Origin of the sequence: Pseudomonas sp. 3MA1, from assembly GCF_029237275.1 — a bacterium.
Taxonomy (GTDB): Bacteria; Pseudomonadota; Gammaproteobacteria; order Pseudomonadales; family Pseudomonadaceae; genus Aquipseudomonas; species Aquipseudomonas fluorescens_AP.
The window spans coordinates 728,967-786,637 of sequence record NZ_JAACFX010000003.1 but is presented as its reverse complement, the minus strand read 5'-3'; the positions used below and the strand labels follow the sequence as shown (position 1 = coordinate 786,637).

General features: G+C 63.0%; 46 protein-coding genes and 1 pseudogene (2 of these 47 cut by a window edge). 23 read left to right on the top strand and 24 right to left on the bottom strand.

The window, feature by feature from the left end:
- Positions 1–340, bottom strand: the start of a protein-coding gene (locus GWQ44_RS12570) for a TonB-dependent siderophore receptor (protein ID WP_275927464.1). 2,045 nt of this gene lie to the left of the window's left edge; only the first 340 of its 2,385 coding nucleotides appear in the window; the start codon lies at positions 338–340; the stop codon falls past the left edge of the window.
- 148 nt (positions 341–488) lie between these two features.
- A complete protein-coding gene (locus tag GWQ44_RS12565; protein WP_275927463.1) occupies positions 489–2,141 on the bottom strand; it encodes a cyclic peptide export ABC transporter in 1,653 nt (550 codons plus the stop codon).
- A 200-nt stretch (positions 2,142–2,341) separates the two neighbouring features.
- Here GWQ44_RS12565 and GWQ44_RS12560 point away from each other — a divergent pair, with 200 nt between their 5' ends.
- The gene (locus tag GWQ44_RS12560) at positions 2,342–3,169 is read left to right on the top strand and encodes a formyltransferase family protein (RefSeq protein ID WP_275927462.1); all 828 of its coding nucleotides are present in this window, start codon (positions 2,342–2,344) and stop codon (positions 3,167–3,169) included.
- A gap of 43 nt (positions 3,170–3,212) precedes the next feature.
- Here the strand turns inward: GWQ44_RS12560 and GWQ44_RS12555 are convergent, their stop codons facing one another.
- The 3 genes from GWQ44_RS12555 to pvdM are packed head-to-tail and all read right to left on the bottom strand — an operon-like array spanning position 3,213 to position 6,814.
- Positions 3,213–4,097: a formylglycine-generating enzyme family protein gene (locus GWQ44_RS12555; protein ID WP_275927461.1), complete on the bottom strand. Its 885-nt coding sequence runs from the start codon at positions 4,095–4,097 to the stop codon at positions 3,213–3,215.
- Between the two features lie 47 nt (positions 4,098–4,144).
- Positions 4,145–5,431 (bottom strand): aminotransferase class V-fold PLP-dependent enzyme, encoded by a 1,287-nt coding sequence (locus tag GWQ44_RS12550; RefSeq protein ID WP_275927460.1) that lies wholly within the window; start codon positions 5,429–5,431, stop codon positions 4,145–4,147.
- 33 nt (positions 5,432–5,464) lie between these two features.
- Positions 5,465–6,814, bottom strand: a complete 1,350-nt coding sequence (pvdM, locus tag GWQ44_RS12545) for a pyoverdine-tailoring dipeptidase-like protein PvdM (RefSeq protein ID WP_275927459.1) — start codon at positions 6,812–6,814, stop codon at positions 5,465–5,467.
- A gap of 172 nt (positions 6,815–6,986) precedes the next feature.
- Between pvdM and GWQ44_RS12540 the strand changes: the two genes are divergently transcribed.
- Positions 6,987–8,618: a PvdJ/PvdD/PvdP-like protein gene (locus tag GWQ44_RS12540; RefSeq protein WP_275927458.1), complete on the top strand. Its 1,632-nt coding sequence runs from the start codon at positions 6,987–6,989 to the stop codon at positions 8,616–8,618.
- Between the two features lie 52 nt (positions 8,619–8,670).
- Here GWQ44_RS12540 and GWQ44_RS12535 read toward each other — a convergent pair whose 3' ends face one another.
- The 15 genes and pseudogenes from GWQ44_RS12535 to GWQ44_RS12465 form a co-directional block, all read right to left on the bottom strand.
- Positions 8,671–9,108: an SMI1/KNR4 family protein gene (locus tag GWQ44_RS12535; RefSeq protein ID WP_275927457.1), complete on the bottom strand. Its 438-nt coding sequence runs from the start codon at positions 9,106–9,108 to the stop codon at positions 8,671–8,673.
- Positions 9,109–9,136: 28 nt separating this feature from the next.
- Entirely contained in the window at positions 9,137–9,436 is a 300-nt protein-coding gene (locus GWQ44_RS12530; RefSeq protein WP_275927456.1) for a DUF3349 domain-containing protein, read from the bottom strand.
- A 117-nt stretch (positions 9,437–9,553) separates the two neighbouring features.
- Positions 9,554–9,709, bottom strand: a pseudogene (locus GWQ44_RS12525) (RND transporter); the annotation flags it as partial.
- A 2-nt stretch (positions 9,710–9,711) separates the two neighbouring features.
- The gene (locus GWQ44_RS12520) at positions 9,712–10,668 is read right to left on the bottom strand and encodes a DUF6708 domain-containing protein (protein WP_275927455.1); all 957 of its coding nucleotides are present in this window, start codon (positions 10,666–10,668) and stop codon (positions 9,712–9,714) included.
- Positions 10,665–11,195 carry a hypothetical protein gene (locus GWQ44_RS12515; RefSeq protein ID WP_275927454.1) on the bottom strand — a complete coding sequence of 177 codons (531 nt, stop codon included), beginning with the start codon at positions 11,193–11,195 and terminating at the stop codon, positions 10,665–10,667. The genes GWQ44_RS12520 and GWQ44_RS12515 overlap by 4 nt, the downstream gene beginning before the upstream one ends.
- Positions 11,196–11,238: 43 nt before the next feature.
- Entirely contained in the window at positions 11,239–11,406 is a 168-nt protein-coding gene (locus tag GWQ44_RS12510) for a hypothetical protein (RefSeq protein WP_016964821.1), read from the bottom strand.
- Complete coding sequence (locus tag GWQ44_RS12505) at positions 11,403–11,564, bottom strand: hypothetical protein (RefSeq protein ID WP_016964822.1); 162 nt, start codon at positions 11,562–11,564, stop codon at positions 11,403–11,405. Before GWQ44_RS12505 ends, GWQ44_RS12510 begins: the two co-directional genes overlap by 4 nt.
- A 179-nt stretch (positions 11,565–11,743) precedes the next feature.
- A complete protein-coding gene (locus GWQ44_RS12500) occupies positions 11,744–12,730 on the bottom strand; it encodes a DUF6708 domain-containing protein (protein WP_275927453.1) in 987 nt (328 codons plus the stop codon).
- A gap of 5 nt (positions 12,731–12,735) precedes the next feature.
- Entirely contained in the window at positions 12,736–15,624 is a 2,889-nt protein-coding gene (locus tag GWQ44_RS12495; protein ID WP_275927452.1) for a toxin VasX, read from the bottom strand.
- On the bottom strand, positions 15,621–16,190 hold the full coding sequence (locus GWQ44_RS12490) for a DUF4123 domain-containing protein (RefSeq protein WP_199011536.1): 570 nt from the start codon (positions 16,188–16,190) through the stop codon (positions 15,621–15,623). Before GWQ44_RS12490 ends, GWQ44_RS12495 begins: the two co-directional genes overlap by 4 nt.
- Positions 16,187–18,247 (bottom strand): type VI secretion system tip protein TssI/VgrG, encoded by a 2,061-nt coding sequence (tssI, locus tag GWQ44_RS12485; RefSeq protein WP_275927451.1) that lies wholly within the window; start codon positions 18,245–18,247, stop codon positions 16,187–16,189. The genes GWQ44_RS12490 and tssI (GWQ44_RS12485) overlap by 4 nt, the downstream gene beginning before the upstream one ends.
- Positions 18,248–18,343: 96 nt before the next feature.
- The gene (locus GWQ44_RS12480; RefSeq protein ID WP_047305413.1) at positions 18,344–18,862 is read right to left on the bottom strand and encodes an Hcp family type VI secretion system effector; all 519 of its coding nucleotides are present in this window, start codon (positions 18,860–18,862) and stop codon (positions 18,344–18,346) included.
- Positions 18,863–19,197: 335 nt separating this feature from the next.
- Positions 19,198–20,607 carry an efflux transporter outer membrane subunit gene (locus GWQ44_RS12475; RefSeq protein ID WP_275927450.1) on the bottom strand — a complete coding sequence of 470 codons (1,410 nt, stop codon included), beginning with the start codon at positions 20,605–20,607 and terminating at the stop codon, positions 19,198–19,200.
- 7 nt (positions 20,608–20,614) lie between these two features.
- Entirely contained in the window at positions 20,615–22,588 is a 1,974-nt protein-coding gene (locus GWQ44_RS12470) for a MacB family efflux pump subunit (RefSeq protein WP_275927449.1), read from the bottom strand.
- Positions 22,589–23,761 (bottom strand): efflux RND transporter periplasmic adaptor subunit, encoded by a 1,173-nt coding sequence (locus GWQ44_RS12465; protein ID WP_103741739.1) that lies wholly within the window; start codon positions 23,759–23,761, stop codon positions 22,589–22,591.
- A 327-nt stretch (positions 23,762–24,088) separates the two neighbouring features.
- Between GWQ44_RS12465 and GWQ44_RS12460 the strand changes: the two genes are divergently transcribed.
- The 5 genes from GWQ44_RS12460 to GWQ44_RS12440 all read left to right on the top strand — a co-directional run bounded on the left by GWQ44_RS12460 (position 24,089) and on the right by GWQ44_RS12440 (position 31,273).
- On the top strand, positions 24,089–24,571 hold the full coding sequence (locus tag GWQ44_RS12460; protein ID WP_177435152.1) for a sigma-70 family RNA polymerase sigma factor: 483 nt from the start codon (positions 24,089–24,091) through the stop codon (positions 24,569–24,571).
- A gap of 150 nt (positions 24,572–24,721) precedes the next feature.
- Positions 24,722–26,059 (top strand): SidA/IucD/PvdA family monooxygenase, encoded by a 1,338-nt coding sequence (locus GWQ44_RS12455; protein ID WP_016964829.1) that lies wholly within the window; start codon positions 24,722–24,724, stop codon positions 26,057–26,059.
- Between the two features lie 749 nt (positions 26,060–26,808).
- On the top strand, positions 26,809–29,574 hold the full coding sequence (gene mgtA, locus GWQ44_RS12450) for a magnesium-translocating P-type ATPase (protein WP_199010436.1): 2,766 nt from the start codon (positions 26,809–26,811) through the stop codon (positions 29,572–29,574).
- 205 nt (positions 29,575–29,779) lie between these two features.
- The gene (locus GWQ44_RS12445; protein WP_016964831.1) at positions 29,780–30,496 is read left to right on the top strand and encodes an MgtC/SapB family protein; all 717 of its coding nucleotides are present in this window, start codon (positions 29,780–29,782) and stop codon (positions 30,494–30,496) included.
- Between the two features lie 324 nt (positions 30,497–30,820).
- Complete coding sequence (locus GWQ44_RS12440) at positions 30,821–31,273, top strand: response regulator (RefSeq protein WP_016964832.1); 453 nt, start codon at positions 30,821–30,823, stop codon at positions 31,271–31,273.
- Positions 31,274–31,364: 91 nt separating this feature from the next.
- On the opposite strand, the gene GWQ44_RS12435 is transcribed toward GWQ44_RS12440, so the two are convergent.
- Positions 31,365–32,273, bottom strand: coding sequence for a LysR family transcriptional regulator (locus tag GWQ44_RS12435; RefSeq protein ID WP_042940967.1), 909 nt, complete (start codon positions 32,271–32,273; stop codon positions 31,365–31,367).
- Between the two features lie 97 nt (positions 32,274–32,370).
- Between GWQ44_RS12435 and GWQ44_RS12430 the strand changes: the two genes are divergently transcribed.
- The 3 genes from GWQ44_RS12430 to GWQ44_RS12420 all read left to right on the top strand — a co-directional run bounded on the left by GWQ44_RS12430 (position 32,371) and on the right by GWQ44_RS12420 (position 35,672).
- Positions 32,371–33,246: a pirin family protein gene (locus GWQ44_RS12430; RefSeq protein WP_016964834.1), complete on the top strand. Its 876-nt coding sequence runs from the start codon at positions 32,371–32,373 to the stop codon at positions 33,244–33,246.
- A 146-nt stretch (positions 33,247–33,392) separates the two neighbouring features.
- Positions 33,393–34,019, top strand: coding sequence for an isochorismate family cysteine hydrolase YcaC (gene ycaC, locus GWQ44_RS12425; protein ID WP_016964835.1), 627 nt, complete (start codon positions 33,393–33,395; stop codon positions 34,017–34,019).
- 210 nt (positions 34,020–34,229) lie between these two features.
- On the top strand, positions 34,230–35,672 hold the full coding sequence (locus tag GWQ44_RS12420; protein WP_275927448.1) for a mechanosensitive ion channel family protein: 1,443 nt from the start codon (positions 34,230–34,232) through the stop codon (positions 35,670–35,672).
- Positions 35,673–35,691: 19 nt separating this feature from the next.
- Here GWQ44_RS12420 and GWQ44_RS12415 read toward each other — a convergent pair whose 3' ends face one another.
- The gene (locus tag GWQ44_RS12415; RefSeq protein WP_103741357.1) at positions 35,692–36,456 is read right to left on the bottom strand and encodes a helix-turn-helix transcriptional regulator; all 765 of its coding nucleotides are present in this window, start codon (positions 36,454–36,456) and stop codon (positions 35,692–35,694) included.
- A gap of 99 nt (positions 36,457–36,555) precedes the next feature.
- Here GWQ44_RS12415 and GWQ44_RS12410 point away from each other — a divergent pair, with 99 nt between their 5' ends.
- The 11 genes from GWQ44_RS12410 to GWQ44_RS12360 all read left to right on the top strand — a co-directional run bounded on the left by GWQ44_RS12410 (position 36,556) and on the right by GWQ44_RS12360 (position 51,495).
- Positions 36,556–37,686 (top strand): MFS transporter, encoded by a 1,131-nt coding sequence (locus GWQ44_RS12410; protein ID WP_275927447.1) that lies wholly within the window; start codon positions 36,556–36,558, stop codon positions 37,684–37,686.
- A 148-nt stretch (positions 37,687–37,834) separates the two neighbouring features.
- A complete protein-coding gene (locus GWQ44_RS12405; RefSeq protein WP_016965345.1) occupies positions 37,835–38,908 on the top strand; it encodes an NAD(P)-dependent alcohol dehydrogenase in 1,074 nt (357 codons plus the stop codon).
- Between the two features lie 89 nt (positions 38,909–38,997).
- Positions 38,998–39,909: a universal stress protein gene (locus GWQ44_RS12400; RefSeq protein ID WP_275927446.1), complete on the top strand. Its 912-nt coding sequence runs from the start codon at positions 38,998–39,000 to the stop codon at positions 39,907–39,909.
- A 340-nt stretch (positions 39,910–40,249) separates the two neighbouring features.
- Positions 40,250–40,621, top strand: coding sequence for a hypothetical protein (locus GWQ44_RS12395; RefSeq protein WP_275927445.1), 372 nt, complete (start codon positions 40,250–40,252; stop codon positions 40,619–40,621).
- A 265-nt stretch (positions 40,622–40,886) separates the two neighbouring features.
- Positions 40,887–41,273: a DUF2946 domain-containing protein gene (locus GWQ44_RS12390; protein WP_179600623.1), complete on the top strand. Its 387-nt coding sequence runs from the start codon at positions 40,887–40,889 to the stop codon at positions 41,271–41,273.
- A 115-nt stretch (positions 41,274–41,388) separates the two neighbouring features.
- Positions 41,389–43,557, top strand: a complete 2,169-nt coding sequence (locus tag GWQ44_RS12385) for a TonB-dependent receptor (protein ID WP_275927444.1) — start codon at positions 41,389–41,391, stop codon at positions 43,555–43,557.
- A gap of 70 nt (positions 43,558–43,627) precedes the next feature.
- A complete protein-coding gene (locus tag GWQ44_RS12380) occupies positions 43,628–45,112 on the top strand; it encodes a PepSY domain-containing protein (RefSeq protein WP_275927443.1) in 1,485 nt (494 codons plus the stop codon).
- Between the two features lie 209 nt (positions 45,113–45,321).
- Positions 45,322–47,361: a type VI secretion system tip protein TssI/VgrG gene (gene tssI, locus GWQ44_RS12375; protein ID WP_275927442.1), complete on the top strand. Its 2,040-nt coding sequence runs from the start codon at positions 45,322–45,324 to the stop codon at positions 47,359–47,361.
- 38 nt (positions 47,362–47,399) lie between these two features.
- Positions 47,400–49,934, top strand: coding sequence for an N-acetylmuramidase domain-containing protein (locus tag GWQ44_RS12370; RefSeq protein ID WP_275927441.1), 2,535 nt, complete (start codon positions 47,400–47,402; stop codon positions 49,932–49,934).
- A 74-nt stretch (positions 49,935–50,008) separates the two neighbouring features.
- Entirely contained in the window at positions 50,009–50,512 is a 504-nt protein-coding gene (locus GWQ44_RS12365) for a hypothetical protein (RefSeq protein ID WP_275927440.1), read from the top strand.
- Between the two features lie 452 nt (positions 50,513–50,964).
- Positions 50,965–51,495 carry a DUF3087 domain-containing protein gene (locus GWQ44_RS12360; RefSeq protein WP_275927439.1) on the top strand — a complete coding sequence of 177 codons (531 nt, stop codon included), beginning with the start codon at positions 50,965–50,967 and terminating at the stop codon, positions 51,493–51,495.
- A 39-nt stretch (positions 51,496–51,534) separates the two neighbouring features.
- On the opposite strand, the gene GWQ44_RS12355 is transcribed toward GWQ44_RS12360, so the two are convergent.
- The gene (locus tag GWQ44_RS12355) at positions 51,535–54,177 is read right to left on the bottom strand and encodes a hypothetical protein (protein ID WP_275927438.1); all 2,643 of its coding nucleotides are present in this window, start codon (positions 54,175–54,177) and stop codon (positions 51,535–51,537) included.
- Positions 54,178–54,499: 322 nt separating this feature from the next.
- Here GWQ44_RS12355 and GWQ44_RS12350 point away from each other — a divergent pair, with 322 nt between their 5' ends.
- On the top strand, positions 54,500–55,282 hold the full coding sequence (locus tag GWQ44_RS12350; protein WP_016964526.1) for a sulfite exporter TauE/SafE family protein: 783 nt from the start codon (positions 54,500–54,502) through the stop codon (positions 55,280–55,282).
- 26 nt (positions 55,283–55,308) lie between these two features.
- On the opposite strand, the gene GWQ44_RS12345 is transcribed toward GWQ44_RS12350, so the two are convergent.
- Positions 55,309–55,971: a LysE family translocator gene (locus tag GWQ44_RS12345; RefSeq protein WP_275927437.1), complete on the bottom strand. Its 663-nt coding sequence runs from the start codon at positions 55,969–55,971 to the stop codon at positions 55,309–55,311.
- 160 nt (positions 55,972–56,131) lie between these two features.
- Between GWQ44_RS12345 and GWQ44_RS12340 the strand changes: the two genes are divergently transcribed.
- Positions 56,132–57,671 carry the 5' portion of a PAS domain-containing protein gene (locus tag GWQ44_RS12340; protein WP_103742479.1) on the top strand. It continues 893 nt past the right edge of the window, so 1,540 of the gene's 2,433 nt are visible here — the first part of the coding sequence; the start codon lies at positions 56,132–56,134; its stop codon lies off the right edge, out of view.

Here is a 57,671-nt window from a genome sequence, read left to right as displayed (position 1 = left end):
TGCCCAGTTCCAGCCCCGCCGAGTTACCGGCAGTGGCGGTGATGGTGATCGAATTGCCCTGCAGGTTGTAACCCACGCCTGTGCCCTTGAGCAGGTTGCTCATGGCCTGGTCAGGCTGCAGCTTGCCCTTGACCGCAGCGCTGCGCTTGCTCTGCACATCTGCCGGGTTGTACAGCACCTGCAGGTTGGTCTGCCGGCCGAACTCCTGAAGAGCACTGCCCAGCGACTGGGCAGGAATATCCAACTCGATCTCTTGCGCTTGTACGTAACCGGCTATCGGTAGCGAAACCGCAAGGGCCAGGGCACTGGGCAGCAAGTTGATGTTCAGGGCCCGTCGCATGGATAGCGCTTTACTCAGGGGACTGAGACCGAGTAGTGCTGACATGGATGCTTTCTCTTCTGTGTGTTGGCTGTTTATAGGTATTTATTGCGGTTAATTCTCATTACCACTAGTGTGACGTTCCTCCTTGAACAAACCGGAAAAAAACTCAGGCCGGCTCCATTTCCTGCACCACTTTGCCGGCGCGCAGGCGCACCAACTGGTCGGCGATATCGAAATAACGGTCGTCGTGGCTGATCACGATGATGGTCTTGCCCAGGCGCTTGAGATCGGGCAGCAGCTCGGTATAGAAAATCCGCCGGAAGGCCGGGTCCTGGTCGGCGGCCCATTCGTCGAATACCAGCACCGGCCGTTCTTCGAGCCAGGCATTGACCAGGGCCAGGCGCTTGCGCTGGCCGGTGGACAGGTCGGTGGTGGTGAAGGCACCGTCCTTGACGCTGACCTTGTGGGCGATCTCAAGGCGGTCCAGGTACTGGGCGGCGACGTCCAGGGGCTTGCCGGTGCTGCCCTGCACCAGGTCATCGAACAGGTAGTAGTCGGCGAACACCGTGGTGAACATCTGGCGGTAGTCGTCGCGGACCAGGTCGGTGACCGCTTCGCCATTGAGGCGGATCTCTCCGGATTGTGGCGGATACAGGCCCAGCAACAGCTTGATCAGGGTGGTCTTGCCGCAGCCGTTCTCGCCAACGATGAAGACGATGTCGCCCTGCTTGATGCGCAGGTTGATCGGCCCAAGGTGGAACGGCTCACTGCCTTCCACCGGCGGTGGGCTGTAGCGCACTTCGCGCAGCTCCAGGCTGTGCACCACCGCTTGCGGTGCTTCGCTGTCGTCCATCAAAAGGTGCGGCTCGGGAGAGGAGAAGCGCTCGGACAGCTCGCTGATCCGGGCGAAGGCGATCCTGGCCTTGCCGACGATGGGCAGGTAGCCGACCACGTGCTCCAGGGGGCCCTTCATGTACAGCAGCACCAGTACGAAACCGGTGATCACTGCCGGGTCCGGGTTGGGGTAGTAGGCCTGCATGGCCAGGGCCAGGCCGATGACCACGAAGAACAGCATCGAGCCGAAGCTCTTGGCCAGGATGTAGATGTTCACCGAGCGCACCTGGATATCGCTGATGCGGTCGGCGGTTTTCTGGATACGCTGGGTGTTCATGCGAAAGCGCCGCGGCCGGTGGATACGCAGTTCCTTGGCGCCGGAGGCGATCGCGTTGTAGTAGCGCTGCAGATCGTCCTCGTGGTCGCGGGCCTCATCGAAGCCCTTGATGCCCTTGCCACCGGCCACCAGTTGCACACTGGTGCCGATGATGATGGCCACTACCATCATCAGGAACATCGGCACCGAGAGGTACGCCAGGTAGCCCAGGCAGCCCAGGGTGACGGTGGTGGCGATGGCCAGGGGGGTGAAGGCGAAAGAGAAGTCGCTGATGGTGTCGACGTCATGGGTCAGCACCGGGATCAGGCGATGGGAGCGATAGCGTTCGATCTGGGTGATGGGCGCCGAGAGGACCTTTTCCCCCAGGTCCTTGCGCAGGGCGGCAATGATCCGCTGGCCCACATAGTTGGTGCCGATATCCGAGACGATGGAGCTGGTCAGCGCCAGCACGCACAGGGCGGCGAAGGTCAGGACCACGCCTTGGGTCATGCCGGTTGCCGAGTGCAGGGCGTTGTTGATGGTGGCCAGCAACAGGGTGATGGCCAGGCCGCCGGCCATGCCCAGGGCGACGGAGATCACCACGATGGTGCGAAAGGGCCTGAGCAATGCGAGCAGACCGTTGAAGGCGCCGCGCTTGGGGTCGGTCATAAGTGCTTCCCGGAGAGTGGATAGAGGGTCGTTGCACGCAGACCCTTACCCCTGACAAACGAAGCGCCGGCGCGAGTATTTAGCTCGGCCTGCCAGCCTGGCGGACGCTGCGGATAAATTGCCCGGCCCGTGGTTCGTTCTTGTGCTGTGGGCGCACGTGTATCGACGCCGTGCCTGAACCATTCAGCGAGAGCGAGTCAATGACGAAGAAGAATCTGGTGTATGTCTGGTCCCTGCGTAACGCCGCCGCCGACAAGGCGGGACAGCCGGTGGCCTACAAGGACCACGAGCGCTACATGAAATCGGTGCTGGAGTTTCTGGTGGAGACGCTGAACCAGACGCCCCTGGGCGAGGCCTATGAACTGGTGGGTGTGGTCTACGACGATGACGAGCAATCGCCGCGGGACCAGCAGCTGGTCAGCGACTACGGCTTTGCCTATCAGCCCGGGCGCCAGTGGCTGTACCCGGCGGACCTGGAAGTGCAGGGCCGGCTGGTCAACGACCTGCTGCTGAGCGTGCCGTCCACCTATCGTCGCCATCCCCGCGGCAGTGCCGAACACATCGCCGGCAAGCAGGATTTCGAACGCCGCCTGCACGACACCCTGGTGGAACTCAAAGCCGACATCGTGGTGCTCGACGGCCTGCTGGTGATCCTTGATGAGCTGGTGCGTCCGGGGGCGCCGTTCGCCCGGCGGATCATGAATATCCACCCGGGCATCACCCGCATCGAGTCGCCCTATGAGCGTCGCGGTGCCTATGCCACCTGGAATGCCCTGTACGGTGCCCGCGGGCAGAAGGTGGTGGACTGGAGCACCCGGGAAACCGAGCCGACCGAGCCCTTGTACCTGACCGGCGCCTCGTTCCACTACGTGGACAACGGCATCGATTCCGGTGAAGTGCTGCATGACGTGCTCAACACCGAGATCGGGCCCGAGGACACCATCCTTGAGCTGCGCTGGAACAACTTCAACAACAGCCTGTTCCCAGCCTTGCATGAAGGCCTGGAACTGCTGGCCAAGCAGGCCTGAGTCAGGCTCAGCCGGGGCTTGCCGCCCCGGCTGGCACCAGGCGTTACAGAACGCGCACTACGCGAAAGCCGATCCAGTCGCCACGGGCGTTGGGGTAGATGCTGTTGCGGTTGCCCGAGCGCGAGAACACCGGGGCCTCGCCCCAGTCGTTGCCCCGGATCTGCAGCGATTCGCAGCCGGCCTCGACCCAGGCGCTGCCGTCGGTGGGGGCGCCAACATAGTTGGGGTGCTCGCAGTCGGCGATCCATTCATAGACGTTGCCATGCATGTCGTACATGCCAAAGGCGTTCGGCGGGTAGCTGCCCACCGGCGAGCTGAAGCTGTAGCCGTCCGCCGGGCCATAGGTGTTGGCGTGCTTGGCGATGCTGTAGTCCTTGCCTTCGTCGAAGGGGAAGGGGAAGGGGCTGCTGGAGCCGGCCCGTGCCGCATATTCGCGTTGCGACTCGCTGACCATCTGGTAGCTATGGCCGGTTTTCTGCGATAGCCAGGCAACATAGGCCTGCACTTCGGCAAAGTTCATGCACACCGCCGGCTGGCGCGGGCCCTGCGGGTAGCGCGGCTTGCTGGCGATGCACTCGCGCCCGGGGCGGGTATCGCCGTCGGGAATCTTCACCCCGGTCTGGCGGATGTAGCTGTCCCATTGCGCAGCGGTGATCTGGAAGCGGCTCATGGCGAAGGGCTTGGCGAAGGTCACCTGGTGCATCGGGCCTTCATCGGGCTCGCGGCCGACTTCGTCTTCCGGGGTACCCATGGTGAAGGTGCCGGCGGGCAGCACGACCATCTCCGGGCAGTCCTTGCAGTCCTTGAAGACCTTGCCCGGTTGCGGGTCGGCGGCCTGGGCGGCGTTCGGCAGCAGGCCGGCCAGAAGTATGCCTAGGGCCAGGGCGGCCAGTGGCTTGAGCGGTGGACGGGATGGAGGATGGTTCATGAGTCATCTCGATCAAGGGAAGAAGAGGCGGGGGCGCGAGCACCCGGTCAGAGTCTTTTGCCCAGCAGGGCCATGAAGCGCTCGATTTCACCTTCGTTGTTGAGCAGGCCGGGCGCGGTGCGCACCACCGGGCCGACATCGCGGTCCACGGCATCGACCACCACCTTGTTCTGCATCAGGTAGGCGGCCACCTGATCGCAGTCCTGCCCCTTGACCCGAAAGAAGGTGAAGCCGGCCGACAGTTCGGGGCTTGCAGGGGTCACCAGTTCGATCTGCGAGTGCGCCAGCAAGCGTTGCTTGAGCTCGCTGTTGAGCTGGTGGATGCGCGCCTGGACCTTGTCCTTGCCCAGTTGCAGGTGCAGCTTGAAGGCTTCGTCCAGGGCCCAGCGATGCTCGAAGGCGTGATAGCCGCCCGGGGTCATGGAGGTGGCGAAATTGTTGTCTTCGGAGAAGGTCGGGATGGTCGGCGTCAGGTCCTTGAGTTGTTCGGAACGGGCGCAGATGATCCCGGTGCCGCGGGGGCCGAACATCCATTTGTGGGTGCCGGCGATAAAGTAGTCGCAGTGCATCTCGGGGAAGTCCAGGTTGTCCACGCCGAAGCCGTGCACGCCGTCTACCACGTAGATGATGCGGTCCTGGTCATCGCGGTTGCGGTTGAACTCGTCCACCAGTTGGCCGATCTCGCCGATCGGCAGTTTCACGCCGCTGCCCGACTGCACCCAGGTCATGCCCAGGACCCGGGTATTGGGGCGGATGCCGCGCTTGATCGAGTCGAGGATTTCATCTTTGGACACCCGGTGCGGGTCCTTGAACAGGCTGATCTTGCGCACCTGGGTGCCTTGCTTGCGCACCCGGTATTCCAGGCTGTACTCGGTGGCGTAGTGTTCGTGCACCGTGGTCAGGATTTCCTGATCGGGCCGCACGTGAAGGCCGCCATAGATCATCGCCAGGCCTTCGCTGGTGCTGCCGGTGAGGGCGATCTGCCCGGGCTTGGCGTGCAGGTAGCGGCCCGCCCATCGACGCACCTCGGCCTCGCGTTTCCAGGGTTCCTGCAGGTCCCAGTCCATGGCCAGCCCGGGGTTGCGGTCGATGTTGGCGCGATGCCGTTCGATGGCTTCACGCACAGGCCTTGGGTGCGAGGTCACCAGGAAGTTGGAGAAGTGCAGGTAGTTCGGATCCTGGTCGAACAGCAGGCGCAATTGCGCCCATTTGTCGTCGGGGATGGGGCTCGGGGTGCTGGCGCCGGAGCCGGATGCGGCCAGGGCACTGGCGCCCAGAGGCAGGCTGGCGGCCAGAATGCCGGCCTGTTTGAGAAATGTGCGGCGATCGGTCATGGGCTCAGTTCACTGGTTGGCAAAAAGGGAGCATCAACGGTTGGCCACAGGCTTGGCGGACTGCTGCACCTGTGCCCAGACCCGCAGGAAATTGCCGCCCCAGAGCTTGGCGATGTCCGCTTCGCTGTAGCCGCGCTGCAGCAGTTCGGCGGTGACGTTGCGGCCCTCGCTGACATCCTTCCAGCCGTCCAGGCCGCCGCCGTCGTTGAAGTCCGAACTGATGCCGACGTGGTCGATGCCGATCTTCTTCACGGCGTAATCGATGGCGTCGCCGAAGTCCTTGAGGGTGGCCTTGGGTTCCGCTTCGACAATGCCGTACAGCTCGCCGGCGTATTCGCCGAAACGCTGCTCGGGCCACACGGTGATGATGGCGTCGCCGGGCATCAGGGCCATTTCCAGGCCGGTCAAGGGTTGCAGGTCGAACCGCGCGCGCAGGGCGTTGAGCTTGTCCCGGGTCGCTTGGCTCAGGGGCCGCAGGTAGGTGGGGAAGCCGACGATCTGCACCACGCCGCCGCTGTCCTTGATCAGCTGCATTTCCTTGTCGCTGAGGTTGCGCGGGATATCCACCAGGGCCCGAGGGGCTGAGTGGGAAGCGACGAAGGGCGCGCGGCTGAGCTGGCTGACCTGCTCCAGGGCCTTGGTCGACATCTGCGAGACATCGATGATCACCCCCAGGTCGTTGAGCCGCCGCACCGCTTGTTGACCCAGTTCGGACAAGCCGCCGAGGGCGTCCGGGGTGTCGTTGAAGAACGGCAGCGGGCGCGAAGAGTCGGACCAGGCGTTGTTGCCCACGTAGCTGAAGCCGAACATGCGCATGCCCCGGGCCGCCCAGTGATCGAGCTGGTCGAGATCGGTGCCCAGCGGATAGGCGTTGAGCATGCTGAGGAACACCGCGAATTTGCCTTCACCGTTGAGGCGGCGGAAGTCGTCCGGGGTATAGGCAATGCCCACCTGGTTGGGGAAGTCGCGGACCATGCCGGTGAGGATCTTGTAGCGCGCTTCCTGCTCGTTGCGCGCGGCGTCGACAAACCCCGCCGTGGGGCGATGGGGGGCATTGGGCCCGTTCCAGATTTCCGGCCAGCCGAAGATCGTCAGGGCTGCGCCGGACAGGCGTCCGCGTCCGGCCTTGGCCAGGTCGAACTGGCCGCTGCCGTCCTTGTCGGCCTCGTTGCCGGTGCTGCCGAAATCCAGGGGCACGGTGATGTGGCTGTCGAAGGAAAGGATGCGCTCCTGCAGTTCTTCGGCCTGTTTCATCACCTTGACCGGGTAGCCGGGGTTGTCCCTGAACCAGTAGTCCCAGGCCAGGAAACCGGCGCCGGCGCCAATCGCCAGGGCCAGCGGCAGGCCGATGTAAAGAGCCTTCTTCGAACGTGGTTTTGTCATTGCCATCTCAGTCGGGTTCGCCGTCAAGGTGCAGGCACGGGGCCTTTGCTATCTGGGAGGAACGAGCGACGGTTGGGGAAATTTAACCGGCCTTGCAGGGCGGTAAATTTCCTTGGGCAGCAAACGTCCTAGCTTGGATAAGGCCTGCATCAGGGCTGACACAGGTAGGGCAATGACGATTTCTCGACGAGGGTTCATGGCGGGCTTGGCGCTGACGGGCGCAGCCGTGCCGGCGGCGTTTTATGTGCATCGCGAGTTGACGCGTGAGGAAGAGTTTCCCGTTACCCCGGGCGAAGCCACGGTGGACCTGGCGGACACTGCCGGGCAACGCCTGGCGGACCAGTTGCGGGGCATCTGGAGCATTCGCTTCGAAGGCGCCGATGCCGGGCTCGATGGCTTGGGGCGCCAGGACTTGGAAGTGTTTCTCGACATCGCCCAGCGCGGGCGTGGCCTGCGCGGTTACCTGGATACCGCCGAGGGCCTGCGCGGCGCCGCCGAGCCGCGCTACCGGATCGTTGCCGACCTGGTGAGCCCGCAGCCGGGTGCAATGTACTGGCGGCTGATCCCGGCCAGCGCGGCGGATGGCGCCGCCACTTATGAATTCAAGATGAGTCTGGATGAGGTCTGGGCCGGTTTCGCCAATGCCGGCAGTGGCACCCTCAGCGGACGCGTGGAACGCCTGGACCGGCCCCTGGCACTGCCCGCCCTGGATAACCGCTTTGTCGCCACCAAGCAGATGTTTCCCGAAGCCCGCCAGCGTATTGGCTTGAACCCGACGCTGCTGGCCTGGCTGGTGTCGCCCGAGCATCGGTTGTTCCACCAGCTGTGGCACGCGACCCGGGACAAGTGGCACCGGCTATCCGAGGACAAGCGCGACGCCCTGCGCGGCATCGGCTGGCAGCCCGGCCCCCGTGGGCAGGAGCGCGATGCGCGCGGGCCGAAGAAGGACCGCAACGGCTCGGGCATCGATTTCTTCTTCATGCACCGGCACATGCTGGGCACGGCGCGTTCCATGCAGGACTTGCCGTCCTGGCAGCATTTCCCCCTGCCGCAGCCGGAACTGCTGCGTGATCGCCTGGGGTTCGCCCGCTATTTCGACAACCATGACGGCGGTTCCCTGCCGCCGGCGTGGCTGGCCGATGACGATGACGACTACAGCCAGTGGGTCAGCGACATCAAGGCCGGTGAGACCTACCACAGCAACTTCCAGGTCTGGGAGTCGCAGTACCGCGACCCGCGCTACCTGGCGAAGCTGACCCTGGGCCAGTTCGGCTCGGAAATCGAACTGGGCCTGCACGACTGGCTGCACATGCGCTGGGCCTCGGTGCCGCGTGATCCTTCCAGTGGTGCGCCGGTGCCTATGGCCCGCGATCCGGCGGATTTTTCCCCGCGCTGGTACCAGCCGGAAAACGACTTTCTCGGCGATCCGTTTTCGTCCCATGTCAGCCCGGTGTTCTGGCGTTTCCATGGCTGGATCGACGACCGCCTGGAGGACTGGTTCCGCGCCCACGAGCGTTTCCATCCCGGCGAACTCAAGCGCCTGGAAGTCAACGGCGTGCCCTGGTTCGCCCCGGGGCGCTGGGTCGAGGCCGGCGACCCCTGGCTCGGGCCGCTGACCCACGGTTGCAGCACCACCCCCGGATTGCAGAGCGGCAAGACCGTGGAGATGGACCCGGAAACCATGAAGCTGGCCCTGCGCATCACCTTTATCGAGGATGAAAAGCAGCTGGCGGATCTGCTGCGCAAGGTGCCGCGCCGGCCCTGGTATGCGCGGCATTTGAAGGTCAGGCAGCGGCTGCTATAGCGGCGCCGGACTGATTGTGAACTTCGAATCTGGAGGTCGTTGCTAGGGGTGTTCAGATCGAAAGGGCCACCTCGGCCAGGAAGCTGAACAGTTCTGTGTATCCAGTCTGCTGCCATGCCTGGGTTTCATGATCGAAGAAGCACACCTCTGCCAGGCATTGGTTATTTTCAATCCGGAATCCGTAGAAGTCGCCGCAGCCGTTATCTGAGAACAACAGGTGGCACTGGCCAATCAGTGGGTGTTGTCGATTGATTCTGGCCAGGTTGAAATCGCTGTCTCTGTCCAGTGAGTAGACGATTGCGAAGGCAAAGTAGCCGCCCCCATATTTCTGCAGGAACTGGCTGTACTCGACAGGAAGTTGCAGCGCCAAGTCATTTTGAGCCTCGGTGATGTCCTCCTCGGTGGCGGCGCTGTCCGAAGGGAGCTCAAACCAGATCGGATGGAGGTTCTTCTTGGCATCCAGCAGTTGTTCAAATTCACTGAAGTTCATTGTCCTGGTCTTCTTGAGGGGCGAGGCATCAGGTGTCGGCCAGGGTTTCAGGCGCTCCGTGATGGTTCAGGAGCCGAGTTAGCGCTGCTATCTCCTGAGCTTTCGGTTTCTTGCTGGTCACGGCCTCGTAGATCTCGTTGAGGATCAGATCCGGGTCCTTGTGGGTGAGCTGTGAGATGACATTCGCCAGGTTTCGATCTGACAGATGTTCATATAGCGCTGCCAGAAGAGGGCGGTAATCGGTTGGGCTGACTCCGTTCGGGAATGCTCTTTTCAGCATCGACAGTACGTCTGCCAGGGAGGCGTCCAGCTCGGTTCCGAGGGGCATGGTGGGGGCGTTGCTCGCGTCTGTGGGTGGTCGGACGATTCTAGGTCATCAGCGCCCTGGCCGTCGCTGCGACGATGGCCAGTGGTGATACCGCTGGCCATGCGAGCCTTTGGTGATTCATTGATTCCAGCCGCCACCCAGGGCCTTGTACAGGGCAATGCTGGACTGCAGCCGTGACAGCCGCAGTTGCACGTTCTGATCCTGGGCGGCTTACAGGGTGCGCCGGGTTTCCAGCATGGTCAGCAGCTCTTCGGCGCCGGCCTGGTGGGAAGCCGTCATGAGCTTGTCGCACTTTCTTGCAGCGCCTGTTCTTGTCGGTCGATAGCCTGTTCCAACTCAGCAGAGCGGCGGGCCCATTGTTCGGGCGGCAGTGGTTTGGACCATTCGATGATCGCGGGGTTGGTCAGATCAGGAGGAGGAGAAAGCTTCCAAGCCTGAACCATCATGATCAGCGGAGTGCCAAAAATAAAAATGGAGACGAAAAACCAAAGAGCTTGGCCAAACTCCTTAGCGAGCAGGTGATCGCGAATCTCCGTCACGAATCCCCACAACGAGCCCCAGAAAACCCCCTCTTTTCCAAGCTTTCCCCTTAAGTCCTCCAGATCACCATCACGCGGGACTGCATCCGGCCCGATCTCCATATAACTGCGCATGCATTCCCACAGGCTCATGGCTGTTTCCCCGCCGCCACAGCTAAACCCCAGGCTGAAGTCGCGTTCCTTTTCCGGAGCGTCGGGATCGGGATTGCGAAAGCCCACCACCAGCAGCCCTTGAGTGGTTTTGCCGTGTTGCCCAACGGAAGACATGGCGATGGCCTGGGCGGTGACTTGTTCCCACGGCACGATCCAGTAACGACCGTCGGCAAAGGGCACACAGACTTCGCGGCGTTGGCGGTTGAAGCGGACAGGTAGAGGGACCGATTTGGTCAGGCCATATAGAAGGATGAGGATCGGAATACCGAGCATGAACGAGAAAATAATAGTCAGTCCTAGGTTTTCTCCTCCAGCTCCCCCCATGTTCCACAGTATTAATAGCGCTGTTAACACTGATGGCCAGAGCACCATCACGAACGAGCCAATGCTGTAAGAGCCGATATCCAGAAATACATCGTTCTTGCGCCAGATGGTGTTGAGCACATCCTTGGGTGATTGACCGGTGGGGATGGCCGGTGGTGCCAGATAGTCCTCTCTTGAAAGAAAACCTTGTCGGCCACGTGGTGTGCTTGAAGTCATGCCCGTTCCTTGGGATCCAGATAGTTGAGAGGCTGGCCGGCGCCCAGCCGGTAAATAGCGGCGCGATCCAGCTCTGGAGTCGGTTCGCCAGGACGCAAGGTGATGATTTCACCGTCCGGACTCAATAGCCCGCCATTGGGTGCCAGCACATAGGCCATGCCCTTTGGGCCGCCGATGGTTGCACCGCCCCCAGCCAGCAAGGCCATGGGGTTGTGATAGCGGATGCGCAAGGAGAGGCGGGTCAGGGATCGTGGAAAGCTGGCCGTCAGACGCAACCCCTGACCTTCATCGGCAGGAATCCATTGGCATTTGCTGGCCCGCAACCAGTCTGCTCCCAGGTCGATCGATGTGCCTTGGGTGCCGGTGTTGAAGTGGGCCGTGTAAGGAGTGGGGTTGCCGCTCATGGCCAGATCGACTTCCGTCGACTCGGGAGCCGCGCCGGGCAGGTCGATGGTGAGCCGGGAGATGCCGTCCTGGGTAATGGTGTCGCCCAACGCGCCGCTGATTCTGACTTGGCGCGTTTCCATCCCCAGGCGAGGCTGGTATAGCAGGGTAAATAGCAGGTTGAGTTCATTGAGTTGGGTTTGCGGATCGATACTCTGGTTGGTTGCGGCTCGGCGATGACTCCAGCAGCACCAGCTTCTGGCTCTCAGGGTGATCCTTGCCGATCACCTGGACGATCAGTTTGCCGGCTTCGCAGGCTGGGCCCGGGCTCAGGCTACCGATGGATGCGCTCATGTCAGTGACTCCTTGTCTTGCCAATGCCGACGTAACAGTTCCAGGCGGTCCTCATTGCTGGTGTGTGAAGCCAGACGCGGCAGGTCGTGGTGGGCATAGCGCAGCCGCAGGTCGAGAAAACGCTGCAGTTCCTCGGCCTGTACGAAGCCCAGATCCATGCCCTGCTCCAGGTACTCACTCGCTTGGGTGAATGACAGGTCGCGCTGCCGCTTCCACCATTGATAACTGCATGGGCGTGCCGCCCTTGGGCTTCTGGTACAGCTCCACCAGAGGCAGGTGTTCCTTGAGGCGTTGTTGTAGAAGCGCCCCCGACAACAGTGACGCCGGAGCTGGCGATTCAATCTGGCTTTTCAGGCGATTGGCGTTGCTGTTCAAGATTCTTTTTTTGTTCGATATCGATGAGTCGAGTGGTAGGGCCATTTGGCTCTAAACGTTCCATCACCAGTTTTGGCCATCGTTTCCGACTACGAAGTTTGGCAATGCGACAGGTAAAGTCTTGAATAGTATGAGTCGGCCATAAGATGGCTCCACCAACCAGTAAAATCAAATCAGAAAATTCGAGAAAATTCTTTCCGCCGGCAGCTCTATATTCTTTGATAATTCGCTTCCAGCTGTTCCTGAAGAGACTTTCCGTACTTTCTGCCATTGCTAACTGACTCTTGATAAAAGCATCGGACTCACTGTGATTCCCCTGTTCATCGAACCATGGTCCGTTGTTCATATAGGATCGTAAGTATTCCCAAAAACTTTCTTGCAGATCTAGGCTTTTCCCCATTGGCAGGCCAAGGCTAAGTAAAAACTGCTTGTCCGGGTTGTCAAGACTTTGAATCAAAACTTCCAATGATGCATTCCGTGTCCCTCCTGTATACGGGCCCACCATTTGAAACTCATAAGCCATCGCAGCTATACCGTCCCATGGGGAGTGGAATAACTCGTCGTCGTGCTGGAAGTATACTTCTCGAGTGCGTCGATTAAATAATATTGGCGGAGGCATTGGGCTGAGCACCTCACAAATAAAAGGCACTATAAAAAAAGCTGCCGCGATTAGAAAGTTCTCCAATGCGGATTGATATCTCCCGTCCCACAAAAAATATAGAGAGACAAACAAAAACATTACGCCTGCCATTCCTGCAAGTATTCCTGTTAGCGCACCCTTGTACAAACCCGCCCCATTAGTTAAAGCCAGATATTGTTCATTTTGCTCTTCAATATCGAATAAACTCATCGGTGGTTGGCCCGTTGGTTTATCTGAGTGCAATATAGTATGCAAATTATTTTTGGTTGGTTTTTCTGCTAGCAGGGCCAATAACTTATTGATACTCATTAGGATCAACTCAAATCAATTTCGATCGAAGGTAGATACAAACCTTCGGAAGGTTGATAAATCAATGTTCCATGGATGCGAAAGAGTTTTAGCGTATCGCTCTGATGATAGGCGGCGCTAAGACGTAGTACGCCTGGCTCTCTGAGGATTCGACTGCCGGATTCCAGCTTTAAGGGATTGGGGTCCTCTTCACCCCATTCCAAAGGAAGAGAGAGTTTACGAGGTGGGCTGAAGTCCATTAGAGGCCGTTCTTGAATCCAGTCCTCAGTCCCGCTAAAACTCACCATGCCTTGTTGATAACGTGTTTGGCCCTCCAACAAAATAACTAATCGAACTTCATCGACCCATTCACCACTTACCGGGTTGATATCGGTCCAGCGCTGTAACTGCATTGTTACTGGAGCTACAGCCTGATAGTAGGCTTTCATTGTGTCTTCATAGCGCCCTGACCATTCGGCTGGCCGAATTCCGAAGCAGGTTTGTTTGACCCAAGTCTCCAGGGGACTGTCCTTGGTATACATTCGGGTTAACAGGCCACCAAATATGGTAATAACCAGTCCGGCTGCTTGTGCCACAAGCGGTACAGGCACTACCGAGACACCTCGTCCCAATGCTACGGAGCTACCCATTACGACTGCAGCACGGGCGACTCGCAGTGCACGGAACATTTGCACCGAAACCCGCATATAACCAAGACTAGCAGTGCTCAGACCCAAGTTAATTGATGCCGTATCTAGATCTCCTGATCTATAAGAGTCCAATGCATCCCAGCCGTAGACGATCGCATCAACTCCAGCAGATGCCGCTTGAGCGATCATCACACCTGCGCCAATTTTTAGTGCCCTCTCAAGCAGCTTTTGAGATTCAGGATTTACCCTGTTTGATGTTCCTGAAAAACTCTCCCATCGGACTTCGGCAGTGTGTTGCAAAACTGCTGAGACAGCAGTTCCAAATATTACAACGGCATTTGTTGCGGCTAATCTATTTTTATATGTTTCATTTTCAATGATGGTATTGAGACTGCCTTTCAAGTTCCAAGCCGAAATCAACGCAATCAACACCTTCAACGGCGAATCATTCAACAGATCACGCACATTCAACGGCAGATCAAGTTTCGTCGCACTTCGGGGCAATGGAGGCAAATTTCCAGCTCCCGGTCCAGGCGCTTTTACCGTTGGCGCGGGCGCACTGCTTCCATAGCCCGGCGCAGGATGTGCGGGGACGCCGTGGCGTGCTGCCGGGACGAGGTTCAGGTGAGGGTATTGCTGCACCTGCTTGGCAATGACCGAAGGCTGGCCTTTGCCTGTCGGCGCGTCGCCAGACGGTTTACTGTCAATACGGGCCTTACGCGCTTCCTGTTCTTTCAGTTGGGCGATTTCATTTTTCAGGCGTCGGCGTTTCGCTTTGTTCTGTGTTCCATCGAGCTGTTCGTCAAGCCAGGCCATGCTTTGTTTTGCGCTCAAGGCCTGGACTTCTAACGCTTGTTGGCTACGCGCTAGCATGGCCATCATCAGGGACATGGAGGCTTTTTTAACGTGTTGATCCTGGCTGCTCAGATGGCCGCCAGCCACCGGGGCCATTGCGGCAAAAAAAGCCTCTGTCGGCCTGGCCAAGGGCAGTTCCGACAGTCTGCTCGCTCCTGCATTCAACGACGCCGCAAGGGTCAGGGCTTGGGCCATACGCTTGGCCGTGGGCTCGACAGGTTCGAGGTTTTCAGGAATATGCAGCAGTTGTTTGATTTCAGTGCCTGAAAGGCGTTGCAGCAGCCCCAGCACTGTCCAGAGCAACCACGGCTTTTCGTTGTCCAGGTCCATCGCTTGATGCAGCGCCTGGACCCCAATGGCCGTGGCAGACGGGCCGAGGCAGGCTGCGGCGAAGCTGGCCTCCAGCAGGTCACGGGCCTCATGCTGGGTGATGTCCATGTGCCCGCAGGCGGTTTCCAGGGTGGCCGGGCCCTGTTGACCCAGGGTGCCAAACCAGTCTGCCCATAAGGTGACGATCCGCCGACGATCGAAGTCGAGTTGGTCGGCGGCCTGTTTCTGCTCGCGCCATGTGCGTTTCAAGGCTTCGTAGTCGGTGTCGCTGGGCAAGTTGGCCTTGAGCTGTTTGTCATGCTCACTCAGTTCTTGGAGCACGCTGGCGACCATCCAACGGTCGCGATGCGCCAGACTTTGCTTGTCGAAAGCCAGATTACGGGCACGTACCAGGCCGGCCAGATCGATCAGTACTCCCCAGGGATCGTCGACGATTGCGTAATGCTGTTGTTCACAGCGCTGCATGCGGCGCAGGATCGGGTCGTTCAATTGCCAGGGTTGTGGTTCTGGCAAATAGCTCCAGCGGAAGTTTTCCGGGGTACTGTCTCCGAGAAACTTCCGCGTGCTGGACAACAAGCCGCTTTCGGGGGCCATACCGGGCGTCAGGTTGCGCATGACACGTTGACGGACATTGCCCTGGGTCTTGACGGCAGTGAACTGCGAATCGCTCCAGCGTACCGGCGACCAGGCCAGTTGCGCGGGCGCACCGGCCGGTAGCAGCAGGTAGACCTGGGCTTGTTTCTCCAGCACCGGACCACCGCGTGGTGTTTGGCTCAACAGGGTGCTATCGACCCGGTATTCGCTAAGCAGGTGAGTGCTGTCCTGCCAGACATACAACCAACCGTCCCGTAGCAGGCGCGGCACGTACCCCAGGGGCCACTGGGCCAGTGGCGGATGATCGGGCCCCAGTTCCGGGAACTGGCCGCTCACTGCTTGCAGGCCCAACGCGCTGGCGTCGATGCTGGCGAGCTGCGGTTCCGAAGTGACCGGGCCAATGGCATAACGCACGGGCAGAACAGCAGCCAGCAACGGGCAACTGGCCGGTTTGAAGTGTTGCGGAGCATGTGCGGCCTGGTTCATTGATCGGTTTCCTGCGACGGCTCGGGCTCTTCTGTGAGGGCGCCTAGTAAAGGCCAGCTCAAGGTGATATGGGCATCAAAGCTGTCACCAGCGGTTACTAGGTCCAACTCCGGTTGGTGGTTGCGCCAGGTGGGTATCGGACCTTGTGCGTCGCGCATCCAGAGCACGTCGATGCCGTGCCAGAAGCCTCGGGGCCATTCGACTCCGGCCTTCCAGGCCCGCAGTAGCGGCCGCGCATCGCCCAGGCGCAACCAGAATTTACGGCTGTCCGGCGAGCGCACTTGCAGGCGGCGTTGCAGACAGTGAAACAATTGTTCGGCGGGCAACCGGGCCTCCAACCACAACCCGTGGCGCAGTTCTGTCACGCCGCTGCTCCAGCCCTCATACAGGGGGCTGTGGCGCGGTGCGTCGAGCAGAATCGGTCCCGACTCCTGCAGCGCGGCATAGGGGGTTTCCAGTAACAGTGGCAGCGGTTGATGGCTGGGATAATGCTGATACAGCCAAGCCAGAATATGGTCCTGAGAGGCGCCGTCGAGCAGCAGCGCACCGTGGTGTGTCGGGTTCATGAGCTAGCCTTCCTGGCACGTTTTGCCGCTTCACAGACTTCACACACTCCGGCCTTGGCTTGACGAAAGACCAGGTGTTGCTTGACCAGGGCTTCCAGCGGGATGCCCGGCTTATCTTCATCCGCCGCCTGCAACGGCCCCGGCAACAACGGCGTCGCGCCAGTGCCACTGCCCGGGCTGCCGCCGGAGTTGTTATTGACCAGGGCGCCGCTGAGGGCCACGCCGCCGGCGTCGATCTTGATCCAGCTGCCGCCGCCCTTGAGGGTCAGTTCGCTGCCGGCTTCGAGCACTACTTTCAGGCCGCTGGCGAGGTGGATTTCCTGGCCGGCTTCGATGAACAGGCCGTTGCCCAGTTGCAGGTGCTGGCTGCCGGCGATGCTCAGGTGATCACTGGCGCGGGCTTCGACTTTGCGGTCGCCATGCACGGTGTGGTGTTCTTCAGCCTTGAATTCGCTGTAGCTGTTGGCTTCCAGCGTGTCGTGGCGCTGGTGGCCGACGCGGATTTTCTGGTCGTGTTCGATGTGCTGGTTCCAGTCGCGCTGGGCGTGGATGAAGATTTGCTCGGCGCCTTTTTTGTCTTCGATGCGCAGTTCGTTGAAGCCGCCGCCACCAGGGGAGCTCAGGGTCTTGAAGGTGCTGCGGGTCTTGTGTTGCGGCAGCGGGTAGGGGACGACGTTTTCCTTGTGGTACAGGCAGCCGGTGATCAGGGGCTGGTCGGGGTCGCCTTCGAGGAAGGTCACCAGCACTTCCATGCCGACCCGGGGGACGGCGATGGCGCCGTACCAGGCGCCGGCCCAGGCCGAGGACACCCGTAGCCAGCAGCTGCTCTTGTCGTTGCCCTGGCCCTCGCGGTCCCAGTGAAACTGCACCTTGACCCGGCCGTGGGCGTCGGTGTGGATTTCCTCGTCCCGAGGGCCGGTGACCTTGGCGGTCTGGCTGCCGAGAATCCGCGGCTTGGGGTGTTCCAGGGGCGGGCGATGGGGCACCTCCCAGGGGGTGGCGGTGAAGCGGTTGCGGTAGCCCTGGTGAAAGCCTGTTCCGGCCCGAGTGTCGCTGGTGATGGACTCTTCCAGCACCTGCGGCTGTTTGCCTTCGTGGAGGACTTCGGTCAGTAGCCACAGGTCGTTCCAGGCCGGGTGGGGGTGCCCGCTCAGGGGCAGGAAATGCCCGCTGCGCAGGCTTGGCTGGTCGCTGTGGCCGCTGGCCTGGCGGTAGTCGCTGCGGTGCCGTTCCAGGGCGCGCCTGGCCAGATGCTTGCCGCGCTCGCGGTCGGTGAAGCGTCCGGGGTAGGCGTAGTCTTCAAGGTCCGGCTGGGCTTTTGGCTCTTGCGGTTTGGCCGCTCCCTGCATCTGCAGGCGCGGTTTTTCGAAGTCGTAGTCGCGGCGCGTGGTGCGGCTGGGGCGCGCCTCGAAGCGCAGCTCGAAGCGCTTGATCACCGGTTCGCTGGCCACCAGGCCGGAGTCTTGCCGGTAGGCCACCGGGGCCAGTTTGCGGAACACCGTCTGGTCTTCGCCGAACACCAGTCGATGCCCTTCGCGGCTGTGCTGAAAGTGGTAGTGCAGGCCCTCTTCCTCGCACAGGCGCTGGATGAAGCGCAGGTCCGATTCGTCGTACTGCACGCAGTACTCACGCTCCGGGTAGGAGCCGGCGAGGTGGAAGTGGTAGTCGTTGCCGAGGATGCCGTGTTCTTCCAGCACCTGGGCGATGATCTGCGGCACGCTCCGGTGCTGGAAGATCCGTTGGTTGATGCGCTGGCCCAGATAGGCCAGGCGCGGGCCGAGGGTGATCCGGTAGTGGGTCAGGCGACGACCGCGGTCGCCTTGGGCGATGCGCTGGATCTGCCCGTGAATGCCGCTGCCATCGGCCGCCAGTTGCAGGAAGGCCGGGGTGTGCAGCAGCGCGTCCAGGTCCAGGTTGGAGCGTTCGCTGACCAGTTCCAGGTCGAAGGCGAAGGGCCGGCTGATGCGCTCCCGGCCCTGCAGGCCGAGCACTTGAAAGTCGTGGGGGCGACCCTCCAGGGTCAGGCTGAAATGCGTCTGGTCGGCGGCGGCGAACATTCCCTGTGCCTCGATGCGGGCAGTGCAACTGCTGAGTCAATAAGGGCCCGGGCCAGCGGGGCTGGCCGGGGCGCGGTAAGGGTCGAGCGGCCTTCCTTAGCCGGTGACCGGGGTCCGCCAGTCATCGGAACCGGAAGTGCCGGAGACTTCGTGGGTCCAGGTGATCTTGCGGTAGGTGAAGTGCACGTCTTCCAGGTGGGTGAAGTGAGCGTTGCCCGGGTCCTGGCAGTTGTGCATGTAGTCCTTGATGTCGACGATGATCGCGTCCTCAAGGGTGGTGGTGTAGTAGTGCTCCTGGGTGCCGGCGGCGGAGGTGCGGTACCACTGGATGACGATCTCGGTCAGGCGCTCGCCCGAGGTCAGCGCCGCCAGCAGCAGCGGCGAAGCCTTGTCGAAGACCTTGGTGATGATCACCGGCTTGTGCACGCGCTGACCGGTGGGCTGGCCGGACTGCGGATCGCGGGGAATGATCACTTCGTGCTGAAAGCCCTGGACCATGACCTGGTCTTCATGACCTTCCTGGTAGGTGTTGCCCACGGAATCGGCGGTAAAGGCCCCGGCGGTGATCAGCCCCTGTTTGGTGCCGGTGACGGACATATACGCTGGCGTTGCCATGCATGCTCTCCTTGCAAATCACTAAAGAAACCCCGGCCAGACGGCCGTGGGGTGCAGAGGTGAGTACAAGGTCTGTGCCAGCAATTGATTAGTTGTTTTTAATCAATAAGTTACCGATTTTTCAGCTATGAGCGACGGCGTTTTTCGAGGAAATACCGGGAAAAGTGCGCAACATGTTGCGCAGTGCTGTGCAAGATCTTGCGCACCTTGAAGCAGGCCATGCCGCAAGGCCATTATCGCGATCTGTGCACAGGTTTATCCACAGATGGCTGCGCAACATGTTGCGCAGTGGCGGGGTTATCCACAGGGGGCGGGGTTTAGTCGTTTGGCTGCTATCACCGCGCCTCGGGTCCTGGCACCTGCCAGCCGCCACCCAGGGCCTTGTACAGGGCAATGCTGGATTGCAGCCGCGCCAGCCGCAGTTGCACGTTCAGATCCTGGGCGGCGTACAGGGTGCGCTGGGTTTCCAGCACCGTCAGCAGGTCTTCGGCGCCGGCCTGGTAGCGGCTCTGGGCGATCGCGAAGGCCCGTTGCGCCTGATTCAACTCCTCGCTCTGCCACTGGCGTTGCTGGTCCAGGCCGCGAATGCTGTTGAGGGCTTTTTCCACATCGGCAAAACCATTGATGATCGCTGCGCGATAGCTTTCCAGCAGTTCTTCCTGCCGGGCCGTGGCCTTGTCCCGTTCGGCGCTCAGGCGCCCGGCATTGAAGATTGGCGCCACCAGCCCGGCGCCGAGGTTGTAGAAGGGGCTGCGCAGCAGGTCCGGGGCGTGGCTGGCGCCGGAGCCGAGGCTGGCGCTCAGGGTCACGCTGGGCAGCATCGCTGCGCGCGCCACTTGGATGTCGGCCTGGGCCGCGGCCAGTCTGGCTTCGGCGCTGGCAATGTCCGGGCGACGGGTCAGCAGGTCGCTGGGGACGCCGGCATTGATGCTCGGCCATTGCAGTTGGGCGAAGTCCTGGTGGCCCAGGCTGAGCCCCTGCACCGGTTGTCCGAGCAGGGCGGCGAGGCTGATCCGGGCTTCTTCGGCCTGTTGCTGCAGCAGTGGCAACTGGCGTTGCTGGGCGGCGACCAGGCTGCGTTGCTGGGCCAGTTCCAGGGCCGTGGCCGAGCCTGAGTCATAGCGGGTCTGCACCAGCTTGAGCACGTTCAGGGCGTTGTCCAGGTTCAGTTGGGCGATGCGGCTTTGTTCGTTCAGCGCCAGGGCCTGGGTGTAGCTGTTGGCGACGCCGCTGAGCAGGGTCAGCTCGACGGTGGCCCGGTCGAACTGGCTGGCCTTGATCCCCAGCAGGGCGCTGTCGCGGGCGGCGTGGCGGCCGCCCCAGAAGTCGATCTCGTAGCTGGCGCTGAGGCTGGTGTCGAAATAGTCCACGGCCTGGTTGTCGCTGGTGGCGTCCAACTGGCTGTAGCCCTTGCCGCGCAGCAGTTTCTGTCGGTTGGCGTTGAGCCCGCCCTTGAGCTCGGGCAGCAGTGGCGCACCGGCGATCACCGCGCTGGCCTGGGCCTGGCGTACCCGCGCCATGGCCGCGGCGAGGTCGAAGCTGCCATCGCGGGCCTGGGCGATCAGGCGGTCCAGGTCCGGGCTGGCGAACTGGCTCCACCATTGCCGGTGGTCGGGTTGGGCGGTGGGGGTGTCGGCTGTTTGCCAGGTGGCGGGGGCTTGCAGGCCGCTGTCCGGGCGCGGTGCGGTGCTGTTGCAGGCGGCCAGCAGGAGGCAGGCGACCAGGAGGCTCAAGGGTGTTTTCATCGAACGATCATTCACTGGTAAGGGCCGTGACCGGGTCGAGCCGGGCAGCTTTGCGGGCCGGCATGAAGCCGAAGATGACGCCGGTGACCAGGGCGCAGCCGAAGGCGCCGAGCACGGCGACCAGGGAGAAGGCGATCGCCACTTCACTGAGGATCAGCACGCCACCGATCAGCAGGGCCAGGGCGATCCCGGTCAGGCCGCCGACCACCGAGAGCATCACCGCTTCGGTGAGGAACTGGCGCAGGATGTCGCGCTGGCGAGCTCCGGTGGCCATGCGGATGCCGATCTCCCGGGTGCGTTCGCGCACGGTCATGAGCATGATGTTCATCACCCCGATGCCGCCCACCAGCAGCGAGATCGCGGCGATGGCGCCGAGCATCAAGGACAGGGTGTTCTGGGTGCGGGCCTCGGCCTGGATCATCGCCGCGTTGTTGGTCAGCTCATAGTCGCGCTGGCCGTTGTGCAGGCGCAGCATCAGTTGGTCGATGGCTTGTTCGGTTTCCTTGACCTTGCTGGCGTCCGCCGCGGCGATGGCCACGTATTCCGGGTTGCGGCTGCCGAACAGGCGGGTGCTGGCGGCGGAGTAGGGCACGGCGATGCGATCGTCGCTGTCCTGGTCGCCGGAGCTGGCGCCCTTGCCCATCAGCACGCCGACCACCTGGAAGGGCGCGTTTTCGATGAGGATGTACTGGCCGATGGGGTTGGCGACGTCCTTGAGCAGTTTTTCCCGGACCTTCTTGCCGATCACCGCCACGGCGGCGCCGGCCTGTTCGTCGGCCTCGGTGAAATAGCTGCCTTCGACCACCGGCCAGTTGAAGATGTGCGGAAAGTTGGTGTCGTTACCGCCCACGTAGCTCATGTGGTCGGCGTTGCCGAAACGCACCACGGCTTCGGCGCCGTTGACCGGCATGATGCGCTTGACCTGGGGCAGGCTGGCCACGGCGGCGACGTCGTCGAGGCTGATGACGCCTTGCGGTGCGCGCGGGTTGGGCGCGTGTCCGCTGAGGTAAAGGATGTTCGAGCCAAAGGCGCCCATCTGCGCCATCACCTGGCGCTTGCTGCCTTCGCCCACCGCCAGCATCACCACCACCGAAGCCACGCCGATGACGATCCCCAGCAGGGTCAGGGCGGTACGGAAGCGGTTGATCCACATCACCCGCCAGGCGGCCTGCACGGCGTCCAGCAGTTCGCCTTTCCAGGCGCCGCTGGCGTCGCTGCCGTCGGCCAGGCGCTGGCGCAGGTCCACCGCCTGCAGGGCGCCGGGGTTGGCGCTGGTCTGTACCGACGGGTCGTGGTGGGCGGTGTCGCTGATGATCTCGCCGTCGCGGATTTCGATGATGCGCTTGGCCCGGGCCGCCACTTCACGGTCGTGGGTGATGAGGATCACCACGTGGCCCTGGCTGGCCAGTTCGTCCAGCAGGGCCATGACTTCGGCGCCGCTGTGGCTGTCCAGGGCGCCGGTGGGTTCGTCGGCGAGGATGATGTGGCCGCCGTTCATCAGGGCGCGGGCGATGGACACCCGTTGCTGCTGGCCGCCGGACAGCTGGTGCGGGCGGTTGCCGCTGCGGCTGGCCAGGCCCAGGCGCTCCAGCAGGGCGGCGGCGCGGGCGTGGCGTTCGGCGGTCGGGGTGCCGGCGTAGATGGCCGGCATTTCGACGTTTTCCTGGGCCGAGGCCGAGGGGATCAGGTGGTAGCCCTGGAACACGAAGCCAAAGGCTTCGCGGCGCAGCCAGGCCAGTTCGTCGCTGTCGAGCTGGGCGACGTTCTCCCCGGCAAACAGGTACTCGCCGGAGGTGGGGCGGTCCAGGCAGCCGAGGATGTTCATCAGGGTCGATTTGCCGGAGCCTGAGGCGCCGACGATGGCGACGAACTCCCCGGCGTGGATCGACAGGTCGATGCCGCGCAGGACATCGACCTGCGGGCTGTCGCCACCACCGTAGGATTTGCGGATGTTTCTGAGGTCGATCAGCGGCGTCTGCATTCAACCCCCGCTGCTGTTGGTCGGGCCGATCAGCAGGTGCTCGCCTTCGCTCAGGCCGTCCAGCACCTGGATACGCAGGCGGTCGCTGATGCCGACCCGGACCTTGCGGGTCTCGATCGAACCGTTCTTGGCCACCACCCGGGCCATCTGCCGGTCCGGCTCGCTGCTGCCCTGCAGGGCGGCGATGGGCGCGGTGAGGACGTTCTTTGCCTGGCTGGCGACAAAGAACACCTGGGTGGTCATTTCCGCCATCAGCGCGTTGTCGGCGTTGTCCACGTCCAGCAGCACGGTGTAGAGCACCACCCGGCCGCTGCCGCTCTTGCTGGTGCTGGCCGGGCTGCCGCCGCCCTGGCTGGTTTCGTTCAGCGGCTTGGGCGGGATCGGCAGGATCTGCCGAACGGTGCTGGTCCAGCGCCGGTTGCCGCCGCTCAAGGTGGTGAAGTAGGCCTGCATGCCGGGTTTGACGTGGCCGATATCGGCTTCCGAGACTTCGGCCCAGACGGTCATCGGCGAGAGCTTGGCGATGCGCAGGATCAGCGGCGTCTGCTGCTGGGCGTTGAGGGTCTGGCCTTCGCGGGCGTCCACCGCCACCACGGTGCCGGACATGGGGGCGTAGATGCGCGTGTAGCCCAGCTCGGCCTGGTCGCTGCGCAGGCTGGCCTGGGCCTGGCGGATCTGCGCCTTGTACATGTCGATTCGCGCCTGGGTGGCCTTGAGTTCGGCCTGGGCGGTCTGCACGTCTTCCTCGCGGGTGGCGCCACCGGCCTTGAGGTGCTGCTGGCGCTGGTATTTCTGCCGGGCCAGCTGGTTCTGGGCGTATTGCTCCTGCAACTGGGCCTGCAGGTTTTCGATGGAGAAACGGCTGGCGTCGAGCTTGGCCTGCTGGGTGGCGGGGTCGATTTCCACCAGCAGCTGGCCTTCCTTGACCGTGTCGCCGGCTTCGACGTGGATCTTGCGGATCTGCCCGGAGGCCTGGGCGCCGACATCCACGTAGCGTCTGGGTTGCAGGGTGCCCAGGGCGGTCACGCTGCTTTCGATATCGCCACGGCTGACTTGCACGGTGGCGAGTTGGTCGCGTCCGGGGGGGATGAAGGTCCAGGCGCTGATGGCGACAACGGGAATCAAGCACAGCGCTGCCAGCAGGGCGCGCCGGGTATGTCGGGGACGTTTCATGCAGGGTTCCGGCCATGGGGAAATCGGCCCGTCAGCGCAGCCGGCCGCGGGGCAGGCCGCGAGGCTTGCGAGCACCGCAGGAACGGCGAAGACGGGGAGCTGTCAGGTAAACGAGCGGCCACAGGGTGAATTTAACTGCCGACACATGGAGTTACAGCTGTCGCCGGACTGGTAAATGAAGCGTTGTGGCGATGCGCCACTTTAAATCTATATGAGAATTACTATAAATTACGCTGCCGCTGAACAGCCATCATCCATTGCCGGGTGCAAGCGGCCATTGCCGGCCTTATTCAAGGACAGAATCGCCCCAGCGGGCGGTCGGGAGCCCTGTTGGAAAACTACTATCGCGAGCTGATGTGCTTCCTCAACGCCAAGCTGGGCAATCGCCAGGTGGCCGAGGACGTGGTGCACGACGCTTATGTGCGGGTCCTGGAGCGCTCCAGCGATACCCCCATCGAGCAGCCGCGGGCGTTTCTCTATCGCACGGCGCTGAACCTGGTGGTCGATGGCCATCGGCGCAATGCCCTGCGCCAGTCCGAGCCCCTGGAGGTGCTGGACAACGAAGAGCGCTATTTCAACCCGTCACCGCAGACCAGCCTGGACCACGGCCAGCGCCTGGAGATGCTGCAGCGGGCCCTGGCCGAGCTGCCGCGGCTGTGTCGCGAGAGCTTTCTGCTGCGCAAGCTCGAAGGCCTGTCCCATCCGCAGATCGCCGAGCAGCTGGGGATTTCCCGCAGCCTGGTGGAGAAGCACATCGTCAACGCCATGAAGCATTGCCGGGTGCGGCTGCGGCAGTGGGAAGCGCAGTAAGGCGTTGCTGTTGCGGCCTATTGAGTTAAATTTTTTTTCATTGTCCTCGTCCCTACTCAACAGACGATCTGCTGCCTTGCATGGGCCAGTCGGGTCACCGTGAGACTTTAATCCCCCGCGTTGAGGCGGTTTATCCAGAGGACACTGGAAATGACACAGGCAATTGCATCGGCCCACGTTCACGATCTGATCGGTATCGGTTTCGGCCCCTCGAACCTGGCGCTGGCCATTGCGCTGCAAGAGCGCGGGCAGGAGCAGGGTCCGCTGGACGCGCTGTTCCTCGACAAACAGGCCGACTATCGCTGGCACGGCAATACCCTGGTGACCCAGAGCGAACTGCAGATTTCCTTCCTCAAGGACCTGGTCACCCTGCGCAACCCCACCAGCCCCTATTCCTTCGTCAACTACCTCAAGCATCACGGGCGCCTGGTGGACTTCATCAACCTGGGCACCTTCTATCCGTGCCGCATGGAGTTCAACGACTACCTGCGCTGGGTGGCCGGGCACTTCCAGGAGCACAGTCGCTACGGTGAAGAGGTGCTGGCCATCGAGCCGCTGCTGCACAACCAGCAGGTCGAAGCGCTGCGGGTGATTTCCCGGGATGCCCAGGGCAGCGAACAGGTGCGCACCACCCGTGCGGTGGTGGTCAGTGCCGGTGGCACGGCGCGGGTTCCGGAGACCTTCAAGGGGCTCAAGGACGATGCGCGGGTGTTCCACCATTCCCAGTATCTGGAGCGCATGGCCAGCCAGCCCTGTGTCAATGGCCAGCCGATGAGCATCGCGATCATCGGTGGCGGGCAGAGCGCGGCGGAAGCCTTCATCGACCTCAATGACAGCTTCCCTTCGGCGCAGGCCGACCTGATCATGCGTGGCTCGGCCCTCAAGCCGGCGGATGACAGCCCCTTCGTCAACGAAGTGTTCGCCCCGGCTTTCACCGACCTGGTATTCCAGCAGACCCGCAACGAGCGCGAGCGTCTGGTCAACGAGTACCACAACACCAATTACTCGGTGGTGGACATCGACCTGATCGAGCGCATCTACGGCATCTTCTACCGGCAGAAAGTCTCAGGCGTTGCGCGCCACAGCTTGCGCACCATGACCACGGTGGAACAGGCCACGGCCACGGACCTGGGCATCGAGCTGATCCTGCGCAACAACGCCACGGGCGAGCGCGAAGTGCGTCATTACGATGCCGTGGTCCTGGCGACCGGCTACGAGCGGCAGATGCATCGCCAACTGCTGGCACCGCTGCAGGAATACCTGGGCGACTTCGAAGTGGACCGCAACTATCGGGTGATCACCGACCAACGCTGCAAGGCCGGCATCTACATGCAGGGCTTCAGCCAGGCCAGCCACGGCCTGAGCGATACCCTGCTGTCGGTGCTGCCGATCCGTGCCCAGGAAATCGCCGACTCGCTGTACGAACACGGCAAGACTCGCGGCCACAGCCGTTCGGCGCGCGACCTGCTGCTGGCCACCGCCAGCTGATCGGCGGCCCGGTCGCTCTGGCGTTGCCGGAGCGGTCGGGCGGCAAGGCGTTCTTGCGGATGTCTTCGCTGGCAAGCCCGCTCCTACCGCCGGGATATCCCGGGTGTTTTTTGTCGGCGCCAGCGTGCCGGCGAAGGTATTCCTGAACCTTGGCTGAAGAACGTTTCAATTCCCCGAGCCAGGGTTTTTCCCCGGTTTACTCTGCCAAAGGTGCGGCGTAAGCTGCGCGCGTTTTCAATCAATGGAGACCCAGTGTGGGTACTTGTTCGAGTGACAGGAGTCGGCCGGTCTTGACCACCGGCGCAGTCCCGGCAAGATAACGCGCAGCCTTTTTTCTGCCGTTGTCTCGCCGTACAGCGAGAAGCGGCATCCCGATCGCGGCCCTTTTGTGGCCCGCCTCCCGACGCCCCTTCTGTATGACTCTGTTTTGCGCCCGGTCCGGCCTTGCGCCGCGTCGTGGTGGCATCGACGCGCGGGTCCTGCGACCTGCGGGCCGGCTGTGCGTGGGCGCTCCAAGCGTCCTGCAATGCCCGGCCGTACCTGCCTGAGGTGGTCCTGCGCGGTCCTTGTGGGGGAGCAGTCATGGGTTACATCAGCCAGCGTCACCATCGTCAGCAACATCGCCCGTCACTCACGGTGCGATTGCTTCGGGCGTGAGCCCTGTCCCGTTTTTTCCTTGCCCGACTGTTTCCTTGCCTCACTGACGTCCCTGAGCCGCTGCTCGCTGGGGACGTGCTGGAGTTATCACCATGAAGCTCAGCCTGTTGAAAGAATTCTTTGCCGGATTTCTCCGTACCCGGCACTTTTCCCGGCATTTTCGTCGCCTGGCGCTGCTGGACAGCATCCGCGATGCCAGCGTCAGCCGCGATGTGCCGCCAACCCTGGGGCAAACCCTGGTGGCGGCGGCCAACAGCGACGCCGCGCAACTGCTGGACCAGCTCGGCAGCCACACCGACGGCCTGAGCACCGAGGAGGCCGAAGCCCAGCGCGAGCGCTATGGCCTCAACGAGGTCGAGCACGAGCAGGCGCTACCCTGGTGGACCCACCTGTGGCACTGCTACAAGAACCCGTTCAACCTGCTGTTGACCCTGCTGGCGGTGATCTCCTGGCTGACCGAGGACATGAAGGCGGCCACGGTGATCTTCTCCATGGTGGTGCTCTCGACCCTGCTGCGCTTCTGGCAGGAGGCCAAGTCGAACAAGGCCGCCGACGCCCTCAAGGCGATGGTCAGCAACACCGCCACGGTGATGCGTCCCGGGTCGGCGCCCCAGGCGGCGCCGATGCTCGGGCGTTTGCTGGGGGCCGCCGCCGAGGCCAAGGGCGCCCAGCGCATCGAACTGCCGATCAAGCAACTGGTGCCCGGCGACCTGATCGTGCTCTCGGCCGGCGACATGATTCCCGCTGACTGCCGGGTGCTCAGCGCCAAGGACCTGTTCGTCAGCCAGGCGGCGATGACCGGCGAATCCATGCCGGTGGAAAAATTCCCGCGTCAGCAGGACGCCGATACCAGCAACCCCCTGGACCTGGACAACATCCTGTTCATGGGCACCAACGTGGTCTCGGGTTCGGCCACGGCGGTGATCCTGACCACCGGCAACAGCACCTATTTCGGTGCCCTGGCCCAGCGGGTCAGCGCCACCGACCGCGCGCCGACTTCGTTCCAGAGCGGGGTCAACAAGGTCAGCTGGCTGTTGATCCGCTTCATGTTCGTCATGGCGCCGCTGGTGCTGTTCATCAACGGCTTCACCAAGGGCGACTGGATGGAGGCGCTGCTGTTCGCGCTGTCGATCGCCGTCGGCCTGACCCCGGAAATGCTGCCGATGATCGTCACCTCGACCCTGGCCAAGGGCGCGGTGTTCCTCTCGCGCAAGAAGGTCATCGTCAAGCGCCTGGACGCGATCCAGAACTTCGGCGCCATGGACGTGCTGTGCACCGACAAGACCGGCACCCTGACCCAGGACAAGATCTTCCTCTCGCGGCACGTGGACGTCTGGGGCGAGGACTCCGACGACGTGCTGGAAATGGCCTACCTCAACAGCTACTACCAGACCGGGCTGAAGAACCTGCTGGACGTGGCGGTGCTGGAGCACGTCGAAGTGCACCGCGAGCTCAAGGTTGGCACGGCGTTCCAGAAGGTCGATGAAATTCCCTTCGACTTCAATCGCCGGCGCATGTCGGTGGTGGTGGCCGAGCAGGACCACCCGCACCTGCTGATCTGCAAGGGCGCGGTGGAAGAAGTGCTGGCGGTGTGCCGTAACGTGCGTCATGGCGAGGCTGAGGAAGCCTTGACCGAGAGCCTGCTGGCGCGGATTCGCCAGGTCACCGCCGACCTCAACGAAGAGGGCCTGCGGGTGGTGGCGGTGGCGGCCCGGCCGATGCTCGAAGGACGCGACACCTACAGCCTGGCGGACGAGCGCGAGCTGACCCTGATCGGCTATGTGGCGTTCCTCGATCCGCCCAAGGAAAGCACCGCACCGGCCCTCAAGGCCCTGGCCGAGCATGGCGTGGCGGTGAAAGTGCTGACCGGCGACAACGAGCTGGTGACGGCGAAGATCTGCCGCGAAGTGGGCCTGGAACAGCAGGGCCTGCTGATGGGCAACGACATCGAGCGCATGAGCGACGAGCAACTGGCCAAGGCGGTGGAAACCACCAATGTCTTCGCCAAGCTGACCCCGACCCACAAGGAGCGGATCGTCCGCCTGCTCAAGGCCAACGGCCATGTGGTGGGGTTCATGGGCGACGGGATCAACGATGCGCCGGCGCTGCGCACCGCCGACATCGGTATTTCGGTGGACAGCGCGGTGGACATCGCCAAGGAAGCGGCGGACATCATCCTCCTGGAAAAGAGCCTGATGGTGCTGGAGGAGGGCGTGCTGGAAGGGCGCCGGACCTTCGCCAACATGCTCAAGTACATCAAGATGACCGCCAGCTCGAACTTCGGCAACGTGTTCTCGGTGCTGGTGGCCAGTGCCTTCATCCCGTTCCTGCCGATGCTGCCGATGCACCTCTTGGTGCAGAACCTGCTGTATGACATTTCCCAGATCGCGATTCCCTTCGACAACGTCGACGAGGACATGCTCAAGCAACCCCAGCGCTGGCAGCCGGCGGACGTCGGGCGTTTCATGGTGTTCTTCGGGCCGATCAGCTCGATCTTCGACATCACCACCTTTGCCCTGATGTGGTATGTGTTCGACGCCAACACCCCGGACCACCAGACCCTGTTCCAGTCCGGCTGGTTCGTGGTCGGGCTGCTGACCCAGACCCTGATCGTGCACATGATCCGCACGCCGAAGATTCCGTTCCTGCAGAGCCGCGCGGCCACGCCGCTGCTGGTGATGACCGGGATCATCATGGCGGTGGGGATCTTCCTGCCGATGGGCCCTTTGGCGCACTACTTCAAGTTGCAGGCGCTGCCGTCGCTGTACTTCGTGTTCCTGCCGCTGATCCTGCTGGCCTACATGATCCTGACCCAGGCGGTGAAGGGCTTCTACGTGCGCCGTTTTGGCTGGCAGTAATGCTGCCCTGTAGGAGCCAGCTTGCTGGCGAAGGCTTTCTTGCCAGCGAGAGTTACCCCGCTGGCGAAGGCGCCCTCACGGGCCGCTTCGCTGGCAAGCCAGCTCCTACGGTCGCCCGTGTGTCCGCGGCAGGCCATGAGACGTTCATGGACCGCTGCTAGAGTCCTCTGGTGCCATTCATGCCCTTCGCTCAAGGACAGTCGCCATGCAAGCCCTGCACAACATCAACCTGGACTCGCTGATCGACACCCTGGTCAGCCTCAGCGCGGCTTTCATCCTCGGTGGCCTGATCGGCTTCGAGCGCCAGTATCGGCAGCGCACCGCGGGCTTGCGCACCAACGTGCTGGTGGCGGTGGGCGCGGCGATCTTTGTCGACATGGCCAACCGCCTGGGCGGCGCCGACGGCGCGGTGCGGGTGGTGGCCTACGTGGTGTCGGGCATCGGCTTTCTCGGCGCCGGGGTGATCATGCGCGAGGAGGGCAACGTCCGTGGCCTGAACACCGCGGCCACCCTCTGGGCCTCGGCGGCGGTGGGCGCCTGCGCTGGCGCCGACCTGATCCTCGAGGCGTTGCTCGGCACGCTGTTCGTGCTGGCCGCCAATACCCTGTTGCGGCCGATCGTCAACAACATCAACCGCCAGCCGCTGGACGTGATCTCGGCGGAGGTCACCAACATCGTCTACGTTATTGCCCATCGTTCGAAACAGAAGGCGGTGTTCGCCCTGCTGGAAGCCGAGCTGGAACGCAGCAACTACCCGGCCAGCGATGTCGACGTGCATGCCTTTGGCAATGACGATGTGGAGATCGAGGCGACCCTGGCCAGCACCTCGGTGGACGGTGACGAACTGGACGCGCTGGTGGCGCGGCTGTCCACCTCGGCCCTGGTGCAGCAGGCGTTCTGGAGCCCGAGCACCACCGAGTGACCGCTGTGCGTTGACGGCCTTGCGCGGTCTTTCTCGGTTCTCAGAGGCGTGTGCCGGTTTACAGGAAAAGCCTTACATCAAAACAAGACCGTGCCCGTCTGCAAAAAGCGGGTGGCGATTTAAGGTAGTGGACAACCTTTTACCGAGATGGCGATCGGAACTGTGTGACAGCTGACTTGTCCGAAAAAATCGTCAGCAAGCCCATTCTGGGCGTGGTTTTCAGATTAATCCTAGAGAAAACCCTATGACACTTCCCTAGCCTTCTACCGATCTAGGAGGAAGGCCGGCAGTCGCCGGTCGTAGTCTCAAAAGCAGGATCCAGAAATGTCCAATAGAGCGCTGCGCATACTGATTGCCGATGATCAACATTTTCATCGGATGCAGATCGAACGAACCCTGAATCAACTCAATTACTACCGCATTGCCCCGGTGCACACGCTGGAGGAACTGCTTTCGCTGGTGGAGTACGCCTGCGATCCGTTCGATCTGCTGATCATCAACGGCACCCTGGCCACCCACAGCGGTTTCGATCTGCTGGATTTCTGCCTGGACAACCCCCAGCTCGGTCACGCCCTGATCTATGACAGCCAGCGCTTTCCTCCCATCCCCAGCAGCCTGCGGCACCGGATCCAGGCCAGTCGCGCCGAGTTGCCGGACAGCGACGCGATCCGGCGCCTGATGCAGCAGATCGATCCGCCGGTGTTCAGGAGCCCCAGGTCGGGCATTCAGTGGCTGCCGGAACTGCAGCACGGCGGCTGGCGCGCCAGTGCCAATTGATTGAATCGCGCTCTATGCAAAACGGCATCCCCAGGGATGCCGTTTTACGTTGCGCTGCGGGCAAGGCGTCACCGATGGAACCGGCGTCGGCTCAGGCCATGTCGCTGTGGCTGAACTCCTCGCCGAGAAAATCGATCAGGCTGCGCACCGAAGGCAGCAGGCCACGGCGCGACGGGAAGATCGCATGCACGATCCCGCAGCGCGGCGCCCAGCCGGGCACCAGTTCCTGCAGGCGTCCGGCGTCCAGGTCTTGGCGAACCACCACCTTGGGCAGGTGGACGATACCGATGCCCGCCAGCACCGCATGCCGCAGCGCCAGCAAGTCATCGGTGACCATCCGCGGCCGGTGGCGAATCAGCGCCTCGGCGCCGTCCGGCCCCAGCAACTGCCATTGATAGTCGCGTTGCGCCGCTCCCCAATGCAGGCTCGGCAGGCCGCTGAGATCGGCCGGTGCCGCCGGGCTCGACAGGCGCTGGAGAAAGTCTGGATGCCCCACCAGGCACTGGGTGCTGTTGCCCAGCACCTTCATCACCAGGTCGGTGTTTTCCAGAGGCGGGAAGCGCACCCGCAGGGCAATGTCGAAACCTTCGTGGATCAGGTCGACCCGGCGGTTGGTGCTTTCGATGAACAGCTCCACCAGCGGGTACTTGAGCATGAAGCGGGTCAGCATCGGCCCGACCCAGGAGTTGAGCAGCGCCGTGGGGCAGGCCACCCGCACCAGGCCCTGGGGTTCGGAGCGATTGCGTTCGATGACTTCCGCCGCGCCCTCGGCTTCGACCCGCATGGCCAGGCAGCGCTGGTAATACTCCTGGCCGATCTCGGTCAGGGAGCAATGACGGCTGGTGCGCTGGATCAGGCGCACGCCGAGGCGCTCCTCCAACTGGGCAATCCGCCGGCTGAGCTTGGACTTGGGCATGTCCAGGGCCCGTCCGGCCGCGGCAAATCCCCGGTGCTCGACCACTTGGGTGAAGTAGTAGAGGGTGTTCAGGTCTTCCAAGATCGTTCTCCAAATAGAACGCTAAGGGCGATTTTCGCAGTCTAGCGCGGCAAAGGTGCGAGTTTTAAGGTGTGCCCATCAGAAAGTTCTGGAGGGCAACATGAAAAACATCATTGGCATCTACACCGCTCCCCGGCCCCATTGGGTCGGCGACGGCTTCCCGGTCCGCACCCTGTTTTCCTACGACAACCTGGGCCAGCACATCAGCCCGTTCCTGCTGCTGGATCATGCCGGACCCGCGCAATTCAGCCCCACCAGCGCCCGCCGTGGCGTCGGTGAGCATCCCCATCGCGGTTTCGAAACGGTGACCATCGTCTACGACGGCGAAGTGGAGCATCGCGACTCCACCGGCAGCGGCGGCAAGATCGGCCCGGGCGACGTGCAGTGGATGACCGCGGCCTCGGGGATCCTCCACGAGGAGTTCCATTCCGCCGACTTCGGCCGGCGTGGCGGCAACCTGGAAATGGTCCAGCTGTGGGTCAACCTGCCGGCGAAGGACAAGCTGGCCGCGCCCGGCTACCAGACCATCGTCGCGGCGGACATCCCGCAGATCCCCCTGCCTGGACACGCCGGCAGCCTGCGCCTGATCGCCGGTGAGTTCGACGGCCAGCAGGGGCCGGCCCGCACCTTCACCCCGATCGATGTCTGGGACCTGCGCCTGCAGTCCGGCAAGCACCTGGAGCTGCCCCTGAAGGCGGGGCGCAACACCGCCCTGGTGCTGCTGCGTGGTGCCTTGCAGGTCAATGGCCGGGAGCGGGTGGAGCAAGGGCAACTGGCGCTGTTTGAGCGCGACGGCGACCTGATCAGCCTGCAAGCCAGCAACGACGCCATTGTGCTGCTGCTCAGCGGCGAGCCCATCGACGAACCCATCGTCGGCCACGGCCCGTTCGTGATGAACAGCGAAGCGGAAATTCATCAGGCCTTCATCGACTTCCAGTCGGGACGCTTCGGCCGGATGGACGCAGGCGGTCACTGACCGGCTGCACTGGCGCGGCTCGCATCGGCCACTAGGCTTTGGCAGTCGCGCGCTGCACCCCGACGCCCGCCCTTGCTCCGGCGGGGCGGGCCACGGGTTTCATTCCCGCCGGGTCATCCGGCATCGATCATTAGCGAGGACTCACCATGACTAACGCCTACCAACGTCTCGACAAGGAAAACGCCGCCGTGCTGCTGGTGGATCACCAGGCCGGCCTGCTGTCGCTGGTCCGCGATATCGAGCCCGATCGTTTCAAGAACAACGTGCTGGCCCTGGCCGACCTGGCCAAGTACTTCAAGCTGCCGACCATCCTCACCACCAGTTTCGAAACCGGCCCCAACGGCCCGCTGGTGCCGGAGCTCAAGGCGCTGTTTCCCGACGCGCCGTACATTGCCCGTCCCGGCCAGATCAACGCCTGGGACAACGAAGACTTCGTCAAGGCGATCAAGGCCACCGGCAAGAAGCAGCTGATCATCGCCGGGGTGGTCACCGAGGTGTGCGTGGCGTTCCCGGCGCTCTCGGCCCTGGAGGAGGGGTTTGAAGTGTTCGTGGTCACCGACGCTTCCGGCACCTTCAATGCCCTGACCCGGGATTCGGCCTGGAACCGCATGTCCAATGCCGGCGCGCAACTGATGACCTGGTTCGGCCTGGCCTGCGAGCTGCATCGCGACTGGCGCAACGACGTCGAAGGCCTGGCGACCCTGTTCTCCAACCACATCCCGGACTACCGCAACCTGATGACCAGCTACAACACCCTGACCCAGGGCAAATAAGCTCCCGGCGCGGCGGATCGCAGCCCAGCCGGAGCCTGCGAAGACCAACCGGCGGTGAGGGCGTGCATGCCCTCACCGCCGGTTGTGCGTTGGCCATGCGCGGCACAGTCCGGCACTGGCGGCAGGCGCCGCGCCCTGGGCCTTTGCAGCTATACCTGCTCCTGTGCCTTTCGTGAGATCGTGCCGCCATTGTCCTGCTGGAGTTACCCGATGCTTGCCCCCTTTGCCGATCACCTGCTGTTGGCCGCGCTGGCGCTGTTGCTCTTGGATCTGGCCCTTTGGCACCTGATCGGCCGCCAGGGCGATCGCTGGAAGCTGGCGGTGCGGGTGCTGATCTTTTGCCTGTACAGCCTGATGCTGTTCAACCAGGGCCTGAGCCCGATGCAGACCGCGCCCTGGCCGGATGATGTACCGCTGCACCTGGCGGCCACCGGTTTGCAGATCGGCTGGTGGCTGTTCGGCGCGCGGACCCTGACGGTGCTGCTGGGCACCCTGATGATGCAGCGGGTCGGCCACACCGGGCGGCTGTTGCAGGACCTGATGGGCGCCCTGATCTTCCTGATCGCCATCATCGCCGCCCTGGCCTACGTGCTGGACCTGCCGGTCAAGGGCGTGCTGGCCACCTCCGGAGCCTTGGCGATCATCGTCGGTCTGGCCCTGCAAAGCACCCTCAGCGACCTGTTTTCCGGGCTGGTGCTCAATACCACCAAGCCCTACCAGATCGATGACTGGATCGCCATCGACGGCACCGAAGGCCGAGTGGTGGACATCGACTGGCGGGCGACCCGGCTGCAGACCTCCCAGGGCAGCATGGTGGTGATCCCCAACTCCCTGGCGTCCAAGGCCAAGATCACCAACTTCAGCCGCCCCAGCGATATCTATGGGTTGTCCATCAGTGTGCAGGTCAGCCCCCACGCTCGCCCGCAAAAGGTCATCGAGGCCCTGGAGCGGGCCATGCTCGGCTGCCGTTTCCTGCTCGCCACCCCGGCCCCCAGCGTGGCCCTGAAAAGCTCCGCCAGCAGCGGCGCGGAATACGAGATCAGCGGCTTCGTCGCCACCATGGGGCAGAAGCGCGAGGTTCGAAACCAGCTGTTCGACCTGGCCTTCCGTCATCTGCAGGCCAGCGGCATCAGCCTGCTGTCCAGCGCCGAGCCGGTGCAGAACCAGGCGCTGTCCCGACCCCGGGCGCTGCTGGACGCCTCCAGCATCTTTTCCACCTTGCGCCAGGAAGAGAAGGACACCTTCAGCCAGAACATGCAGTTGCAGACCTTCCGCGCCGGCGAAGTCATCCTGCCGGCGGGGGCGGTCAGCGATCACCTGTTCATCATCGAATCCGGCGTGGTGTCGGTGACTATGCAGCGCGACGGCAAACCCTTTGAAGCCGGACGCATGGGCCCGGGCGAAGTGATCGGCGAAGCGGGCGTGGTGGCCGAACAGGCCACGGTCGCGCAGTTCTCGGCCAAGACCTTCTGCAGCCTGTACCGCATCGACAACGAGTTCCTCAAACCCTGCCTGGACGCCCGCCACGACATCGGCGACGCCATGAAGAACCTGCTGGATTTCCGCCAGCACATCGCCCAGAGCCTGGTTCAGACACCGCCCGCGCCGGTGGCGAAAAAGGGCTTTCTGCAGTGGCTGCGCAGCCGCACCTGAGGCGTCCCGGCGCGGTTTCTCATTTGAAGTAGGCCCGCGGCGTGGTCCCGGTCATGGCCTTGAAGAAGGCGATAAAGATGCTGTCACTGGCAAAGCCCAGCTCGAAGGCGGTGTAGCCGATGCTGCGGCCGGTGGCGAGCAGTTCGATGGCGCGCATCAGCCGCCATTGCTGACGCCATTGCTGGTAACCCAGGCCGGTTTCGCGCTGGAAGATCCGGCCGATGGTGCGGCTGCTGGCGCCGACCCGGGTGGCCAGCACTTGCAGCTCCGGTGGCAGGCACTGCAGGTCGTCCAGCAGCGGTTGCAGGCGTTTGTCCCGGGGCAGGGGCAAGGACAGTGGCTGGTGCAGCGCGGCACCGATTTCTTCGAGGCACAGGCCCAGCAGGTGCGGGTAGCGGCCCTGGCTCCAGTCGCAATCGAACGCCGCCAGGGCCATGGGTTCCAGCACGGCGCGCAGCAGGGGGCTGACATCGATCACCGCCACGTCCGCCGGCAGGCGCGGACTGAGTTCGACGCTGAAATACAGCGAGCGGTAATCCACGCTCTGCTGCATTTGCGCCCGGTGCTGCACCCCGCCGGGAATCCAGGCCGCCCGCGAGGGCGGCAACAGGCACAGGCGGTCGGCCAGGGTGATCCGGGTGCAGCCCTGGCGGGTGTACAGCAGTTGCCCGCGTCGGTGCCGGTGCAGGCCGGAATCATGATCGCCGAGGGTGGCGGCAATGCCGATCACTGGCGCGCTGAAAGGGTCCGGGTCGAAGCGTGCCTGGGGATCGAGCCATGCCATCTTTGTCCGATTTCCACTGTTTGTTGGCAGGATTGCGATAATACGCCAGCCTCGCCTGCCTAGAATCGCCGGCATGTTTTTTTTGCCGAGTCCCGCCTGATGAACCGCCGCTCCCTGTTGCCCCTGGCCATGGCCCTGCTGATGTTTCCGCAGATCGCCCAGACCCTCTACAGCCCGGCCTTGAACGACCTTGGCCGGGCCTTTGGCGTGGCCCCGGCACAGGCGGCCCAGAGCCTTTCGGTGTTTGTCCTGGGCTTTGCCCCGGGGGTGTTGCTGTGGGGCCGGGTGAGTGATCGCTGGGGCCGGCGCCCGGCCTTGCTCGGCGGTCTGGCGCTGTATGCCCTGGCGCTGGGGCTGGAGTTGCAGGTGCAGCGTTTCAGCGCGCTGTTGCTGTGCCAGGCCCTGGCGGCGCTGGGCGCGGCGGCGGGCTCGGTGGTGACCCAGACCCTGCTGCGCGACCTGTTTCGCGGCGGCGAGCTGGTGCGGGTGTTTTCCCTGGTGGGCATGCTGCTGGCGGCGAGCCCGGCGATTGGCCTGTTCAGTGGCTCCGCCCTGGTGCACGCCTGGGGTTACCGGGGCGCCCTGGCCGGCTTGTTGCTGCTGGCCCTGGCCTTGCTCGGCTGGTGCGCCCGGGCCTTGCCGGAAACCCGTCCGCCGGCGCAGCCCCGGGTGCCCCTGGTCGCGACCCTGTGGCAAATGCTCGGCGATCCGGGCATCTGGCGGTCGGCGCTGCTGGTGGCGCTGTTCAATATTGCCTTGCTCAGCTACTACAGCCTCGGGCCATTCCTGTTTCGCGATCTGGGGCAGGACGAGCCAGGGTTCGGCTACAGCGGCGTGGCCCTGGCCCTGGCTTCCGGGTTGGGCGCCTGGCTCAACCGCCGGCTGTTGGGCCGTGGCTGGAACAGTGCAACCCTGCTGCGGCTGGCGGCCCTGGCGGTGACCGTCGGCGGCCTCGGGGTGACGGCCTTGCAGCACAGCCTGTGGCTGGTGCTGCCGATGCTCGGGGTGGTGCTGGGCTTTGGCCTGGCGATCCCGAACATTCTCGGCTCGGCCCTGACGGCCTACAGCGACCGGCTGGGCAGTGCCGGGGCCTGGTTCGGCCTGTTCTATTACCTGCTGATCGGTGCCGGGCTGCTGCTGGTGGGCTGGGGACAGGCCCTGGGCCCGAGCCTTGGCCTGTGCGGTGTGGCGGCCTTGCTGCTGTGCCTGGGCGCGGGCCGCTGCCGATGAATCCGGGGTTTGCGACACACGGTCGCCCCGGATGCCGCGAAGGGGCCATTGTTTGACCATGATCAAGCCGCTGCCCGGCGCATCCGCGCAGCCTGTCGGCTGATCCGCGCAATGGCGCACCCCCTTCCCGCAAATGGAGAACGGCAACATGGCCAAGATGAAAGCCGCGGTATTCGTGGAAAAGAACCGCATCGTCCTGGAAGACAAGGACATCCCCGAAATCGGTCCGCTGGACGCCTTGGTGCGCATCACCACCACCACGATCTGCGGCACCGACGTGCACATCCTGCGGGGCGAGTATCCGGTGGCCAAGGGCCTGACCATCGGCCACGAGCCGGTGGGCGTGATCGAGCGCCTGGGTTCCCAGGTCCGTGGTTTCCACGAAGGCCAGCGGGTGATCGCCGGGGCCATCACCCCCAGCGGCCAGAGCTATGCCTGCCTGTGTGGCTGTGGTTCCCAGGACGGCCCGGACACCCGCCACGGCTTTCGCGCCACCGGCGGCTGGAAGTTCGGCAACACCATCGACGGCTGCCAGGCCGAATACGTGCGGGTGCCGGACGCCCTGGCCAACCTGTGCCCGATCCCCGACGGCCTGAGTGACGAAGAAGTGCTGATGTGCCCGGACATCATGTCCACCGGCTTCTCCGGCGCCGAGCGCGCCGAAGTCAATATCGGCGACAGCGTGGCGGTGTTCGCCCTGGGCCCCATCGGCCTGTGCGCGGTGGCCGGAGCCCGGCTCAAGGGCGCCACCACCATCATCGGCGTCGACACCGTGGCCGCGCGCCTGAGCGTGGCGCGCGGGCTGGGGGCGACCCATGTGGTGGACTTCAAGCAGGGCGACGTGGTCAAGCAGATCATGGACCTCACCGATGGTCGCGGGGTCGACGTGTCGATCGAAGCCCTGGGCACCCAGGGCACCTTCGAATCGGCGCTGCGGGTGCTGCGTCCGGGGGGCAAGTTGTCGAGCCTGGGGGTCTATTCCTCCGACTTGCGCATCCCTGTGGATGCCTACGCCGCCGGCCTCGGCGACCTGAGCATCCTCAGCACCCTGTGCCCCGGCGGCAAGGAGCGCATGCGCCGGCTGATGGAGGTGGTCGCCAGTGGCCAGGTCGACCTCAAGCCCCTGGTCACTCACCGCTTCAAGCTCGATGACATCGAGGCCGCCTACGAGCTGTTCGCCAGCCAGCGCGACGGCGTCATGAAAATCGCCATCACGCCATGACCCGCGCACCGGGTGGCCTTGATGCACATCAAGGCGCCCGGGCCCGTCTGCCTCGACACTTTGGCCATTACCGTCCAAGGAGGTTCACCATGAGCCAGTACCAGCGCCTGCTGCTGATTGCCGATCCCCAGCAGCACCAATCCCCCGCGGCTCGTCGCGCCGCCGTCCTGGCCCAGGCCACTGGCGCAGCGCTGCATGCCCTGGTGTTCGTCGAACCGCCAGCGCGCACCTACCTGTGGGAAGAACACCTGGAAGACAGCGAACGCCAGGCCTACCTGCAACGCCATGAACGCTGGTTGCAGGTGGAAGCCGAATGGATGCGCGAGCAGGGCGTCGAGGTCACCACCCAGGTGATCTGGAGCACCCAGGTGCTCAAGGACATGCTGGCCTACATCGACGAGTTCCAGCCCGACCTGCTGATCAAGGACGTGACCCTGGAATCGGCCCTCAAGCGGGTCTTCGTCACCCCGCTGGATTGCCACCTGCTGCGCGAGGCACCGGTGCCGGTGCATCTGGTCAACGACGCCCCGCACAAACTGCCCCGGCGCATCGTCGCCGCCGTCGACCCGGCCCAGTCCGACACCCAGATCCGCGGCCTCAATGGCCTGATCATCCAGACCGCCAACGCCCTGGCCCTGCAATGCGATGCCCAGCTGCACCTGCTGTATGCCTACGACCTGATGCCGATGCTCGATGGCGTGGCGCCAGTGGCGTCCACCGCCTGGAGCGTCAACTGCCTGGACGAGCTGCGCGAGTCCCTGCACAAGGAGTTCGAACGCCTGGGCGATGAATACAACGTGCCCCAGGAATTTCGCCACTTCATCATGGGCCCGCCGGTGCCGGGCATCGCCCAGTTCGTCGACGAATACCTGGTGGACGTGGTGGTCATGGGCACCGTGCACCGCACCGGCTTTGGCCGGCTGATCGGCAGCACCACCGAGCGTGCCCTGTACTCGATGCCGGGCAGCGTCCTGGCGGTGAAAGGCGGTGGGGCCTCCTGAACCGCGGGAAGTAGCTACGCCGATTCGCCTTCTTTTGTAAGGCAAATCCGAGAAACTGCCGGCCGCTTGAATGCGTCGGGTGAGCGGGCTAGGGTGCTGGAGCCATCGCCCAATCGATGGCTCGGATGTGCAAGTCCGGTCATGTCGGCGCATCGTTGTCAAAAGCAGTTTCCGGGCTTTCTTGCCCTTCGTTTCTGCGTTATGGCAGCCGTGCGTGGGAGACTTTCGAGTCTGCCGGGTTCCGATATGCCCGGTCTTGCACACCTGCGTACGGCTGCCACCTTATTCGTGTGCAAGCGAACGGTGGCGGCTCCCATGAGTTTCATATCGGAGTTTGATCATGAAAAAGATTGTCTCCGATCCCCCCACGTCCTATCGCGATCCCCAACTCAAGGCCGCCAACGCCACCCTGCGCGTGGCTCTGGCCCGGCAACCGCAGGACCCGGCGCTGTTCCAGCGCAACACCCAGGCCAAAGCCGTTAGCCCCGACTCGCTGTTCAGCGTGCGCGAAGGCGTCAGTGCTGAAGAGGCATTGGTGCATGTGGCGTTGTTGCTCAAATGCGCCGAGGAGGTCTGCGATGAAATCACCCAGCAGGGCAGCGGCATCGAGCGCGGGCTGATCTGGTCCATGGTGCATTCGGTAGAGATGGCCCGGGCGGTGGTGGAGGCGTTGCTGGACGCCGGCCCGCAAGGCCTGCATCGCCTGGGCTGACGCTTTCGCTGGCAAGCCAGCTCCTACGGAGGGAGAGACCGCTTCAGCGGCGGGCCGGCCGCAAGGCCGCCGTCGCGCTTGATCTGCCTGCATCTTCAACCCGCTGCAAAAACCAAGCGCCCGCACTTTAGTTCTGGTCCGATCCTCGGCCCTTCGGGCCTCGGTTATAAAGCTCGCCACAACCTCACCGCTGGCGGCTCCTTGCGTTTGGCTCGCCATGATTGGGTGATTTTCCAGTGCTTTTTTCACTGTTAATCCTGTCGCCATGACCCAAGCCCCCTCACATCGCCCTCACATTGCCTGGACGCTGTATTTCTGCGTGCTGTTCAACGTGTTCGTCTGCGGTCTGGGTCATGGACAGATGGCGGCACTGGAGATCACCGGCGTGGGCGGGCAGTTCTGTCACGCCCTGGGCGAATCGGCATCGACCCTGGATGAAGGCCCCAGCGACAACACCCGCCCCGGCACCTTGGGGGCTTTTGTCTGTCCCCTGTGTTCGGCGGTGAGCCTCGGGCTGGGGCTGCTGTTCTGCTTGACCTGGCTGCTGCTGGGGCGACGCTCGGCGCGGGTCAAGGTCGAGCAGCGCAGCAAGGCGCCGCCGCGTTACTCCTGGCCGTCACTCAATCCTCGGGCTCCTCCTCTGCGCGCCTAGCGCTGCTGCGCGACGGCCCTGGCCGCCGCGTCATTTTCATCCCCCGGTACTTTCCTGCGGTCGCCATGGCGACGGCGGCCGGGGGCTGTTCGATGATTTTTTCGAGTCCGAGTCCATGACGTTCCCTTATCGCTCCTCCAGCTGCGCGGCGCTGTGCTGTGCGCTGTCGTTCAATGCCCTGGCCGATGCCCCGCTGCAATTGCCGCAGACGCGCATCAGCGCCGACGAGCTGCCGCAACCCGGCCTGCAACTGGATACCCAGACCAGCACCGGTTCACGCCTGGGCCTGACCCCGCGGGAAACCCCGGCGTCGGTGAATGTGGTCAACCGCCAGCAGATCGAGCAGCGCGGCGCCGCCAACACCCAGGACATCCTGGCCAGCGTGCCGGGGATGAACGCGGCGGCATCGCCGGGCATTCCGGGGTTCGTCTCCTATCGCGGGTTTTCCGGGCCGCAGATCACCCAGCTGTTCAACGGCATCAGTGTGCAATACGACTCCATCGCCGCCCGTCCCGTGGACAGCTGGATCTACGACCGGGTCGAGGCGGTGGGCGGGCCGTCGAGCTTTCTCTATGGCACCGGCGCGGTGGGCGGCTCGATCAACTACATCACCAAGCTGCCTTCGCGCACCGAGTCGTTCAATGAAGGGCGAGTCAGCTATGGCTCCTTCGACAGCCGTGAAACTTCCTTCGGTTTCAACCATGCGCTGAACGACGGCGCCGGGCCGCGGCACTACGCGCGCTTCGATGTCAGCCACACCAGCAGCAACGGTTATGTCGACCGCGAGCAGCGCGATGCCTGGACCACGGCGTTTTCCCTGCTGACGGATTTCAACGACCAGCTGTCCCACACCCTGGCCTACGAGTACCAGAACGAAAGCGTCGACAGCCCTTACTGGGGCACGCCAGCGCTGAACCCCCTGGGGGGCAAGATGGAAGTGGACAAGCGCCGGCGTTTCGAGAACTACAACGTCAGCGACGGTCGCTATGAACAGCGGGTGCAGTGGTTGCGCTCGATCATCGATTATCAGCTCGATGAGCGCACTTCGCTGCGCAACACCCTGTACCACTACAACGCCGATCGCGAATACCGCAACCTGGAAAACTACGCCTACAACAGTGACAACAGCCAGGTGCTGCGTTCCGGCATCCTGCTTCAGCGCCACGCCCAGGAACTCAACGGCAACCGTTTCGAACTGCTGCACCAGAACTCGCTGTTCGGCCTCGACAGCCAGTGGTCGGCGGGCCTCGACTACAGCCACAACGTGATGAGCAACTACCCGCGCTCGGTGTCGGGCACGCTGCCTGGCGTTGCGCCGGGCGACTTCGATCCGGGCAGTTTCTGGGACTTGCCGGGCATGCAGCGCGGCTTCGAGAAGAACCGCCGCAACCAGGTGGACACCTGGGCCCTGTTCCTGGAAAACCGCCTGCAACTGACCGATCGCCTGTCCCTGCTCAGTGGCTTGCGCCATGACCAGATCGACCTGCAAGTGACCAACTACCGCGCCGTCACCGAAGCCAACCCGGCGTTCTTCCAGCGCAAATACCGGCCCACCACCGGGCGTCTCGGGCTGGTCTATGAGCTGACTCCGGCGGCCAACGTCTACGTGCAATACAGCACCGCCGCCGATCCGCCGTCGGGCATCCTGACCACCGCCAGCTACGGGCAGGTGCGTGACTTTGACCTGAGCACTGGCAACCAGTGGGAGATCGGCAGCAAGTTCGATTTCCTCGATGGCCGTGGCTCGGCGACCCTGGCGGCCTACCGCATCGAGCGCAAGAACCTGTCCACCGCCGACCCGAGCAACCCCGGCAGCAGCCAGCCGGTGGGCCAGCAATCGTCCCGCGGTGTGGAGCTGGCCGGTTCGTTGCGGGTCACGCCCAAGCTCTTGGCCGAAGGCAACCTGGCCTATGTCGATGCCCAGTACGACGAGTTCTATGAAAACGTCGGCGGGCGCCCGGTGTCGCGCAAGGGCAACAGCCCCACCAACACCCCGGACAAGGTGGCCAACCTGTGGCTGAGCTATGACCTTGCCCCGTCCTGGCAGGTGGGCGGCGATGCACGCTACGTGTCGTCGATGTACGCCAACGCGGCCAACACCCGCTATGCGCCGGCCTACACGATCTTTGGCGCCTTTGTCGGCTACCAGTTGAATGCCGATACGCGGATCACCGGCCGGCTGCGCAACCTCACCGATCAGGTCTACGCCCGCACCACGGGGCCAACCCAGCTGTACCTGGGGGCGCCACGGACCTTCGAGCTGGCGCTGCAAACGCGCTTTTAACCTGAGCCAGCGGGGCGCCTGACAGCGCCCCGCGCCTCTGTGAGATGGCTGTTTTTGTGAGAGGCCTGCGATGAAGCGTTATCTGTACCTCTGGCACCGTTGGCTGGGCATTGTCGCCTGCCTGTTCATGGCCCTGTGGTTTATCTCCGGGGTGGTGATGCTGTATGTCGGCTACCCCAAACTGACCCCCGCCGAGCGTCTGGCGCATTTGCCGGTGCTGGTCCTGGAGCGGGAGGGGGTCGACCTGGAGCAGGTGCTGCACGCCGCCGATCCCGAGCAGGCGCCGTCGAGCATCCGCCTGACCACGGTGGCCGGTGCGCCGCGTTACATCCTCGAATACCCGGGGCCGCGCAAGGTGGCGATCGAGGCCGACAGCGGCCTGCAGGCGTTGCCCACTGACCGGGTCGAGGCCCTGGCGGCGGCCCGGCAATTCGCGCCGGGGGTGGCGGTGCGCGATCGCGGCGCGGTACAGGGCGACATGTGGAGCCAGTCCCGGGCCCTGGACGCCGACCGGCCCCTGCACCGGGTGGCCACCGCCGATGCCGAGCGCCGCCTGTTGTATGTCTCGGGCAGCACCGGCGAGGTGGTGCGCGACGCCACCGCCACCGAGCGCGGCTGGAACTGGATCGGGGCCTGGCTGCACTGGCTGTACCCGCTGCGCGGCATCGGCATCGATGGCGCCTGGGGGCCGATCGTCACTTACCTGTCCCTGGCCGCGACCCTGATGACCGTGCTCGGCCTGGCCGTGGGCGTGCTGCGCTGGCGCTTCACGCGCACCTATCGCAACGGCTCGCACTCGCCGTACCAGGGCTTTGCCCGCTGGCATCACCTGGGCGGCCTGTTGTTCGGGGTACTGGCCATCACCTGGATTTTCAGCGGCCTGATGTCGATGAACCCGTGGCAGATCTTCAGCAGCGCCCAGCCCTTGTCGCTGGCTGCCTATCAGGGCGCACCGCTGCACCCGGCGGCCTTTCCCCTGAGCGCGAGCCAGGCCCTGCAGCGCTTTGCCGACGACGGCCTGAGGGCCCGGGAGCTGGAGTGGCGGATGATCGGCGGCAAGGGCTACGTCATCGGCTACGACGGCGCCGGGCGCACACGGATTCTGTCCATGGCCGACCAACAGGTCCTGCATCAGTTCAGCCCGGGCACCTTACAACAGGCGGCCTGGGCCATCCGCCCCGAGCGGCCGATGATCGTCCAGCAACTGACGGCCTACGACTTCTATTACTACGCCCGCGAGCCCCACAGCATGATGGGCCACCAGCAGCAGCGCCTGCCGGTGCTGCGGGTGCGCTTCGACGACCCGGCCCAGACCTGGCTGCATCTTGACCTGCACACTGGCGCGGTGGTCAGTCAACTGGACCAGCCGCGCCGCGCCTCGCGCTGGTTGTTTGCCCTGTTGCACAGCTGGGACTGGCTGCCCCTGCTGGCCAACCGGCCACTGTGGGATGTTTGGATGATTGTGTTCAGCGTCGGTGGTTTGCTGATCAGTGGCACTGGGGTGGTGCTGGGCTGGCGGCGCCTGGGACGTTCGTTGAAGCGGGGCAGGGGATAGGTGCACGGGCCCAGACCCTGGCGGGGGCCTGTGCCTGGGCAGCATCTCAGATAGCTCCCAATTTCAGATCGCTCCCATGCCCCTCCTGCGTCGCTGCTTGTTAAGTTGCAGGTCCGTTTTTGCGCAATTGCTCCACAGTCGACGATATTTCCGTCGCCTGGGAGCGCTTGGGCTAATGGACTTAGCCGCAACACGTCAAGGAGCGACCCATGTTCAGCCCGGCCGACCAGACCCACTTCAGCCTGGACATCCAAGGCATCCAGCACGACTTCCAGGTGCTCGCCTTCCAGGGCAGCGAAGCCATCAGCCAGCCGTTTCGCTTCGACCTGCAACTGGTCAGCGAGCGCCCCTTCATCGACCTCGAACCCCTGCTGCACCAACCAGCCTTTCTCGCCTTCGATCCCCAGGGCCACGGCATCCATGGACTGATCCAGCGCATCGCCCAGGGTGATGCCGGCAAACGCCTGAGCCGCTACAGCCTGTCACTGCAGCCGCAGCTGGATTACCTGCGCCACCGCAGCAACCAGCGGATTTTCCAGCAGCTCTCGGCGCCGCAGATCATCGCCCTGATCCTCGAAGAGCACGGCATCCTCGGCAATGCCTACCAGTTCCAGATCCAGCAGCCGTGCCCCGCGCGCAACTACTGCGTGCAGTACGACGAGAGCGACCTGCACTTCATCCAGCGCTTGTGTGAAGAAGAAGGCCTGCACTACCACTTCCAGCACAGCCGCGAGGCGCATTTACTGGTGTTCAGCGACAACCAGAGCGTGTTCCGCAAGCTCGGCCGCCCCACCGCCTATGTGCGCGGCAGCGGGCTGGTGGCCGATGAGCCGGTGATCAAGGGCTTCAACGTGCGCCTGGAATCCCGCACCAGCCGCGTCACCCGACGCGACTACGACTTCGAAAAACCACGCCTGCAAATGGAGGCCGCCTACAAGCCCGACGCCCAGCCCCAGCAACCGGACCTGGAGGACTACGACTACCCCGGGCGCTTCACCGATCGCGAACGGGGCAAGTTGCTCAGCCAGCGGGCCCTGGAACGCCATCGCGCCGACTACCGGCAAGCCGAGGGCTGGGGCGATCAACCGCGACTGGTCAGCGGACATTTGCTGGAACTGTCCGATCACCCGCGCCAGGCGTGGAACGACCTCTGGCTGCTGACCCAGGTCAGCCATGAAGGCAAACAGCCCCAGGTGCTGGAGGAATCGATCACCAGCGACACCGAGTCGAGCGATGGCTTCCAGCAGGGCTACCGCAACCGCTTCCTCGCCACCCCCTGGGATGTGTTCTTCCGCCCCGCGCTGGACCATCCGAAACCCCGGGTCCTGGGCAGCCAGACCGCAGTGGTCACCGGCCCGGCAGGAGAGGAAATCCACACCGATCAGTACGGCCGGGTCAAGGTGCAGTTCCACTGGGACCGCGAAGGCCAGGGCGACGACCGGACCAGCTGCTGGTTGCGGGTCGCCTCCAGCTGGGCCGGCGACCGCTACGGCGCCCTCGCCATCCCGCGCATCGGCATGGAAGTGCTGGTGGACTTTCTCGAAGGCGACCCCGACCAGCCGCTGATCAGCGGTTGCCTCTACCACCAGGAACACCCCGTCCCCTACGAACTGCCGGCCAACAAGACCCGCAGCCTGTTCAAGACCCTGAGTTCGCCGGGTGGCGCCGGCTTCAACGAAGTGCGCATCGAAGACAAGCAAGGCGCCGAACAGATCTTCGTCCACGCCCAGCGCGATTGGGATGAAAACATCCAGCACGACCAGAAGATTCGCGTTGGCCACGAGCGTCACGACAGCGTCGAAGCCAACAGCTACAGCGAACTCAAGGCCGAGGAACACCGCACCGTCCACGGCGAACGCAAAACCGAAATCCGCGCCGACGACCACCTGAACGTGGCGCAAAACCAGCACATCAAGCTGGGCACCGCACAACTGCTCCAGGCCGGGCGTGAGATTCATCTGCAAGCGGGCCAGAAAATGGTGATCGAAGCGGCCAGTGAACTGACGGTGCAAGCCGGGGGCAGCTTTATCAAGCTCGACGCCAGCGGTGTCAGCGTGAGTGGAGCGTTACTCAAGGTGAATGCGGGAGGTGCGGCGGGGGCTGGCTCGGGCATTGGAATCCAGCCGCCGGTGCTACCCGGCGTGGCGGATAAGGATAAGGCGGGGAGCTTGATGGAGAAGGCCTTGGTGAATCCATTACAAGAGCCGATCAAGCCTCAGCGACAACGGCTGATCAATTTCTCCGGCTGATGAAGGCTCCCTGATACAGGGGGGGCAAGGACGAAGTCATGACAGAGACATCGGGCAACCAAAAGACAATCGATAAAGTCGAGAACTGGGTATTTCCACTGAAAGTGGGAACGACTCGGTCGATAGATCCACAGCAGTATTACCAGGCCTTGGCCAAGGCCGAAGATGGTTTCTATCCCATAGGTGCCAATGGCCTTTGGCATGGTGGTGTGCATTTCGATGACGCCAGCGGACTGGTTTCAGACAAGACTGAAGTGCGCTGCATCGCTGACGGCGAGGTGGTGGCGTATCGAATTGACAAGACTTATCCGGTATCCGAGTACGGTTCGAAGAGCGCGCCATTTTCCACGGGCTTTGTGTTGGTCAGGCACCGCCTTGAACTCCCTGCACCTCCCGGGTCACCTGCCACGGCGGGTCCTAGCCTGATTTTCTTCAGTCTGTACATGCATTTGCTGGATTGGCAGGGCTATCAAACCACTCCGGCACTCAAGCGCCCCGGCTTCTGGAACGCCACCTACAAGGTCAAAGCGGCAGCATCCGACAAACTGCTCGGGCTTAGGGTTCGTAGCAGCGACTCTGGTGGTAATACGCCGATATTGACCGTATTGCCTCGCGGAACCACGGTGTTCACCAAACCCGCACCCGATACTCAGAGATGGCTGGAAGTGGTCGACGTCATACCGGCGGTAGCCGAACTGGCAGAGCAGACTGGCTGGGTATTCAAGGAGGAAATGCAGCGCATTTCTGCGGATCAATACTTTGTGGGGGACAAGGCCCGGGATCTTCCACAGGAGCAGGAAAATGGCGCAATCGTGCGTGATGCTTTTGCCCAGGGAAGGCCAATAGGCTTTCTGCCGGTAGGCACGCAAATCAGAATCAGCGACGAAAAAAACTCTGGCAAATACCGCAAGTTGCTCGAAATTGTCAGTGGTGAGTCCATGCCAGTTCTTGTTCCAGACGTTGAGGGAGTGTTGCCAGGGTATGTCTCACTTGATCTTCTGGACGCAATGAGCACACCGGAGGATATGGACAAGGTTGTCCCTTTGAAAACGGCTTATAAAGTCAAGGCGGGCGAACTTCTTGGGCATGTGGGCAAGTATCAGAATCAATCGGACTCCGCGCCGAAGAATCTGCTGCATCTGGAAGTGTTTAGCTGTGAAGACGTCAAGACGTTTATCCAACAGAGTCGAGCCACAGCGGCCAACTTGCCTGCAAAGGACAGAACCCTGGTCAAGGTCGCAAAGGGTGCAAAGCTGATCAGCCATGTGGCGGGTATGAGTGCAACAACCCCACCCAAGGCATCCGACCCAGGTCACCAGATTGGTTATGACCTGATTATCCCGTTGCAGGTGTTGGAATCATTACCCCCAGAGAAAAAGATCAAGTCTGCCGTGGTCATCGGCGGCCTGACCACTTACACCTATTGGTGGCACCTGGAAGGAGTGCTTGCTGATGTATCGGGCAACGCCATCAGTGGCTGGTTTGCCGAACCGGATATCGCGCTATCGCGACATTCGTCTTTTGAGTGGGAAGGTTTCACTTTCATTGAAGAAACAGTCAGCCATGTTGCGCATTACGCTGCCTTTCTTGAGGCACAAAAAGAACTTACGGAAGAAGAGCTTGCGACTTATCAGCCTGAAGTTGTAAAGGCTGGAACAGGCCCCGTCACACAGTCCCTGTACAAAATTCTTGATAAGAATGGTGATAAAAAGCTACTGCCTGATGAAATAAGGGAGGTGCTGGGTAAGCCTTGGTTCTCCCAACCGATTTCGCAGATGCTTGCGACGTATCAGAGCGAGTGGCACTACAAAAAGGAAAGCTGGGACTCCTTGGATAAACTAATGGAGCATAGTAAGGCAGAGCCCAATAAAGGTTGGGCTGAAGAGAAGAAACGGATTCAGAGTTTGAGTTGGTGGTCGGCGTTAATGGGGGGAGAACTAGGCTGTGAGAGTGGTAGATGTTGGTATATCCATCCAGTAGGTCTTTTTTCTAACGCACGTAGCTTGAAGCAGCACCCTGAAATATTTATTGGAGGCGCGAAAGTAGAGCTTGAGTTTTTAGAGTTGTATGACGGCTCGATAATTGAAGAGGATGATTATATTGCAGCAGCGGATGCGCTTGGGTGTGAAGTTGAAGCAGTAAAGGCTGTCGCCATTACAGAAACAGCGTCATCAGGTAGCTATTTCACAAAGGCCGGGGACGATGAGGTTACAGCCATACTTTTTGAAATGCATTATTTTCATCAGTTGACTAACGGTCAGTTCGACTCATCGAATCCTGATATATCGTCTAGTAGTAGGGGCGGTTATGGTACGTACTCGGCGCAATATGGGAAATTGATCAGGGCATATCGATTGAGTGCAAACGCAGCTCTGAAATCAGCATCATGGGGGCGTTTCCAGATTATGGGTAAGAATTTTTCTAGTGCTGGGTATTTATCGGTTGAGGAGTTTGTGCGGGACCTTAGTCGTTCAGAGAAAAACCATCTGAAAGCATTTGTGAATTTCGTTAAGACTGATTCGGTATTGTCTTCTGCAATTGTGCAAAAAAGACTGGTTGGGTTTTGCACTTAGATACAATGGCCCTGCTCAAGATGGATATGATGTCAGAATGACGAATAACTATAATTTGCTTAAGGGTGTTTGAGATGTTGATCCGAATCAGTACTTATGTGTTTTTAGTGCTTTGGAGTTTCTGTTCATGGGGCGCTCAAGAGGAAATGTGCGAAAGCGAAGTGGCCATTTTTCAATGCGAGATGCGAGGAGGAAAAAATCTAGCGCTATGCCCTGAATATGTTGATGGTGACCTGTCGGGAATTCAATACCGCTTCGGCAAAAAAAACAATAAGGAAATGATTTTTCCTAGCAATGGGTTTGGTTTTGAGGGGTTCACATTTAATCACTATTTTCGTTATCAGGTTTCTTATGCGAAGTTGAGTTTAGCTGTGGAAAATTACAAGTACGAAATTTATAGCAACTATGATGGCGAGGCGTTTGGGGGAGGCAAAAAAAGTGCTGGGGTTGTTGTGTCAAGAGCTCCCGAGATGAAAGAAGTACAGATGTCATGTAGAAAAATATATATAGACAATCTTAAAGAGGTTGCGCCCTATGTGATCTGTGATAAAGATGATGCATTAGGGTGTGGAAGGTGATTTTTTATAATCGATTTTAAAAATCCAGAATAAAAATGCATGGAAACTCTATTATGGCGAGTTGCCAAAATAAAATAGCAGCAAAGACGGCTGGCATGGATAACGGTGCTGCCAACTCATTGGCCGGGGGATGGTAGGAGGTGGGGGTCGACCTCACGGCCAAGGCTTTTATTCTGTTAGAGAGTGTATGTAAATGCTTTAAAAGGGTTTGCTCCATGCGCGACCTGCGATAAAGATGAAGTCATGGATTTAGTAGTTGATCTTGATTTTTTCTAAGTTCTTATAGCAACACATGTTTGTATACGCCTTGAACAGGTTCTGTCCTTTCTCTTAGCCATGATCCGGATCATGCTTTTGCTTCTCCAGCGGCAATTTAACCCACCGGCATCGCTCCCAGCGGTGATAATGCCCGCCTGAAAATTGACCCACTGCCAACGGAGCCCGTCGCGCCCATGTTCGTCATCACCCCGCAGGACCCTGAGACTTACCGGCGGCAAACCCGTCGCAGCACTTTGATTATCGCGCTGGTGTTCATCGCCCTGGCCATGCTGTTTTCCAGCGCCGCGGTGGCGCTGTTCGGTCAGCCGGGGGGCGACAATCTGGTGTGGAACGCGGCGGGGGTGTTCACCGGTCTGCTGATCAGCGCGGCGCTGCTGCGCAGTGTGTTCTGGAGCAAGCCGTGGATGGCCGCGGCGGTCTATGGCTGGCGTCTCAAGCGCAGTCTGATGCGGGTGACCAATGTCATGCATCAGGTCACCGCCGGGGTGGCGGCGGGCGATCCGGCGGCGCTCAAGCTGCTGCGTTTCTATCACCTGGGGCTGCTGCAGATGCATCAGTTGGACGCCAACTCCAGCGCCCACGGGCAGATGCTGGGCGAGGTGGAGCGGCATCTGGCGCTGCTGGCCGAGCAGGGTATCGATCCGCAGCAGGAGCGCCTAGAGGCGTCATGGCTGGAGGCGGTGAAGCGGCACAAGGGCGCGTGAGGGGCGCCCGGGCGTTGCTGCAAGCCCGGGCGGCGCGGCCTATTGCAGGTAGCGCCACAAGGCCTGGGCCATCGCGCTGGGCTGGCACTGGGTGCCGAACAGTTGCTGGCCGATGCTCAGACCCAGTTGCCGGTAACTCTCGAACTGTGCCTCGTCGAAAAACTGGTCCACGGTGCTCTGGTTGGGAAAGCTCGGGTTGGTCCGGGCGTAGTTGAGTACGTCCGGCGTCAGTCCGGCAATCAGCCGCGGCTTGAGCACCAGAATCCGGCAATGGGGCGTCTGGCACAGGTCATCCTCGCGGTCCGGGGAGTGGGCATGGACATTCAGCAGCAGGGCGCATTTCTGGTTGTCGGCGCTCGGCGGCTGGCGAAACTCTTCCAGGCTGGCAAATACCGTCTTCAACTGCGGATGGCTCAGCACGCCGGGGTCTTCGCGGATCTCCAGGGCCTGATCGATGCGCGCCAGGCGCACCAGGTTGGCCAGGTCGTCGAACTGGTAGTCGGGGTCGCAGCCGGCGTCGCAGGTGATGATCAACTCTACCTTGCGCCCCTGGCGCAGCAGTTCGTAGGTGCCGGTGTTCTCGAAGTGTCCGCCGTCCGACAGGTACTGGTAGTCACGGCGGTAGCCGTGAAAGCGCGCGGTCAGTTCATAGAACAGGTAGGCCTGGGTGCTGTAGCGGATCCACGGCTTGAGGTCGCGGGGCGCCCAGTGCTGTTGCCCGGGGTCGAGGAAGTGGCTGGGCCACCACAGGCCCAGGCGCACGTTGGCCAGCCCCAGCACCAGCGACATGCCGAGGCTGGTGGCGCGGCCCAGGCCGGTGCTGAAGGCGGCGCCGGAGACGCCGATCCACTGGCCCAGGGTCAGTGGACGCATGATTTCCGAGGCCGGGCCATGCTCGAGGTCGCGGCGATAGGCCTGGCCGTCGAGGAGGTAGCGCTCTGCCGGGCACTGGCTGGTTGGCGCCGGGCTGTCGGGGGCCCAGTTCGGCGCGATGCACAGCGGCTTGCCCTTGCGGTCGCGCTGCACCAGCTGTTCGGCCGGGTCGACGGTGAGGTTCATGGTGACGTTGATCAGGTGCACCGGGCCGGCGCTGGGGCTGGCGTAGTACTGCTGCAGCGACAGGTCGTCGCTGGACATCGGCTCGGCCACGCTCATGTAGGTGCGGCGCTGTTGCGCCGGGCCGTTGAAGCGCCGGCCATTGGAGGCGCCGAGGTAGGCGCGGGTCAGGCGTGCCGAGTAGAAGGCCTGCAGCGACGAGGTGTTGAGAAAACCGATGAAGCGCCCGCTGAGGTGGGTCAGCAAGGCCGCCAGCAGGCTCAGCGCCGCGAGTCGCCAGGCCACCGCGTGCTCGCCGGCAATCACGGCGCCGTCGTAGGCGATCCATTGCACCAGCAAGGCCCAGCACAGACACAGCAGGCTCAGCAGCAGGCCACCGGCCAGCAGCGCGAGCAGGTCCAGCGGTAGCCTGTGCATCCAGCCCGGCAGGCTCTTTTCATCCTTGAGCAAGGCCAGGCGCCGCACCAGCCAGACCACCGCGATCAGCGCCAGCAGGCTGCCCAAGGCTCGCAGGTCATGCAGGTAGCGATACAGCGCCTGGGCCGCGGTCACCAGCAGGGCGAGGAACCCCAGCACGGCCACAGCGGCCATGGCCCGACCCAGGGCCCGGGTGATCTGCACCCGATAGTTGCGCACGCTGTTGGCGCAGGCGTTGTCCTTGGCCGGGTCGCGGTTGTCGGCCAGGCGCTTCACCAGTTGCCGGGTGATCAGCAAGGCACCGCTGCCCACCAGGGCGCCGGCCAGGGTCAGGGCACCCACCGCGTGCCACTGGGCCAGCCCGTAGGCCAGGGCGCCACCGAGCCACAGGCCGCCGACCACGCCGAGCATGCTCCGGTACGCCGCGTTGCCCAGGCTCGGCGGCCGGTCCAGGTCGCCCTGGGGAATGATCAGCCAGTACGCCACGGCGCAGGGCAGGGCGAACAGCACCCCGGCCATCAGCGGCCAGAGCAGCAGGCTGGCGTGACTGAGCTCCTGGAACAGGGTCAGCAGACTGAGTACCAGCAGGATCGGCAGGCCGATCATGGCCTGCAGCGACAGCCAGTTGCGCCAGGTCATGGCCAGGGCGTAGAGCATGTCGCCGGAGCCGGTGGGGGTCAGGTAGCGACCGTTCTCCCGCAACCAGGCCGTGGGGCCCTGGCCCACGGGCTGCTGGGCGTAGTCGACGCCGGTGCTGATACGCCCCGGCGGTTCGAAGCGCAGGGCCTGGTAGGCATCGCGGGCGGCCTGGGCCACTGGGTCCTGGGAGGTCGGCTGGCGCAGGCGCCCGGGGAGGAACAGGCTGGAGAAGAAACCGCCGATGTAGCCGCCGCCACTGACCGTGGACAGGTAGTCGATGCGCGACAGCAGGCTGTGCTCGGCATCGGCATCGGCATCGGCATCGGCATCGGCATCGACGCCGGTGGCCGGTGGCGCTGGTCGGGTACTCGCGCTGGGCGCCGGGGCCCGGGCCATGGCTTGCAGGACGCCCAGGCAGAAGGTTGCGCTGCGGATGCCGCCGCCGGACAGGGCCAGGCCCCAGTTGCCACGGGCGGCCGGGGTGTGCCCGGGCACTTCCTGGCCCAGGCTCAGGCGTCGAAAGCGGATGCGTTGGTGCTCGATCTGGTACGGGTTCTGGTCGGGTGTCATGGACCTTCCTTGGGGGACGGAGGGGCTGCGGTCCGCGCCGCGCACCGGCAAGCGCCCGGCAGGATAGCGGATGCCGGGGGCCGCTGTGCAAGCTCCGGGTGCCTGGGGGCGGGCGCGACAGCAGAGGGCTCGGCTTCGCGGCGCCAGGGGCATTGGGCTTGTGCGGGTCGCAAGTGCTCAGGGTGATTGATGCGCCGAATGCATGGGGAAAACGCCCTTGGTTATAACGTTAGATTTTATTTATATAAATGGACATAAGCATTAGCCGCTATGCTGCCGCCAGTTTTTCACCTGGCCGCGTGATCTGTAGGGTTTTTTATCGATGGATGTGGGTAATTTCGGTTTTGTAATCGCAGGCCTGGTAGTGGGATTTATCGTCGGCATGACCGGGGTCGGAGGCGGCTCGCTGATGACCCCGATCCTGCTCTGGTTCGGCATCAACCCGGCCACGGCGGTGGGCACTGACCTGCTGTACGCCGCCATCACCAAATCCGGTGGGGTGCTGGTGCATCAGAAGAACCGCAATATCGACTGGCGCATCACCGGCTGGCTGACCCTGGGCAGCGTGCCGGCGGTGCTGGCCACCCTGTGGTTTTTGAACAACCTGGACTCCGATCCCCACGCCTTGAACGCGGTGATCAAGCAGGGGCTGGGCTTTGTCCTGCTGCTCACGGCCCTGGCCATCGTGTTCAAGAAAAAGCTCATGGCCTTCGCCCAGCGCCACGGCAAGGATTACCAGCCCAGCCCCGGCGGCCTCAACGGCCTGACCGTGGTCACCGGGCTTATCCTCGGCACCATGGTCGCCCTGACCTCCATCGGCGCCGGCGCCCTGGGCACCGTGGCGCTGTTCATTCTCTATCCGTTCCTGGCCACCAAGCGCCTGGTGGGCACCGAGATCGCCCACGCCGTGCCGCTGACCCTGGTGGCCGGCCTGGGCCACGCCAGCATGGGCAACATGGACTGGCACCTGCTGGGCTTCCTGCTGATGGGCTCGCTGCCGGGGATCTGGATCGGCAGCCACATGACCGGGCGGATTTCCGACGAGATCCTGCGCCCATGCCTGGCGGTCATGCTGTTCTCCATCGGCTACAAGCTGGCCTTTTAAAAGCAGCGGCAAGCAAAAAGCACCTGTCAGTTGCGGCGGTAGAGTGCCAAAAATGCCGCCAGCGACAGCATGGTCGCGCCGCAGCATTGATTGAGCCGGCGCATGCCGCTGGCGGTGAGGAATTTCGCCGCCTGCACCCCGCCGGCGGCATACAGCCCCATCACCAGCACTTCCACCAGCGCGGTGACCAGCGCCAGGGTGGCGTACTGGATGAAGACCGGCTGGGCGGGATCGACGAACTGCGGCAGAAAAGCCGTGAAAAACAGCAGCACCTTGGGGTTGGTCACGGCCACCGAGAAGCTGCGCCGGAACACCTCGCCACGCCGCGAACCGGCCCGCACCTGCTGGGCGTCGAGGGCCTGGGGTGCGCTGCGCCAGAGCTGGATGCCGAGCCAGGCCAGGTAACAGACGCCGACCCATTTCAAGACCATGAACAATGGCTGCGAAGCCATCAGCATCGCCCCCAGGCCGAGGCCCACGGCGGCGATGATCAGCACATCCGAGAGCGCCGCGCCGGCCATGCCCACCGCCACCAGCTGGCGATTGCGCGAGGTGCCGTTGGCCATGGCCAACAGCGAAGTCGGGCCGGGGATCAGCGCGCCGATAAAGCAGCTTGAGGTGTAGAGCAGCAGGGTGGTGGTGTTCATCGCGGTGTTCTCGTCGGGCGGGTGGCACAGTCGACGCAGCATGCACCAGCGCGGTGCGGGTTTAAAGGCATCCGCCGGCGCCCTGGCGTCCGGGTTTGAATCGGCTTCGCGGTTTGCCAACTTCTGCGGATTCCCAGGGTCAGTTATCCTGAGCCGGCCTCAGGCATGCAGTGCCGCCCCTTTCCTCTTGTGTGATGTGTTCATGACTCGTTCTCCTCCCCGTGGTGCCGCTCCCCAGACCTTGCGCGGTGGCCAGACCGGTGCCGCGATCCGCCAGTACGACTGGTCGCACACCGCCGTGGGCCCGCGGGAGCATTGGCCGAGCCTGTTGCACAGCACCTTGAGCCTGGTGCTTGAGTCCCCCGAGAGCCTGTACCTGCTGTGGGGCCCGCAGAAGCAGTTCTTCTTCAACGACGCCTATCGCCCGGTGCTTGGGCCGCGCCTGGACAACGCCCTGGGACAAACCATCGAGACGCTCTGGGCCGATGCCTGGCCGGATGTGCAGCCGATGGTGGAGCAGGCCTTCCTCGGGCATTCGTGCCGGCACGAAGACCTGCCGGTGAACATGCAGCGCTACCCCGGCGAGGAATTGACCTGGTGGTCGTTCTCCATGAGCCCGGTGTTCGACGAGCGCCAGGAGCAGGTGCTGGGGGTGCTCTGTCATACCGTGGAAACCACCGAAAGGGTTCTTCTGGGTCAGCATGCCCGGCGCACCGAGGCCCATCTGCGGGAAACCCGCGAGCTCAACACCCGGGTGCTGGCCAGCAGCAATGACTGCATCAAGGTGCTGGACCTCGATGGCCGTTTGTCGTTCATGAGCGAGGGCGGGCTGCGGGTCATGGAAGTCAGCGACTTCAATGCGATTGTCGGCTGCCCCTGGCCGGATTTCTGGCAGGGCCAGGGCAACCTCGAAGCCCGGGCGGCGATTGCCGCGGCCCAGGCCGGCGAGTCGGCGCGGTTCCAGGGCGCGGCCAATACCCTGGCCGGCACCGCCCGATGGTGGGATGTGCAGGTCACGCCCATGCTCGATGCCAGCGGCCGGCCGGAGAAGATCCTCTGCATCTCGCGGGACATCAGCGCCACCCGCGCGGCCGAGGAAGAGCTGCGCCGCCTGAATGAATCCCTGGAGCAGCGGGTCCAGGCGCGCACCCAGGAGCGGGACCGGATCTGGCAGCTGTCCACCGACCTGATGCTGGTGGCGGACTTCGACGGCCGCATCGTCGCGGTCAATCCGGCCTGGACCGCGTTGCTCGGCTGGCCGCGCGACGAGCTGGAGGGCCGCAGCTTCTACGATTTCATCCATCCCCAGGACCGCGCCGCGGCCGCCAGCGCCAGTGCCGAACTGGCCCGGGGGCAGAGCTATTCCCGGGTGGAAAACCGCTTTCTGCACCAGGACGGCAGCTATCGCTGGGTGTCCTGGAGCGCCGTGCCCGACCCGCAGCATATCCATGCCGTGGGCCGTGACATGCAGGCCGAGCGCGAGGCGGCGCAGGCCCTGCGCAAGACCGAGGACATCCTGCGTCAGGCGCAGAAGATGGAGGCGGTGGGGCAGCTCACCGGCGGCGTGGCCCACGACTTCAACAACCTGCTGACGGTGATCCGTTCGTCCACCGACCTGTTGCGCCGCAACCTCAGCGAGGAACGCCGACAGCTGTATATCGAGGCCATTTCCGACACCGTCGACCGCGCCAGCAAACTTACCGGCCAGCTGCTGGCCTATGCCCGCCAGCAGAACCTGCGTC

Coding starts and splice junctions, on each gene's coding strand:
- GWQ44_RS12565 (WP_275927463.1), bottom strand. CDS start 2,141: ATGACCGACCCCAAGCGCGGCGCCTTCAACGGTCTGCTCGCATTGCTC.
- GWQ44_RS12560 (WP_275927462.1), top strand. CDS start 2,342: ATGACGAAGAAGAATCTGGTGTATGTCTGGTCCCTGCGTAACGCCGCC.
- GWQ44_RS12555 (WP_275927461.1), bottom strand. CDS start 4,097: ATGAACCATCCTCCATCCCGTCCACCGCTCAAGCCACTGGCCGCCCTG.
- GWQ44_RS12550 (WP_275927460.1), bottom strand. CDS start 5,431: ATGACCGATCGCCGCACATTTCTCAAACAGGCCGGCATTCTGGCCGCC.
- pvdM (WP_275927459.1), bottom strand. CDS start 6,814: ATGACAAAACCACGTTCGAAGAAGGCTCTTTACATCGGCCTGCCGCTG.
- GWQ44_RS12540 (WP_275927458.1), top strand. CDS start 6,987: ATGACGATTTCTCGACGAGGGTTCATGGCGGGCTTGGCGCTGACGGGC.
- GWQ44_RS12535 (WP_275927457.1), bottom strand. CDS start 9,108: ATGAACTTCAGTGAATTTGAACAACTGCTGGATGCCAAGAAGAACCTC.
- GWQ44_RS12530 (WP_275927456.1), bottom strand. CDS start 9,436: ATGCCCCTCGGAACCGAGCTGGACGCCTCCCTGGCAGACGTACTGTCG.
- GWQ44_RS12520 (WP_275927455.1), bottom strand. CDS start 10,668: ATGACTTCAAGCACACCACGTGGCCGACAAGGTTTTCTTTCAAGAGAG.
- GWQ44_RS12515 (WP_275927454.1), bottom strand. CDS start 11,195: ATGGAAACGCGCCAAGTCAGAATCAGCGGCGCGTTGGGCGACACCATT.
- GWQ44_RS12510 (WP_016964821.1), bottom strand. CDS start 11,406: ATGAGCGCATCCATCGGTAGCCTGAGCCCGGGCCCAGCCTGCGAAGCC.
- GWQ44_RS12505 (WP_016964822.1), bottom strand. CDS start 11,564: ATGGATCTGGGCTTCGTACAGGCCGAGGAACTGCAGCGTTTTCTCGAC.
- GWQ44_RS12500 (WP_275927453.1), bottom strand. CDS start 12,730: ATGAGTATCAATAAGTTATTGGCCCTGCTAGCAGAAAAACCAACCAAA.
- GWQ44_RS12495 (WP_275927452.1), bottom strand. CDS start 15,624: ATGAACCAGGCCGCACATGCTCCGCAACACTTCAAACCGGCCAGTTGC.
- GWQ44_RS12490 (WP_199011536.1), bottom strand. CDS start 16,190: ATGAACCCGACACACCACGGTGCGCTGCTGCTCGACGGCGCCTCTCAG.
- tssI (WP_275927451.1), bottom strand. CDS start 18,247: ATGTTCGCCGCCGCCGACCAGACGCATTTCAGCCTGACCCTGGAGGGT.
- GWQ44_RS12480 (WP_047305413.1), bottom strand. CDS start 18,862: ATGGCAACGCCAGCGTATATGTCCGTCACCGGCACCAAACAGGGGCTG.
- GWQ44_RS12475 (WP_275927450.1), bottom strand. CDS start 20,607: ATGAAAACACCCTTGAGCCTCCTGGTCGCCTGCCTCCTGCTGGCCGCC.
- GWQ44_RS12470 (WP_275927449.1), bottom strand. CDS start 22,588: ATGCAGACGCCGCTGATCGACCTCAGAAACATCCGCAAATCCTACGGT.
- GWQ44_RS12465 (WP_103741739.1), bottom strand. CDS start 23,761: ATGAAACGTCCCCGACATACCCGGCGCGCCCTGCTGGCAGCGCTGTGC.
- GWQ44_RS12455 (WP_016964829.1), top strand. CDS start 24,722: ATGACACAGGCAATTGCATCGGCCCACGTTCACGATCTGATCGGTATC.
- mgtA (WP_199010436.1), top strand. CDS start 26,809: ATGAAGCTCAGCCTGTTGAAAGAATTCTTTGCCGGATTTCTCCGTACC.
- GWQ44_RS12445 (WP_016964831.1), top strand. CDS start 29,780: ATGCAAGCCCTGCACAACATCAACCTGGACTCGCTGATCGACACCCTG.
- GWQ44_RS12440 (WP_016964832.1), top strand. CDS start 30,821: ATGTCCAATAGAGCGCTGCGCATACTGATTGCCGATGATCAACATTTT.
- GWQ44_RS12430 (WP_016964834.1), top strand. CDS start 32,371: ATGAAAAACATCATTGGCATCTACACCGCTCCCCGGCCCCATTGGGTC.
- ycaC (WP_016964835.1), top strand. CDS start 33,393: ATGACTAACGCCTACCAACGTCTCGACAAGGAAAACGCCGCCGTGCTG.
- GWQ44_RS12420 (WP_275927448.1), top strand. CDS start 34,230: ATGCTTGCCCCCTTTGCCGATCACCTGCTGTTGGCCGCGCTGGCGCTG.
- GWQ44_RS12415 (WP_103741357.1), bottom strand. CDS start 36,456: ATGGCATGGCTCGATCCCCAGGCACGCTTCGACCCGGACCCTTTCAGC.
- GWQ44_RS12410 (WP_275927447.1), top strand. CDS start 36,556: ATGAACCGCCGCTCCCTGTTGCCCCTGGCCATGGCCCTGCTGATGTTT.
- GWQ44_RS12405 (WP_016965345.1), top strand. CDS start 37,835: ATGGCCAAGATGAAAGCCGCGGTATTCGTGGAAAAGAACCGCATCGTC.
- GWQ44_RS12400 (WP_275927446.1), top strand. CDS start 38,998: ATGAGCCAGTACCAGCGCCTGCTGCTGATTGCCGATCCCCAGCAGCAC.
- GWQ44_RS12395 (WP_275927445.1), top strand. CDS start 40,250: ATGAAAAAGATTGTCTCCGATCCCCCCACGTCCTATCGCGATCCCCAA.
- GWQ44_RS12390 (WP_179600623.1), top strand. CDS start 40,887: ATGACCCAAGCCCCCTCACATCGCCCTCACATTGCCTGGACGCTGTAT.
- GWQ44_RS12385 (WP_275927444.1), top strand. CDS start 41,389: ATGACGTTCCCTTATCGCTCCTCCAGCTGCGCGGCGCTGTGCTGTGCG.
- GWQ44_RS12380 (WP_275927443.1), top strand. CDS start 43,628: ATGAAGCGTTATCTGTACCTCTGGCACCGTTGGCTGGGCATTGTCGCC.
- tssI (WP_275927442.1), top strand. CDS start 45,322: ATGTTCAGCCCGGCCGACCAGACCCACTTCAGCCTGGACATCCAAGGC.
- GWQ44_RS12370 (WP_275927441.1), top strand. CDS start 47,400: ATGACAGAGACATCGGGCAACCAAAAGACAATCGATAAAGTCGAGAAC.
- GWQ44_RS12365 (WP_275927440.1), top strand. CDS start 50,009: ATGTTGATCCGAATCAGTACTTATGTGTTTTTAGTGCTTTGGAGTTTC.
- GWQ44_RS12360 (WP_275927439.1), top strand. CDS start 50,965: ATGTTCGTCATCACCCCGCAGGACCCTGAGACTTACCGGCGGCAAACC.
- GWQ44_RS12355 (WP_275927438.1), bottom strand. CDS start 54,177: ATGACACCCGACCAGAACCCGTACCAGATCGAGCACCAACGCATCCGC.
- GWQ44_RS12350 (WP_016964526.1), top strand. CDS start 54,500: ATGGATGTGGGTAATTTCGGTTTTGTAATCGCAGGCCTGGTAGTGGGA.
- GWQ44_RS12345 (WP_275927437.1), bottom strand. CDS start 55,971: ATGCTGCGTCGACTGTGCCACCCGCCCGACGAGAACACCGCGATGAAC.